General features: G+C 67.1%; 40 protein-coding genes and 1 tRNA gene (1 of these 41 running past the window's edge). 29 read left to right on the top strand and 12 right to left on the bottom strand.

Going from position 1 to position 41854, the window contains the following annotated elements; translation table 11 throughout:
- Window positions 1-127: 127 nt before the first annotated feature.
- The 8 genes from EYW47_RS09985 (at window position 128) to EYW47_RS09950 (ending at window position 4919) form a co-directional block, all read left to right on the top strand.
- Window positions 128-203 (top strand) — tRNA-Asn (locus tag EYW47_RS09985).
- Window positions 204-341: 138 nt separating this feature from the next.
- On the top strand, window positions 342-644 hold the full coding sequence (locus EYW47_RS09980; RefSeq protein WP_133194680.1) for a type II toxin-antitoxin system ParD family antitoxin: 303 nt from the start codon (window positions 342-344) through the stop codon (window positions 642-644).
- Complete coding sequence (locus EYW47_RS09975; protein WP_133194679.1) at window positions 641-982, top strand: type II toxin-antitoxin system RelE/ParE family toxin; 342 nt, start codon at window positions 641-643, stop codon at window positions 980-982. Before EYW47_RS09980 ends, EYW47_RS09975 begins: the two co-directional genes overlap by 4 nt.
- Window positions 983-1070: 88 nt before the next feature.
- Window positions 1071-1562: a CreA family protein gene (locus tag EYW47_RS09970; RefSeq protein WP_133194678.1), complete on the top strand. Its 492-nt coding sequence runs from the start codon at window positions 1071-1073 to the stop codon at window positions 1560-1562.
- Window positions 1563-1589: 27 nt separating this feature from the next.
- Entirely contained in the window at window positions 1590-2459 is an 870-nt protein-coding gene (locus EYW47_RS09965; protein WP_133194677.1) for a helix-turn-helix transcriptional regulator, read from the top strand.
- Window positions 2460-2777: 318 nt separating this feature from the next.
- The gene (locus EYW47_RS09960; protein ID WP_240763632.1) at window positions 2778-3587 is read left to right on the top strand and encodes an AzlC family ABC transporter permease; all 810 of its coding nucleotides are present in this window, start codon (window positions 2778-2780) and stop codon (window positions 3585-3587) included.
- Window positions 3584-3907, top strand: coding sequence for an AzlD domain-containing protein (locus EYW47_RS09955; RefSeq protein ID WP_133194676.1), 324 nt, complete (start codon window positions 3584-3586; stop codon window positions 3905-3907). Before EYW47_RS09960 ends, EYW47_RS09955 begins: the two co-directional genes overlap by 4 nt.
- 259 nt (window positions 3908-4166) lie before the next feature.
- The gene (locus EYW47_RS09950; protein WP_133194675.1) at window positions 4167-4919 is read left to right on the top strand and encodes a DUF4088 family protein; all 753 of its coding nucleotides are present in this window, start codon (window positions 4167-4169) and stop codon (window positions 4917-4919) included.
- Window positions 4920-5033: 114 nt separating this feature from the next.
- Here the strand turns inward: EYW47_RS09950 and EYW47_RS09945 are convergent, their stop codons facing one another.
- Both EYW47_RS09945 and EYW47_RS09940 read right to left on the bottom strand, forming a co-directional pair.
- Window positions 5034-7289 carry an ATP-dependent helicase gene (locus tag EYW47_RS09945; RefSeq protein ID WP_133194674.1) on the bottom strand — a complete coding sequence of 752 codons (2256 nt, stop codon included), beginning with the start codon at window positions 7287-7289 and terminating at the stop codon, window positions 5034-5036.
- 236 nt (window positions 7290-7525) lie between these two features.
- Complete coding sequence (locus EYW47_RS09940; RefSeq protein WP_133194673.1) at window positions 7526-8002, bottom strand: hypothetical protein; 477 nt, start codon at window positions 8000-8002, stop codon at window positions 7526-7528.
- A gap of 311 nt (window positions 8003-8313) precedes the next feature.
- Between EYW47_RS09940 and EYW47_RS09935 the strand changes: the two genes are divergently transcribed.
- The 5 genes from EYW47_RS09935 to fumC all read left to right on the top strand — a co-directional run bounded on the left by EYW47_RS09935 (window position 8314) and on the right by fumC (window position 15034).
- Window positions 8314-8535: an RNA-binding S4 domain-containing protein gene (locus tag EYW47_RS09935; RefSeq protein ID WP_133194672.1), complete on the top strand. Its 222-nt coding sequence runs from the start codon at window positions 8314-8316 to the stop codon at window positions 8533-8535.
- Window positions 8536-8756: 221 nt separating this feature from the next.
- Window positions 8757-10175 (top strand): MATE family efflux transporter, encoded by a 1419-nt coding sequence (locus EYW47_RS09930; RefSeq protein ID WP_133194671.1) that lies wholly within the window; start codon window positions 8757-8759, stop codon window positions 10173-10175.
- A 187-nt stretch (window positions 10176-10362) separates the two neighbouring features.
- A complete protein-coding gene (panS, locus tag EYW47_RS09925) occupies window positions 10363-11316 on the top strand; it encodes a ketopantoate/pantoate/pantothenate transporter PanS (protein ID WP_133194670.1) in 954 nt (317 codons plus the stop codon).
- A 447-nt stretch (window positions 11317-11763) separates the two neighbouring features.
- On the top strand, window positions 11764-13452 hold the full coding sequence (locus EYW47_RS09920) for a phospholipase D family protein (protein ID WP_377784928.1): 1689 nt from the start codon (window positions 11764-11766) through the stop codon (window positions 13450-13452).
- A gap of 172 nt (window positions 13453-13624) precedes the next feature.
- Entirely contained in the window at window positions 13625-15034 is a 1410-nt protein-coding gene (gene fumC / locus EYW47_RS09915) for a class II fumarate hydratase (RefSeq protein ID WP_133194668.1), read from the top strand.
- A 123-nt stretch (window positions 15035-15157) separates the two neighbouring features.
- On the opposite strand, the gene EYW47_RS09910 is transcribed toward fumC, so the two are convergent.
- From EYW47_RS09910 to EYW47_RS40815, 3 genes are all read right to left on the bottom strand, one after another.
- Window positions 15158-15661, bottom strand: a complete 504-nt coding sequence (locus EYW47_RS09910) for an acyl-CoA thioesterase (protein ID WP_133194667.1) — start codon at window positions 15659-15661, stop codon at window positions 15158-15160.
- A 133-nt stretch (window positions 15662-15794) separates the two neighbouring features.
- Window positions 15795-16817: a GlxA family transcriptional regulator gene (locus tag EYW47_RS09905; protein ID WP_133194666.1), complete on the bottom strand. Its 1023-nt coding sequence runs from the start codon at window positions 16815-16817 to the stop codon at window positions 15795-15797.
- Between the two features lie 149 nt (window positions 16818-16966).
- A complete protein-coding gene (locus tag EYW47_RS40815; RefSeq protein ID WP_165976519.1) occupies window positions 16967-17104 on the bottom strand; it encodes a hypothetical protein in 138 nt (45 codons plus the stop codon).
- 227 nt (window positions 17105-17331) lie between these two features.
- Here EYW47_RS40815 and EYW47_RS09900 point away from each other — a divergent pair, with 227 nt between their 5' ends.
- Together EYW47_RS09900 and EYW47_RS09895 are read left to right on the top strand one after the other, a co-directional pair.
- A complete protein-coding gene (locus EYW47_RS09900) occupies window positions 17332-18045 on the top strand; it encodes an ArsR/SmtB family transcription factor (protein WP_133194665.1) in 714 nt (237 codons plus the stop codon).
- Between the two features lie 255 nt (window positions 18046-18300).
- Window positions 18301-20970: a DUF6600 domain-containing protein gene (locus tag EYW47_RS09895; protein ID WP_377784926.1), complete on the top strand. Its 2670-nt coding sequence runs from the start codon at window positions 18301-18303 to the stop codon at window positions 20968-20970.
- Window positions 20971-21081: 111 nt separating this feature from the next.
- On the opposite strand, the gene EYW47_RS09890 is transcribed toward EYW47_RS09895, so the two are convergent.
- The 3 genes from EYW47_RS09890 to EYW47_RS09880 all read right to left on the bottom strand — a co-directional run bounded on the left by EYW47_RS09890 (window position 21082) and on the right by EYW47_RS09880 (window position 24079).
- Complete coding sequence (locus EYW47_RS09890; RefSeq protein WP_133194663.1) at window positions 21082-22053, bottom strand: thymidylate synthase; 972 nt, start codon at window positions 22051-22053, stop codon at window positions 21082-21084.
- A gap of 184 nt (window positions 22054-22237) precedes the next feature.
- Window positions 22238-22528 carry a hypothetical protein gene (locus tag EYW47_RS09885; RefSeq protein ID WP_133194662.1) on the bottom strand — a complete coding sequence of 97 codons (291 nt, stop codon included), beginning with the start codon at window positions 22526-22528 and terminating at the stop codon, window positions 22238-22240.
- 159 nt (window positions 22529-22687) lie between these two features.
- Complete coding sequence (locus EYW47_RS09880) at window positions 22688-24079, bottom strand: sigma-54 dependent transcriptional regulator (protein ID WP_133194661.1); 1392 nt, start codon at window positions 24077-24079, stop codon at window positions 22688-22690.
- A 578-nt stretch (window positions 24080-24657) separates the two neighbouring features.
- Here EYW47_RS09880 and EYW47_RS41770 point away from each other — a divergent pair.
- From EYW47_RS41770 to EYW47_RS09835, 9 genes are all read left to right on the top strand, one after another.
- A complete protein-coding gene (locus EYW47_RS41770) occupies window positions 24658-25176 on the top strand; it encodes a hypothetical protein (RefSeq protein WP_240763621.1) in 519 nt (172 codons plus the stop codon).
- A 105-nt stretch (window positions 25177-25281) separates the two neighbouring features.
- Complete coding sequence (locus EYW47_RS09870; RefSeq protein WP_240763620.1) at window positions 25282-25791, top strand: hypothetical protein; 510 nt, start codon at window positions 25282-25284, stop codon at window positions 25789-25791.
- Window positions 25792-25859: 68 nt separating this feature from the next.
- Window positions 25860-26420: a hypothetical protein gene (locus EYW47_RS09865; RefSeq protein WP_240763619.1), complete on the top strand. Its 561-nt coding sequence runs from the start codon at window positions 25860-25862 to the stop codon at window positions 26418-26420.
- Between the two features lie 27 nt (window positions 26421-26447).
- Window positions 26448-28031, top strand: a complete 1584-nt coding sequence (locus EYW47_RS09860; protein ID WP_133194659.1) for a serine-rich family protein — start codon at window positions 26448-26450, stop codon at window positions 28029-28031.
- A gap of 148 nt (window positions 28032-28179) precedes the next feature.
- Window positions 28180-28866, top strand: coding sequence for a C39 family peptidase (locus tag EYW47_RS09855; protein WP_133194773.1), 687 nt, complete (start codon window positions 28180-28182; stop codon window positions 28864-28866).
- 14 nt (window positions 28867-28880) lie between these two features.
- Window positions 28881-29906, top strand: coding sequence for a peptidase C39 (locus tag EYW47_RS09850; RefSeq protein WP_133194658.1), 1026 nt, complete (start codon window positions 28881-28883; stop codon window positions 29904-29906).
- A 199-nt stretch (window positions 29907-30105) separates the two neighbouring features.
- Window positions 30106-31584, top strand: coding sequence for a hypothetical protein (locus tag EYW47_RS09845; protein ID WP_133194772.1), 1479 nt, complete (start codon window positions 30106-30108; stop codon window positions 31582-31584).
- Between the two features lie 203 nt (window positions 31585-31787).
- The gene (locus EYW47_RS09840; protein ID WP_133194771.1) at window positions 31788-33173 is read left to right on the top strand and encodes a sigma-54 dependent transcriptional regulator; all 1386 of its coding nucleotides are present in this window, start codon (window positions 31788-31790) and stop codon (window positions 33171-33173) included.
- 133 nt (window positions 33174-33306) lie between these two features.
- Window positions 33307-33804 (top strand): dihydrofolate reductase, encoded by a 498-nt coding sequence (locus EYW47_RS09835; RefSeq protein ID WP_133194657.1) that lies wholly within the window; start codon window positions 33307-33309, stop codon window positions 33802-33804.
- Window positions 33805-33916: 112 nt separating this feature from the next.
- On the opposite strand, the gene pmbA is transcribed toward EYW47_RS09835, so the two are convergent.
- A complete protein-coding gene (pmbA, locus tag EYW47_RS09830) occupies window positions 33917-35287 on the bottom strand; it encodes a metalloprotease PmbA (RefSeq protein WP_133194656.1) in 1371 nt (456 codons plus the stop codon).
- Between the two features lie 303 nt (window positions 35288-35590).
- Between pmbA and yjgA the strand changes: the two genes are divergently transcribed.
- Window positions 35591-36217: a ribosome biogenesis factor YjgA gene (yjgA, locus tag EYW47_RS09825; protein ID WP_133194655.1), complete on the top strand. Its 627-nt coding sequence runs from the start codon at window positions 35591-35593 to the stop codon at window positions 36215-36217.
- Window positions 36204-36827 carry a molybdopterin adenylyltransferase gene (gene mog / locus EYW47_RS09820; RefSeq protein WP_133194654.1) on the top strand — a complete coding sequence of 208 codons (624 nt, stop codon included), beginning with the start codon at window positions 36204-36206 and terminating at the stop codon, window positions 36825-36827. The genes yjgA and mog overlap by 14 nt, the downstream gene beginning before the upstream one ends.
- 131 nt (window positions 36828-36958) lie before the next feature.
- Here the strand turns inward: mog and orn are convergent, their stop codons facing one another.
- Window positions 36959-37600 carry an oligoribonuclease gene (gene orn, locus EYW47_RS09815; protein WP_133194653.1) on the bottom strand — a complete coding sequence of 214 codons (642 nt, stop codon included), beginning with the start codon at window positions 37598-37600 and terminating at the stop codon, window positions 36959-36961.
- Window positions 37601-37781: 181 nt separating this feature from the next.
- Between orn and EYW47_RS09810 the strand changes: the two genes are divergently transcribed.
- Genes EYW47_RS09810 through EYW47_RS09800 form a run of 3 tightly spaced genes read left to right on the top strand, consistent with a single transcriptional unit; the run spans window position 37782 to window position 40364 of the window.
- Window positions 37782-39065, top strand: coding sequence for a M48 family metallopeptidase (locus tag EYW47_RS09810; protein WP_133194652.1), 1284 nt, complete (start codon window positions 37782-37784; stop codon window positions 39063-39065).
- Complete coding sequence (gene rsgA, locus EYW47_RS09805; protein ID WP_133194651.1) at window positions 39062-40024, top strand: ribosome small subunit-dependent GTPase A; 963 nt, start codon at window positions 39062-39064, stop codon at window positions 40022-40024. The genes EYW47_RS09810 and rsgA overlap by 4 nt, the downstream gene beginning before the upstream one ends.
- A 16-nt stretch (window positions 40025-40040) precedes the next feature.
- Window positions 40041-40364 (top strand): putative signal transducing protein, encoded by a 324-nt coding sequence (locus EYW47_RS09800; RefSeq protein ID WP_133194650.1) that lies wholly within the window; start codon window positions 40041-40043, stop codon window positions 40362-40364.
- Between the two features lie 91 nt (window positions 40365-40455).
- Here EYW47_RS09800 and EYW47_RS09795 read toward each other — a convergent pair whose 3' ends face one another.
- Window positions 40456-41394: a CobD/CbiB family protein gene (locus tag EYW47_RS09795; protein WP_133194649.1), complete on the bottom strand. Its 939-nt coding sequence runs from the start codon at window positions 41392-41394 to the stop codon at window positions 40456-40458.
- A 227-nt stretch (window positions 41395-41621) separates the two neighbouring features.
- Window positions 41622-41854 carry the 3' portion of a CoA pyrophosphatase gene (locus EYW47_RS09790; protein ID WP_133194648.1) on the bottom strand. 454 nt of this gene lie beyond the right edge of the window, so the window shows 233 of its 687 coding nt (coding positions 455-687); its start codon lies beyond the right edge, outside the window; it ends in the stop codon at window positions 41622-41624.

Here is a 41854-nt window from a genome sequence, read left to right as displayed (position 1 = left end):
GGTAGAGCGCCGGACTGTTAATCCGTAGGTCCCTGGTTCGAGCCCAGGTCGGGGAGCCAAGATTCGCAAAAGCCCGTTAATCAAAACGGGCTTTTTCATGAAGTTAAAGTTGTAGCTGTACTGCTGTTCCCCGATAGCTCAGTCGGTAGAGCGCCGGACTGTTAATCCGTAGGTCCCTGGTTCGAGCCCAGGTCGGGGAGCCAAAATATCGAAGGCGTTGCGCAAATCGCGCAACGCCTTTTTTCTTTTGTGCCTTGCGCAAGACATCCCCTCCTTTCCATCCTCGCCCTCGAGAGCATGGCATAATCTGCCAATCAACGCTCTTTGATGGAGTCAGCTCCATGCCTACCCGCAACGTCGTACTCACGGACCATCAGGCTCATTTGATCGACTCGCTCGTCAGCTCGGGCCGTTTTCAGAATGCGAGCGAGGTCCTGCGCGCCGGTCTACGTCTCGTCGAGCGCGAAGAAGCCGAAACGCAAGCGAGACTCGAAGCGCTGCGCGATGCCGCGCGCGCCGGTATCTCCGATGCAGACGCAGGACGCTTGCGCAGTTTCACTTCCGCACAGGCACTGGGCGACTATCTCGAAAGCCTCGCCGAGAATGCCCTCATGACAGCAGGCGCAACGAAGCGCGCGCGGTGACACCGCATACGACGGCCTGGACCGTCCGCCTCACCGACCTGGCCAAGGACGACTTCAGCAATATCGTGGGCTGGACCATTGAGCAATTCGGTCCCGCTCAGGGGCGCGCGTATGCAACCACGCTTTCGCTTGCGCTGCAGGATCTGACGAACGGTCCTTCGTTGCCGGGCGTGCGTGCACGTGACGAGATCGTTTCCGGCATCATGACGCTCCACGTCGCACGCAATCGACGCAAAGGCCGTCACTTCGTCATGTTTCGCGTCAACGCAAAGGATGCGCGAACCATCGATGTCTTGCGCATTCTTCACGATGCGATGGACTTACCCCAGCATCTGTAGCCGCTGCTTCTGGGCGCTGCCAACAATCGTCATCCGCCCCCACCCCGCCCTGCCCGATAATGTCGCTTCGTCATCTTCGGGAATCCGCATGAAATCGACTCGCTTCGCCGCCCGACTGCGTCTGGCCCTCGCCTTTTGCGCCGGCGCGCTCGCGCTTGGCGCCGCCCACGCCGAGCAGATCGGCAGCGTGAACACCAACTTCCGCGTAACCGGCTCCGACAAGGTGGTCGTCGAGGCTTACGACGATCCCGCCGTCACCGGCGTCACGTGCTATGTCTCCCGTGCGCGCACCGGCGGCGTGAAGGGCACACTCGGCATCGCCGAAGACCCGACCGAAGCATCGATCGCCTGCCGCCAGGTCGGTCCGATCAGCTTCGCCGCCCCGCTCAAGCAGCAGGCGGATGTGTTCAGCGAGCGCATGTCGTTTCTCTTCAAGACGCTGCACGTGGTCCGCGTGGTCGACACGAAGCGCAACGCGCTCGTCTACCTGACGTACAGCGACCGCGTCGTGAGCGGCAGCGCGAAGAACAGCGTCACCGCCGTGCCGATGCCCGCGGGCACGACCATTCCGGTGCGCTAAACTGGGAGTCCAGGCCGGACCCTTGCCATGACGCTCTCCCGTTTTCGCGATTTCGCCCGTTATTGGCGCACGCCGCTTTTGCCCGGCGCGGATCTGCTCACGGCCGAATATCACGATCACGAATTCACGCCGCACTGGCACGAGGCCTACACGATCCCCGTGATCGAAGACGGCGCCGAGTGCTACCGCTATCGCGGCGCGCAGCACGTCGCGGAAGCGGGCAGCGTGCCGGTCATCAATCCGGGCGAGCTCCACACGGGCTCGCGCGCCGTGGACGAAGGCTGGCGCTATCGCGTCATGTACGTGCCGGTCGACTATCTCCACACGCTCGCGGGTGAAATTGCGGGCCGCGCCGAGCCACTACCGTGGTTCGACGCCGAAGTGATCCGCGACCCCGATCTTGCACGCCGCCTCTCGCGGACGCACCGGCTGCTGGAGGCCGACGCCGACCGCCGGCCCGCTGCGCTCGCGCCGGGCGCGCCGCAGCCCGATCTCCTCGCCGTGGAGGGTGCGCTGCTCGACGCGCTCTCGGCGCTCCTCACCCGCCACGCGCGCACGCGCGAGGCGCCGATGGGGTCTGCCGCGAACGAGCCGCGCGTCGAAATCATGAAGGCGCTGCTGGCCGCCGATCTCACCGCGCCACTGCGCGTGGCCGATCTCGCGCAGGCGGTCGGCCTCTCGCCGTTTCACGCGACGCGCCTGTTCACCCAGGCCACGGGGCTGCCGCCGCACGCCTGGCGCACCCAGTTGCGGCTGCAGCGCGCGCTCGGGCCGCTGCGCGCGGGCGCCTCAGTCGCCGAGGTCGCCGCCGCGACTGGCTTCACGGACCAGAGCCACTTCACGCGGCACTTCCGCCGCATGTTCGGCGTGCCGCCGGGCCGCTGGCAGGCGAACTAGGCGACAGCTCCGCCACGCCCGAGGCGCGAAGCGCGTCCCCGACTCAAGCGCGCGCCCGATCACGCACGAGCGCCAAATTGGCGCCGAATTGGCGACCAATCGGCGACCGATCCGCCGAATCGAGCGCCGATGTGAGCGCACGCCGAGCGCGCCGCAAGAACGTACAAGCCACGCGCGTTGCGCCCCGCTATGCTCGCCTCCATGGCACCTTGCATGGAATCGGAGGAAGTGCCGAAGCCCCAACTCCGATCGACACAGGAGACTCGCTTGACCCGCCATCCCCATCGCTTCAAGGAATTCGTCGCCGGCGCGCGCGACATGATCCCCATGATGATCGGCGCGGCGCCGTTCGGCGTCATTTTCGGCACGCTCGTCACCTCGGGCCCGCTCTCGCTCTGGCATGGCCAGTTGATGTCGCTCGCCGTGTTCGCCGGCTCGGCACAGTTCATCGCGCTCGGGTTGATCGCCTCGCACGCGAGCTTCGCCGTGATCTGGGCCACCACGCTCATCGTGAACCTGCGCCACGTGCTCTATAGCGCGACACTCGCGCCCTACGTCTCGCATCTGCCGATGCGCTGGCGTCTCGTGCTCGGCGGCCTGCTCACCGACGAGGTGTTCGCCGTCGCCTGGGCGTATTTCCGCCGCCACCCGCCCGGAGACGTCTCGCCGTGGCATTTCCTCGGCTCCGGAGTCTCGATGTATGTGAACTGGCAGATCTGGACCGCCGCCGGCCTGCTGTTCGGCGCGGCGTTCCCGGGCCTGCAGTCGCTCGGGCTCGACTTCGCGATGGTCGCCACGTTCATCGCCATCGTCGTGCCGCAGCTGGTCGCCGTGCGCTATCTGGCCGCCGCCGTTACGGCCGGCGCGCTCGCCTTCTTCTGGCAGGGCTGGCCGTACAAGCTCGGGCTGCTCGGCGCCGTGCTCGCGGGCGTGGCCGTGGGCGTCGCGCTCTCGCTGCCGCGCAAGCCGCGCACGGCAAGCGCCGCTAGCGGGCACCATGACGCGCGCGCCGCCGCCGGCCCGGCCGGCAAGAGCACGAACACGAGCACGAGCACGAGCACAAGCGAAGCAAACGCCACACGCATGCCCTGTCATGACACCCACGCCGCCGCAGGGGGCCGCCCATGAACTACGTTGTCCTGATCCTCGGCATGGCCTTCATTACTGTGACGATACGCACGGCTGTCTTCGTGCTGGGCGAGCGGCTCGTGTTCCCGCCGATCGTGCGCACCGCGCTCGGCTTCGTGCCCGTCACGGTGCTCACCGCGATCATAGTGCCGATGGCCGTCTCGCCCCACGGCCAGCACGCCGAACTCACGTGGCGCAACCCGCAGCTCGTCGGCGCGCTCGCGGCGATCGCCGTGAGCGCGCTCACGAAGCGGCCGCTCCTCACCATCGCCGTGGGGCTCGCCGTGTTTTTCCTCTGGCAGGGCGTGGTGCTGCGCTGAATTTGCCCGGGCTACTCGGGGTTGCCCGGAGTTACCTGGAGTTGCCCGTTGGCGCCCGCCGGCTCCCTGCGCCCTCTCCGCCCGCCCGACTCGCCCCCGCCCGACTCGCCCCCGCTGCCGCCAGGCGCCGCTCTCGCGGCACGCCTGAGCGGTCCCGGCTCAAGTTTTGCCCCCATGCGCCGATAAACCGTCGAGGCCTGCATTGGCGCACGCGCAAGAGACCGCCAGGCACCGCCAGGAATACACCGGGGCAACCACAATGGGGCACATCACCCTCAATCTCAAGGACGAGACGCTTGCGTCGCTGCGCAAAGACTTCGACGCGTTCCTGCGCGTCTCGCTGAAGCTCGACCCGCAGTTCCTCACGCCATCGTTCGAGGACTTCCTGCGCGCGAAGCTGCTCGACAACATGACGCCGCTCACCGAGCAGGCCGTGCAGCGGCTTTTGCAGGGCGGGCAGTACGCATGGGCCAAGCGCACGCTCGACAAGGAGTTTCCCGAGGTCGTGTCGATCCTGCTGCGTCAGGCGGGCGAGTTCGGCTTTGGCTTCGCGTCGCGGCCCGAGTGGACGCCCGACGAGCTTGCGAAGCAGTGCCGCGAGTGGGCAGCGGCAATCGTGCACGAGGCGCAGGCGGCCGAATCCCTGATCGAGCCGCTCGCCGCGCAGATCAAGTCCGGCGTGCAGGACATCCAGGCGCTGGAGGAGTCGATGCAGACGCCCGCGTGGCGACTCGCGGAATCGGTGCGGCAGCGCGTCTATGAAGCGAAGATCGGTTGCGAGCAGGCAAGCGGCAGCCTCGCGCGCGAGCGTCTGGGCGAGCTGCGCGGGCTCTTGCGTCTGGGCATCGCGCACGGCACGTTCCAGAAGCAGGAAGCGCAGCAGATCATGGAATATCTGCGTCTCTTGAAGCCGGAGATTTTCGTCGAGGAACCCGACGACGTGTTCACGCGCCTTGCCGCCTGGCTGCGCAACTTCTTCGTGCCGCCGCCGAAGAATCAGGTACGCGGCTGAACGCGCGCTGGCTTCGCCCGTCGGGGGGCAAACGCGGCCCGCGCGAGGCCTTTTGTGCCGCCATGTGCAACGGTTGCAGCACGTGCACGATGGGCGCCGCGAGCAAGCGCGCCCCTACTCCCACATCTTGCGCAGCTTCGCGCCGATCTCGACCTTCGCACGCGCCGCGGCCGCCAGCCCCGCCGCACTCGGCGGGCCCGCCACCGGCGCGCTCGGCCACGCGCACGGCTCGAAGAGCGGCAGCATCGGCGCCGCAATGAAGCGCGTGCGCGACGCCCAGACGTGACGGTCGCCGCTCGCGGCCTGGTTGTGCACATAGAAGCGCTGCGGCACGACGATGTGCAGATCCTCCTTGGCGCGCGTCATCGCCACATAGAGCAGACGCCGCTCCTCTTCGAGCTCCTCGTCGCTGCCCGCGCCGAGATCGGACGGAATGCAGCCGTCCACGCCGTTGAGCACGAACACATTGCGCCATTCCTGGCCTTTGGCCGAATGGATCGTCGAGAGAATCAGATAGTCCTCGTCGAGCAGCGGATCGGCCGACTCTGCGCTCGTGGCATCGGGCGGGTCGAGTGTCAGCTCGGTCAGGAAGCGCTCGCGCGACGCGTAGGTGCTGGCGATGCTCTCCATCTGCAGCAGGTCGGCAAGCCGCACCTGGGCATCTTCGTGATTGCGTTCGAGGTGCGGCTCGTACCAGCGCCGCACACGCTCGAACTCGGCGGGCCACGGCGTCGCGCGCGCGCCGAGCTGCTCCACGAGCGCGGCGAACGCCGGCCAGTCCTCGGCCGCACGCGGCGGCGGCGCGAACGCGGCGAGCGCCTGCGCGGCGCGGTATGCGCCCGTGCAAGCCGCAACCTGATCGAGCAGGCGCGCGGCCGTCGCGGGCCCGACACCGGGCAGCAGTTGCGTCACGCGAAAGCCCGCCACGCGGTCGAGCGGATTCTCGGCCCAGCGCAGCACCGCGAGCACGTCCTTCACGTGCGCGGCGTCGAGAAAGCGCAGGCCGCCGAACTTCACGAATGGGATATTGCGCCGCGCCAGCTCGATCTCGAGCGTCGCGCTGTGATGCGCCGCGCGAAACAGGACCGCCTGCTGCTTGAGCTTCATGCCGCCCTCGCGCGCCTCCAGGATCTGCTCGACCACGTAACGCGCCTGGGTGGCCTCGTCGGCGACCGTGACGAGGCGCGGCCGCTGCTGCGACGCGCGGTCGGTCCACAGATTCTTCGTGAAGCGCTCGGCGGCGGCGTCCATCACCGCGTTCGAGGCGGCGAGGATCGGCTCGGTCGAGCGGTAGTTGCGCTCGAGCGTGACCTGGCGCGCGGGCGGATCGAACTGCGCGGGGAAATCGAGGATGTTGCGCACCGTCGCGCCGCGAAACGAATAGATGGCCTGGGCGTCGTCGCCGACCACGGTGAGGCCGCGCCCGTCGGGCTTCAGTGCGAGCAGGATCGACGCCTGCAGGCGGTTGGTGTCCTGATATTCGTCGACGAGGATATGGTCGAAGCGCCCCGCCAGATCGGCCGCGATGGCCGGCTCCGCCGCCATGTGCGCCCAGTAGAGCAGCAAGTCGTCGTAGTCGAGCACGTTCTGCTTCTGCTTGGCGTCCACGTAGGCCGCGAACAGCGCGCGCAGCTGCGGCTCCCATTCGAGGCACCACGAGAACGAGCGCGCGAGCACGTTCGCAAGCGAGTCGCCCGTGTTGACGACGCGCGAGTAGATCGCGAGGCACGTCGACTTCGCGGGAAAGCGCTTTTCCTTCGCCGAGAACCCCAGTTCGTGGCGCACGAGATTCATGAGATCGGCGGAATCTTCGCGGTCGTTGATCGTGAACGCGGGCGAGAGGCCGATCTGCTCGGCGTATTCGCGCAACAGGCGCGCGCCGATGCCGTGAAACGTGCCCGCCCAGGTGAGTCCCTGGGCCAGCGCCGCAGCCGCGCCCGACACGCCTGCCGCAATGCGCGAGACGCGCCGTGTCATCTCCTGCGCCGCGCGGCGCGAGAAGGTCAGCAGCAGGATGCGGTGCGGATCGGCGCCGTTCGCCACCAGGTGCGCCACGCGGTGCGCGAGCGTGTTGGTCTTGCCCGAGCCCGCGCCGGCGATCACGAGCAGCGGCGCAGGCAACGCCGCGCCTGGCGCGAACGCCCGCGGCCCGCCGTGCTCGACGGCGGCGCGCTGGGCGTCGTTGAGCTTCGCGAGGTACGGCGCCGCCTCGAGCGCAGCATTGCTCGTAAGGGGGGAATCGGCGAGGGAGACAGTGGACACGGCGGGCGCGGTGGGTATCCGGTGAGCGATGAAAGGATCGAGCCGCAGCGTCCATCGGCATGCGTCGGCATGTATCGGCGGGCGCGGCGACGCATACTGTATATCCATACACCTCATGCCGGCAAGCGTCTATCTTGCCGCGATCTGGCGCTATTCAGACCCGAACGCTCGATTCGGAAACGCGGCGGACCTGGCCTGACGGCCCAAAAGCCAAGCGGCGACACCCGCTTCCGGGTGCCGCCGCTTCACGTCCTGCACAGGCCGGCGCCGGGGCGGGCGCCGAATGGAAAAGCTTCACCCAGCCCGAATGCGCGCACCGCGCGCCGCCGGGCTATCGAAGCCCCTTATTGCTGAGCCTCGCCGCCCGGCGGCTGAGCCGACTGCCCGCTCATCTGGTCCATCATTTCCGAATTGTTGGCCTGGTGGTCGGCCTTCTGGTTGATCTTCGCGTCCTTCACGTGGGACTTGTACTGCGACTTGGCCTGCTTCTTCGTCGAGTTGTACTCCGCTTTCGCCGACTTCTTCGCGCCGCGGTATTCGGCGTTCGCGGCCGCGTCGGCGGTGCGCTTTTGCACCAGCGGATCGGTCGATTGCGCGGCGCTCAAATCCTGCGGCGCGGGCTGCGACATGCCCGCGGCCGCCGGCGCCTGGCTCGGCGCCACAACTGGCGGGGTCGCGGGCGCCATGGCCGGTGCGGCAGAAGGCATGGCCGTGGGCGCCTCGGCGCCGGGCTGCGCCGCGCCCTGGGCAAAGGCGCCTTGCGCGAAGATGGCAGCAGTGGCGAGAGCGGTTCCGGTGAGCAGCTTGCGAATATGAGTCATGGCGTATCCTCTTTGTAGTCGTTTCGGGATCCGCGCCGCTGCGCTCAGGTCCGCTTGCGGCGCGATTCCGCCCGATCGGGCCGCGGTGCACTACTTCGATGCGGCGTTGTCGTTTCGGGGTGAGAGCATTTTCATCTGAAGATCGACGCAAGGTCTCCCGACGTTACCCAACGTTGCATCTTCTTACGAAATCATGACATCTGGCCCTGAGATGTAACAGCCGCTCGCCGGACGCCCGGATGCCCGGGATCGCTTATGATGCTCACGCTTCGCGTGCCCTGCCCGGCGCGCACCTGATTCCCGTTTGCCCCATGCCCAATCTCGATTTCATGCTCACCGGCGAATACGTCGAACTCCACAACCTCCTGAAGATCACCGGTCTCGCCGACAGCGGCGGCTCGGCCAAGCAGATCGTCGCCTCCGGCGCCGTGAAAGTCGACGGCGAGGTCGAACTGCGCAAGACGTGCAAGATCCGCGCGGGCCAGTCGGTGCTGCTCGGCGACACGCGCATTGCCGTGCGCGAAGCCGGGTGAGGCGAGCGGCGCAACGCGCCGCCAAACGCGTACCGTGCGCATACCATGCGCGCACCACACGCACCACACGTGTCGAAGTGAAATACGTTCGAAAGCGGATGCACCATCCAGGTGCTTTTTATCCGAAAGAAGGGTAATCTCGCATTGAGCTTTCAACCTCGACACAAACGCACTTTCTGAACGCGCGGCGCGATTCATCATCGCGCCGCGCGTCTGTTTTCATGACCCGACCCACTGCCCCCGCGCGCGCCGACCAGGCGAAACGCGCCATCGCCCCGCCCTCGCTCAAGCGCCACGCCGCCGACACCGCGCGCCTCGCCGCGCCGCTCGCCATCGCCCAGCTTTCGCAGATGGCCATGAGCGTCACAGACACCGTGCTGCTCGGGTCGCTGGGCGCGGGCGCGCTCGCCGCGGGCGGCCTCGGCGCGAACCTGTTCTTCGTGGTGGTGACGGTGCTGCAGGGCGTGCTGACCTCGGTGAGCGTGAGCGTCGCGCAGGCGCGCGGCGCCGACGATCCGCACCGCGTGCCGCACATCTACTGGACCGGCTTCGCGCTCTCGCTGCTGCTGGCCGTGCCCGCTTTCGCGCTGCTCTCGTTCGCGGGGCCGGTCTTGCTCGCGCTCGGCGAGCCGGCCGTGCTCGCGCACCAGGTGGGCGAGTACGCGGCCGTGCTGCGCTGGGGCGCGCCCGCCAGCCTGATCGGCGTGGGCCTGATGCGCTCGTTCCTGCCCGCCATCGGCGCCGCGAAGCGCCTGCTGTGGGTGTCGATCATCAGCGTGTTCTCCAACGGCTTCCTGAACTACGGGCTGATTCATGGCGTGTGGGGCCTGCCGCGCCTGGGCTTTCTCGGCTCGGCGGTGGCCACCACCATCACCATCTGGGTCACCACGCTCGTGCTGATGGCGCTCCTGCATTTCCGGCCCTCGCATCAGCACTTCGTGGTCGCGCGGCGGCCCACCGCGCCGCTGATGGGCGAGCTCTTCGCTATCGGCTGGCCCGTGGCGATCACCTACGCCGTGGAGGCGACGCTGTTTCTCGCCACGGGCCTGCTCATGGGCCTGCTCGGCGCGACGCCGCTCGCCGCGCACCAGATCGCGCTGAACGTCGCTTCGGTGATGTTCATGGTCCCGCTCTCAATCGGCCAGGCGGCCAACGTGCGCGTGGGCTACTGGATCGGCGCGGGCGTGCCGCGCGCGGCGCGCCACGCGGGCTTCGTCGCGCTCGCGCTGGGCGTGGGCTTCATGTCGATGTCGGCGCTCGTGATGGTGCTCGCGCCGCACTGGATCGTCGGGCTCTACCTGCACCTCGACGACCCAGCCAACGCGCAGACCGTCGCGCTCGCGACGTCGCTGCTCGGCGTGGCGGCCATCTTCCAGATCGTTGACGGCATGCAGACCGTGGGCTCCGGCTGCCTGCGCGGCCTGAAGGACACGCGCATTCCCATGCTGGCCGCGACGCTCGGCTACTGGGGCATCGGCTTTCCGATCGGCTATGCGCTCGCGTTCCATTTCGGGCTTGGCGCGCTCGGGCTCTGGTGGGGGCTCGCAGCGGGCCTCGCGAGCGTGGCCGCGCTCATGACGTGGCGTTTTCACCGCAAGAGCCGGCGCGTGCAAGTCGAGGCGGCGGCGCGCGCGGGTTGAGGTTTGGCGCGGGCGGACACGCGGGTCCTGAGTGCGCCCTGTAGCCCTGTGTGAGTCCTGTGTGAGTCCCAAGCGAGTCCCAAGCGCGCCCTCGGTGGCGCACAAGGAACCCAAAAAGCCGGCTGCCGCGCCCACTGCTCGATCGACATCAACCCGCGACCCCAACCCGCCCACGGACCACCCACTCATGCTTGCCCCGATTACCCGACTGTTCCCGCTCTGGGCCGTCCTCGTCTCGCTTCTCGCCTACTTCAACCCGGGCCTGGTCGCCCCCGTCGCACCGCACGTCACGACGCTGCTGATGGTCATCATGCTCGCCATGGGCGTGACGCTCTCGTTCGCCGACTTCCAGCGCGTCTTCACGCGGCCCGCGCCGGTGCTCGCCGGCATCGTCCTGCACTATCTGGTGATGCCGCTGGCCGCCTGGGTCATCGCCCACGCGCTCCATATGCCGCCCGAGCTCACCGCGGGCATGGTGCTGGTGGGCAGCGTGGCGAGCGGCACGGCCTCGAACGTGATGATCTATCTCGCGCGCGGCGATGTCGCGCTTTCCGTGACGATCAGCGCGCTCTCGACGCTCGTGGGCGTGTTCGCGACGCCGCTGCTCACGCGCCTCTACGTCGACGCCTCGATTGTCGTCGACGTGCACGGCATGCTCATGAGCATCCTGCAGATCGTCGCGCTGCCGATTGCCGTCGGCCTCGTCGTGAACCGTCTGGCGGGTAGCCTCGTGCGGCGCGTGGAGCCGGTCCTGCCGCTCGTCTCGATGGTGTCGATCCTCGCGATCATCGCGGCCGTGGTGGGCGGCACACACGCGAGCATCGCCACGGTGGGCCCGATCGTGGCGCTCGGCGTGGTGCTCCACAACGGCATCGGGCTGCTGGGCGGCTACTGGGGTGGCCGTCTGCTCGGCTTCGACGAGTCCGTGTGCCGTACGCTCGCGATCGAGGTGGGCATGCAGAACTCGGGCCTCGCCGCGACGCTCGGCAAGCTCTACTTCTCGCCGCTCGCCGCGCTTCCCGGTGCGCTGTTCTCGGTGTGGCACAACCTTTCGGGGTCGCTGCTCGCGGGCTACTGGGCCGGCAAGCCGGCGCGAGGCAGCGCGCGCGATGCGCACGAGGCACGCGCCGAGAAGGTCTGAACCTCGGCTCCCGGGCGCGGATGAACCCGGTTGCGCGCGCCTGAGCCGCGTCCGGCTCGCGCCTGCCGCCCGGCCGCTTCCGGGCGCGGCCTGACCCACGCAGTGCGTGCATGCGTGCGGGCCGCCTTGCGATGCGCGCTGCCAGCGCCGCGAACCCCTTGAATGAAACGCGGCTTGCGGCGAGCGTCGCCGGCGCGCCAGGTTTCGTGACGATCGTGGCCAGCGCCGCACGAGCATTACCCGCAAGAAATGAGTCACGGCACGCGCCTTGCATGCGGTGCCTTGCCGCTTCCCGATAGAATCGGCGGCAAAAGGCGCGCCACGTCAGCGAACCATCGGGGACGCCCCAGCGCCGAAAGCCTGGCATGCGACCGCAGGGGTGCGATTCAAGCGCGAACGCTGGTCAACCGCGAAGCATGGAACCTGGAAAGGAGAATCCGCTTGTCCGTGCATACCGTTCAGCGCTTCGCCCCTGGCGCCGCGCTTGTCGCCGCGCTTGCTGCAAAAGCCGCGCCGCCGCGCCGCGCCGCGCTCGCCCGGGCGCTGCTTGCGCTCCTGAGCGTCACGCTCGTTGCGGCCTGCGCGACGCGTCCGCCCGCTACGGTCTTCCAGCGCGTGAGCTCGGCGGCCCTGCCCGCCTCCGAGGCAAGCGCCACGCCGCTCGGCGCCGCGCTCGCCGGACCCGAGGCTGCGCATCCGGACGAAGCGGGCTTTCGCCTGCTCGCCACCGGCACCGACTCGCTGCAGATGCGCATCGCGCTCGCACGCGCGGCGACCAAAACCCTCGACATGCAGTACTACATCGCCAACGAGGACACTACCGGCAAGCTGCTGCTCGGCTCGGCGCTCTACGCGGCCGACCGCGGCGTGCACGTGCGCATGCTCGTCGACGACCTGAACTTCCACGACATCGACCGCCTGATGGCCGCGCTCAACAGCCATCCGAACATCCAGATCCGCGTGTTCAATCCGTACGGCAGCCCGAGCGAGGGCATGTTCACGCGCACGCGCAACTTCTTCACGAACGTCGACCAGTTCACGCGCCGCATGCACAACAAGGCGACGATCGTCGACAACGAGCTCGCGATCGTGGGCGGGCGCAATCTCGGCGACGAATACTTCAGCGCGAGCCCGACGCTGCAGTTCCGCGACCTCGACGTGCTCACGGCCGGGCCGGTCGCGGCGAGCGTCTCGGCGAGCTTCGACGAGTACTGGAACAGCAGCGTGGCCTACCCCTTGAGCGTGCTCAATCATCAGAAGTTCGATCCGCACGATCTCGATCTCGCGCGCGACGACTTGCGCGCGCACTGGCGCGAGAACGCCGACCCGTACAATGCAAAGCCGCTCAACGCCACGCCTCTCGCCCAGCAGATCACGCGCGACGAGCTTGGCCTCATCTGGGCGAAGTGGCAATTCGTGGCCGACTCGCCGGACAAGATCGCGGACCCCGAGCATGGCCAGATGGGCGACGCCATGCGCTCCCTGCTCGATCGCCTCAATCACGCGCACAGCAGCGTGCTGATCGTCTCACCATATTTCGTGCCGCACGAGGCGGGCGTGCAGGCCATTCGCGCGCTCACGGCGCGCGGCGTGCGCGTGGCGATCCTCACCAATTCGCTCGCGGCCACCGACGCGGTCGCCGTGCAGGCCGGCTACAGCCCTTACCGCGTGCCGATGCTCGAGGCCGGCGCGGAACTCTACGAATTCAAGCCCACGCAGCCCGAGAGCAAAAACTCGCGGCGTGTGCACGTGATGGGCTCGCGCTCGCGCGCGAGCCTGCACGCGAAGGTCTACGTAATCGACGAGAGCACGCTCGTGATCGGCTCGCTCAATCTCGACCCGCGTTCGGCCAGCCTCAACACGGAGCTCGCGCTCGCGATAGAAAGCCCGCCGATCGCGCACGAAGCGGCCGAGCTGTTCAAGCTCGCGACCTCGCCACAGGCGAGCTATCGCGTCTCGCTTGCGACGCCCGCCCAGCTCGCGTCGCTGCGCGGCAGCACGATTTCCTCGCCGCTCGTATGGACCGACGAGGAAGACGGCATGATCCGCACCTACAACCTCGATCCTGGCGCGGGTTTCTACAGGAATCTCCTAACCGGACTATTCTTGCTGTTGCCGGTCGACAACCAGTTGTGACATCAGTTGTGAAATCAGGCGCGCGCACGGATGGCGCGCCGCGAGAGCGCTGTCGCGCAGCCCGCCGCTTCGCCACCGCAGAGCTGAGCCACCCGTCGGCCCCGAACCCACCACGTATGCATGAGGCGCGGCGTCTCATCGCGCTCGCCTCATCCACCATCGGAGTCTCACCATGACCGCCAGCAATGAGAACGTCAGAATGGAACGCGACACGTTCGGCGAGATCGCTGTGCCCGCCGCCCAGCTCTGGGGCGCGCAGACGCAGCGATCCCTGCAGAACTTTCGCATCTCGAGCGAGAAGCAGTCGCCCGAGCTCATTACCGCGCTCGCCACGATCAAGCGCGCCGCCGCCGAAGTGAACCACTCGCTCGGCGTGCTCGACGAGACCAAGGCGCGCGCGATCATGGCGGCCGCCGACGAGATCATCGAAGGCAAGCACCCCGGCGAATTCCCGCTCGCGGTCTGGCAAACGGGCTCCGGCACGCAGAGCAACATGAACCTGAACGAGGTGATTGCGAACCGCGCGAGCGAGATTCTCGGCGGCGAGCGCGGCGAGGCGCGCAAGGTGCATCCCAACGACGACGTCAATCGCGGCCAGTCGTCGAACGACGTGTTCCCCACGGCAATGCATGTGGCCGCTGCGTACGGCATCGTCAAGCATTTGCTGCCCGCGCTGAAGACGCTGCGCGACACGCTCGAGGCCAAGTCCAGGCAGTTCGCCGACATCGTCAAGATCGGCCGCACGCACCTGCAGGACGCCACGCCGCTCACGCTCGGCCAGGAGTTCTCGGGTTACGTCGCGCAGCTCGATCAAGGCATCAAGCATGTGGAGTCGGCGCTGCCCCATCTCTACGAGCTCGCGCAAGGCGGCACCGCCGTCGGCACCGGCCTGAACGCGCACCCGCAGTTCGCGCAGAAGGTGGCCGAGACCATCGCGAAGCTCACGGGCGTGCCCTTCGTCACCGCGCCCAACAAGTTCGAGGTGATGGCCGCCGCCGACGCGCTCGTGTTCGCGCACGGCGCGCTCAAGACCGTCGCGGCAAGCCTCATGAAGATCGCCAACGACATCCGCTGGCTCGCGAGCGGCCCGCGCTGCGGTCTGGGCGAGCTCTCGATCCCCGAGAACGAGCCGGGCAGCTCGATCATGCCGGGCAAGGTGAATCCTACGCAATCCGAAGCAGTGACGATGCTCTGCTGCCAGGTGTTCGGCAACGACGTGGCTGTGAACGTGGGCGGCGCGAGCGGCAACTTCGAGTTGAACGTGTTCCGCCCGATGATCGCGCACAACGTGCTGCAGTCGATCCGCCTGCTCGCGGACGGCGCATTGAGCTTCAACGATCACTGCGCCGTGGGCATCGAGCCCAACCGCGCGCGCATCGACACGCTGCTCAACGAGTCGCTCATGCTCGTGACGGCGCTCAATCCGCACATCGGCTACGACAAGGCCGCGCAGATCGCCAAGAAGGCGCACAAGGAAGGCACGACGCTCAAGGCCGCCGCGCTCGCGCTCGGCCATGTGACCGAGCAGCAGTTCGACGAATGGGTCAAGCCCGGCGACATGGTCGGCTCGCTGAAGAAATAAGCCCTGTTTCAAGGGCTAAAACGCAATGCGGGCGGCAAGGCTTGGGGCCTTGCCGCCCGCTTTTTTGCTGCACGCAGCCGATGCAGCGCATTCAGCCCCGCAGTTAGCCCCGCATTCGGCCGATCACACCTTGCCTTTCGCCACTTCCTCGGGCTTCAGCTCGACGATCGCATCGAGCGCTTCCTTCACGTCGAGCGCATATTTCGCGAGGCGCTTTTGCTCCTCCGTTTCCGGCACGAAGGTCGGCACGGGAATCGGGTTGCCGTTTTCGTCGACGGCCACGAACACGATCAGGCAATCGGTCGTAAGCCGCAGCTGGCCGCTCTTCGGGTCGCCCGCGTGCACGGTGATATGGATATGCATCGAGGTGCGGCCCGTGGCCACCACGCGCGCGCGCAGCTCGACCATGTTGCCGACGAGGATCGGCCGCCGGAAGCGGATATTGCCCACGCTCACCGTCACGCAGTAGCGGCCCGACCAGACGGCGGCGCACGCATAGGCGGTTTCGTCGATCCATTTCATCAGGGCGCCGCCGTGGACTTTGCCGCCGAAGTTCACCGAGGTCGGCTCGGCGAGAAAGCGGAATGTCGTTTCCGAACGGTCCAGCGGCTGGGAAGGCGTACTCATAGGGGCTCCGCTCGTGGGGTGTGCGCCTTGCCGGCAAGGCGTCGTTATAGGGTGCCATCGATTATACGAGCGCAGTATGTCATCCGCTGGCAGCCATGCAGACGGGGGGCGTGGTCAGCTTCCCGCGCCGCGCTCAGGCCGCCGAAAAGCGCGCCCGGTAGTCGAGCGGCCGCACGCCATAGCGCCGCTCGAACGCGCGCCGCAGATTTTGCTCGGTGCCGAAGCCGCAGTCCGCGGCAATGCGCTTCACGCTCTGCCGCGACTGCGCGAGGGCATGCGCCGCCGCTTCCACGCGCATGGCCGCGACGGTGCGCGCGGGCGTGCGCCCCACCGCCTCGACATAGCGCCGTGCGAAGGTGCGCGGACTCATGCGCGCCTCTTCGGCGAGCCGCTCGACGCTCAGCTCGGTGTGCAGGTTCGCGGCCATCCAGCCGTGCAGCGTGTCGAAGGCGCCGCCCGCCGCGCTTTGCGCCTCCAGCGCCTCGCTGAACTGGGCCTGGCCGCCCGGGCGCTTCATGAACACCACGAGCCGGCGCGCGGCATGCATGGCGGCGGCGTGGCCACAGTCCTCCTCGATCAGCGCCAGCGCGAGATCGATGCCGGCCGTCACGCCCGCCGAGGTCCAGACCACGCGGCCATCGCGCTCGTCGCGCACGAAGATCGGCTCGGGATCGACGTTCACGCGCGGAAAACGGCGCGCAAGCTGCGCCGCGTTGCGCCAGTGCGTGGTGGCGCGGCGGCCGTCGAGCAGGCCCGCTGCGGCCAGGTAGAACGCGCCGGTGCAGACCGAGGCGACGCGCCGCGCGCGTGGCGCGGCGGCGGCGATCCATGCGACCAGCTCGGGCTGCAGCGGCGTCGATTCGTCGATGGGGACGCCTGGGACGATCAGCGTGTCGATCGTGGCGGTGTCGAGCGCGTCGAGCCGCTCCGTGACGACCGGCATCCCCGCGAACGTGGGCAGCACGCCGCCCGCCACCGAGGCGAGCGTGACGCGATACGCGCAGGGGTCGGCTGAGATGGGCGTCGCTTGGGCGCGCCTCGCGCGCATGGCCAGTTCGGCCCGCCAGAAAGCCTCGACGGGCCCGCAGGCGTCAAGCAGCACGAGATCGGGCGCGACCGCAAACACCACGTGGCGCGCGCAAGAAGAGGCAGGCATAGGGGGCAAGGGGCGACGATAGCTCGATCCAGTCATCATCGCATGCGCGCCGTTGGCAGGCGCGTCGATCTTGCGTCAATTTCTGCCATGCCGCGATACGCCAAGCCGCGGGGCGGCGCAGCGTCATGCAGCTCGCCTGGCGCGCCCGGTTACTTGTGAAATGTGATGCCCTCGTCGATCGTGCCGTACATCGTGATGCCACTCGAACCGCTCGACGGCACGCTGCCGCCCTGGGCGCAGGCCGTGCAGAGCAGCACAAGCGCTGCAAGGGCCAGAATCCGTTTCATGACTGCCTGTTTGCTTCCAGAAAGGAATTCATTCTAGCGCGGTGCCGCTGGGCACCACCGATTGGCCGGCACCACCGCACCATCCACTCCGTGCACGCCATATTTCACGGCAACCTGAAACGTCGAATGCCGGATTTCGCTAAAGTAAGTGCAAGGGCCATCGCGCCAGGCTCAGGCAGGCAACGCACGCAGGCCATTGAAACCGCCCGTTTCGCATGGGAGCCATCATGCCTCTTCCCGCCACCGATGAAACCACCCACTTTCCCGGTCTCGCGCGCGTCGCGGCGCTGCTCGCCGATCCCGGGCGCGCCGCCATGCTGTGGGCGCTCATGGACGGCAGCGCGCGCCCGGCAGGCGAGCTCACGATGATCGCGGGCCTCTCGCCGTCCGCCGCGAGCGCGCACCTCGCCCGGCTCGCCGATGGGGGCCTGCTCGCGCCCGAAGTGCGCGGGCGGCATCGCTATTACCGCATCGCCACGCCCGACATCGCCGCGGCCATCGAAGCGCTGATGAACGTCGCGCACGCCGCCGCGCCGGCACAGCCCGTGACGCGCCCCGCGCGCACCGTCCCCGTCGAGATGCGCCATGCGCGCACCTGCTACGACCATATGGCGGGCGAGGTTGCGGTGCGTGTGTTCGACCGGCTCGTCGAAGGCGGCTGGCTCGTGCGCAACGACGATGATCTCGACGTGACGGAGCAAGGCGTCGCGCGGCTCACCCATTGGGGCGTCGATCTCGGGGCGTTGCGCGCGCGCCGGCGGCGCTTCGCCTGCACCTGCCTCGACTGGAGCGAACGGCGAGCGCATCTGGGCGGCGCGCTCGGCGCGGCGCTGCTCGAGCGCTTTACCGCGAACGGCTGGGTCGAGCACGCCAGCCGCCCGCGCGTGCTGCGCATCACGCCGCTCGGGCAGCGCGAATTCGACGCGTTCGTGGCCGCATAGAGGGTCCAGAAAGCGGCCCGGAAAGCTGACAAATACCCAACAACATCTCTTAACAGGCACCGAAAAGCGGGCTTTCGGGCGCCTGTCACACGTTCTGTTACATCTGGTGCATAAGCCCTAACAATTGAGCGCGCATGGAAACAGGCGCGGCGGATAGAGTTCCCCACATAGCACCCCGAAATTGATGCGGGAAGCTGGAGAACCACCATGACAACGCGCACCTCATCGCCTATCACGTTCCGCCGCCACGACAACATGCAAGACACGTACCGGCACCCGCACGTCGCCGTGCGCCGCCCGCGCGGCCGCACGCTCATCGCCGGCGCCGTGCTCGCCGCTTTCGCGCTCAGCCTCGCCGGCGCCAACGCCTGGGCGCAGGCCGCCCCGCAAGGCGCACCGGTCGCCAGCGCAGCCGGCGACCCGCCCGGACGCGTCGCGCGTCTCGACTATATGGCAGGCGACGTCACGACCGAGCCGGCCGGCGCCACCGACTGGTCCTACGCCCAGCTAAACCGCCCGCTCACGACCGGCGACCAGCTCTGGAACGACGCCAACGCGCGCTCGGAGCTGCACATCGGCTCGACGGCGGTGCGCATGGGTCCGCAAACGAGCGTCGACGTCCTCAACCTCGACGACTCGACCGCCCAGCTGAAAGTCGCGCAAGGCACTTTCGCGGCGCGCGTGCGCGAGTTGCCCCCCGGCAGCTCATATGAAATCGACACGCCCAACCTCGCGCTCGGCGTGACCAGCCCTGGCGACTATCGCGTGGACGTCGCGCCCGACGGCAGCAGCACGACCGTGACGGTGCGCAGCGGCAACGTGACGGTGTACGGCGAGAACGGCCAGACGCCGATGTCGGCGGGCCAGCAAATCCGTTTTGCCGGCACCAACCTGCAGCAGGTGGCGAGCGAGGCCGCGCCGCCGCCCGATGCCTTCGACCAGTGGGCGCTCGCGCGCGACGCCAGCGAGGACCGCTCGGTCTCGGCGCGCTACGTCTCGCGCGACGTTCCCGGCTATCAGGATCTGGACGCCAACGGCACGTGGCGCGAAAGCCCGCAGTACGGCGAGGTCTGGACGCCCAACGACGTGCCCTCGGGCTGGGCCCCCTATCACGACGGCCACTGGGTCTGGCAGGCGCCGTGGGGCTGGACGTGGGTGGACGATGCGCCGTGGGGCTTCGCGCCCTACCACTACGGCCGCTGGGCCCACGTCGACGATTCGTGGGCCTGGGTGCCGGGTCCGATCGTCGAGACCGCGCCGCCCGTCTACGCGCCGGCGCTCGTCGCCTTCGTGGGCGGCGGCGACGGCGGCCCCGATTGGGGTGTGAATCTCGCCATCGGCGGCGCAGCGGCAGCGGGCGTCGCGTGGTTCGCACTCGGGCCGGGCGAGCCGTGGCACCCGCACGGGGGCGACTGGAGCCCGCACTACTACGACCGCGTGAATCAGACCGTGATCGTCAACAACTACCGCCACGACGTGAACATCACGAACATCAACGTGCACAACACGTTCGTGAACTACCGCGTGCCGGGCGCCGTGACCGCCGTGCCCGCCACGGCCTTCGTGCACGGCCAGCCGACCTCGCGCTTCGCGCAGCGCGTCGACCCGCGCCAATGGCAAAACGCGCACATCCAGTCGGGCACGCCGGGCATCGCGCCGGTCAAGGGCAGCTTCGGTCCGAATCTGCGCCGCGCCGACTATCGGCCGCCCGCCTCGCTCAATCAGCGTCAGGTCGTGGCAACGCGCGCGCCGGTCGCGCCGCCTGCCTTCCGCGACAACCTCGCGCAGCGCTTCGCCCACAGCGGTGGTGCCGTGCCGGGCGCAGGCGCGCCTGTCGTGCACGTCTCCGCGCCGGCGCACGCTTCGTTCTCGCCTTTCTCGCCCGCCTCGCACGGGGGATGGCCTCAGCAGAACGTGCGTGTCGTGCCGCCCCACTCGCCGGTGATCGGCGCGCAGGGCCGGCCGAACGGCGCGCCGGGCCAGGGGCCGGGTCAGGAGCCGCGTCCAAGCGCTTTCGCCCAGGGCGGCCCGCATGGTCCAAACGAAGCCATGGCCCCGCATGGACAACAACCTGGACAGCCCGGCATGCCGCCCGCGATGGCGAACGGCCACGACCCGGTCGCCCCGCAGGCCAACGAAGCGCATGGCGTGCCGCATCCGCCGCAGTTCGCGGGCCGACCGGAGGGCGGACAGCCGCAAGGCGCCATGCCCGGCGGCGGGCCGCGCACACCGGGCGCCGCCGGCACCATGAATGGCCGCGCGCTGGCCGGCACGCCGGGCGAGGCGCATCAGCCCTCCTGGATGCAACCGCATGCGCCGATGGCGCAACATGGACAGCCGGGCGGCGCGGCGCCGGGTCAGGAAAGCCGGCAGCAAGCGTTCGCGATGCAGCAGCCGCATGAAGGCGCACCTGCGCGCGCGCCGCAGCCCGCCGCGGGCGAAGCACCGCACGGGCAGCAGCCGGTGCAAACGCAACCACGTGCGGATGCCCATCCGCAACCGGAGCAGCAGCAGCGCGCCGAGTTTCATCCGCAGCCTCAGCCGCAGCCGCGTGCGGAGGTCCGCTCGCAACCGCAGCCTCAGCCGCGTGCGGAAGTTCGCCCGCAACCACAGCCGCAGCCTCAGCCGCGTGCGGAAGTCCGTCCGCAACCACAACCGCAGCCTCAGCCGCGCGCGGAGTTCCACCCGCAGCCCCAGCCGCGTGCGGAGGTCCGTCCGCAACCGCAGCCGCAGCCGCGGCCGGAGTTCCATCCGCAACCGCAGCCCCAACCGCGAGCCGAATTCCACCCGCAACCGCAGCCCCAGCCGCGAGCCGAATTCCACCCGCAACCGCAGCCCCAGCCGCGTCCGGAGCCCCATCCGCAGCCGCAGCCGCAACCCCATCCGCAAGCGAGCGGCGGCCACGACGAGCATCATCACGGCTGAGCCCACCACCCCGGCGCGCACCGCAAGGCGCGCGCCGCCAACGAAAAAGCCCGCGAACATCGCTGTTCGCGGGCTTTGCTTTTCGCGCGTCGATCTCGGCGCTACGGCACGCTAGACCGCCATCGGCGCCGTGAGCGGATCGTGGTGCCGATAGCCGGCCAGCGAGAAGTCGGCGGGCTCGACCTTCTCGAGCCACTCGGGCTCGTAGACGCCAGTCTTCGCGTACTCGGGCACGCGCGACGCGATCTCGAGACGCGGGCTCTCATAAGGCTCGCGGCTCAACTGCTCGTTGAGCATGCCGAGCTGGTTCTCGTAAATATGCGCGTCGCCGATGAAGTACGTGAACCAGCGCGGCGTGTAGCCCGTCAGGCGGCCGACGAGATGCAGCAGGACCGCGCCTTCGGTCAGGTTGAACGGCGTGCCGAGGCCCACGTCATTGCTGCGGATATACAGGCACAGCGAGATCTCGCGCTTCGCCACGTTCGGCAAGAACTGATAAAGCAGGTGGCATGCGGGCAGCGCGATCTCGTCGAGCACCGCCGGGTTCCAGCCATGAAACAGAATCCGGCGGTCGGCGGGGTTGTTCATGATCGTGTCGAGGCACTGGCGCAGCTGGTCGACCGCCTTGTAGAGCAGCACCTTCGGGCGGCCGTCCTCGCTGAATTCGCTCACGCGCGCATAGCCGCGCGACTGCGCGTCGGCCAACTGCGCGCTCGCGTCGGCGTCCAGCACCTTGTAGGCGGGCCACTGGCGCCACTGCACGCCATAGACGTCGCCGAGGTCGTCGGTGCCGCGGCGGTATGGATTGGCGAGCCACTGCGCGTTCTCGTTCGCATTGGCGTCCCAGACCTTGCAGCCGAGCGCACGGAAATCCGCCGCGCTGCGCGAGGCGCGCAGGAAGCCGATCAGCTCCCCCACCGCCGACTTGAACGCAAGCTTTTTCGTCGTGACGGCCGGGAAGCCTTGTTGCAGGTCGAAGCGCAACATGGCGCCCGGCATGCTGATCGTGCGGATGCCGGTGCGGTTTTCCTGCCAGCTGCCGGTGTCGAGAATCGAGCGGACGAGCTCGAGGTACTGTTTCATGCGCGGTCCCTGAGCGGGCGCGCGAGCGCACCCGGTGCGGATTCAAAAGAGGAGATTCTATAGCAAGCCGGCAAACGGCAGCTCGGGCCCAATGGAGAGCATGCGGAGAACAAGCAGAGAACAAGCGGAGGGCAATCGGGGGACAGGTACGACAACACCGCACAGCGCCATTCGGAATGACTGGCTACAACGCGATACGCGCGACGACACAATTCGCTGCATCGGCATAACATGCCCAGAAAATACGCATTATGTCGAAGCCGTGAAAAATCGAATAATGCCGCAGATAATGCGCCGCATGGCGACGCCCGGCAAAAACAAACGGCGTAAAAATCAATGCGTTGATTAGCGCGACGAGCCAACGTGACAAGCCCGTGGCAAATCGTTCGCAAATAACCCGCAATATCGCCAACTGCACGCCCAGGCCACAACGCGCCCACCACGCGCAAACGCAGACAGGGCGGCCCGCACTCACGGGCCGCCCGCCGCACGAACCTGCGCCCCCGCGCAAGCCCGCTCGCACCCCTGCTACCTCGTACCCTCACGACCGTTCCGGCTCTTCGTCAGCCTGCTTCGTCGTGCTTGTGCGGCCACATCGCGCGGCCGTTATATGGTCCCCTCGGCGAGGCCGCCTTCAGGCCCCGCCCCCCGAAACCAGTCCGCCGGGATGCGGCGCGAGCGGATCGCTTTCCATATGCCGCATGCCATGCGCACACAACAGCCGGTATAGGGTCACGCGCGAGATGCCCAGTTCCTGCGCGGCATCGCCAAGACGCCCGCGATGGCGCAGCAAGGCGAGCTCGATGGCCTGGCGCTCGGCGGCCTCGCGCGCCTGCGCGAGCGAGACCGGCACCACCTCGACGTAATCGCCCAGCTCCAGATCGCGCGCCGTGATCGCGCGCCCTTCGGTCATGACGATCGCACGGCGCACGCGGTTGATGAGCTCGCGCACGTTGCCGGGCCAGCTGTAGTTATGCAGCGCGGCAATGGCGTCGGGAGAAAAGCCGCGCAGACGCCGCCCACCGTCTTTCTTGAAGCGCTCGAGCATGTGCCGCGCGAGCAATTCGATGTCCTTGCCGCGCGCACGCAGCGGCGGCTCGTCGATCTGCAGGACGCACAGGCGGTGATACAAATCCTGGCGGAAGCGCCCCTCGACCATGGCCGCGCGCATGTCCACGTGCGTGGCCGAGATGATGCGCACATCCACGGGAATCGACTGGTGGCCGCCAAGGCGCTCGATCCGGCCTTCCTGGAGAAAGCGCAACAGGCTCGCCTGGCTTTCCATCGGCAGGTCGCCGATTTCGTCGAGAAAGAGCGTGCCTCCATTGGCCGCTTCCACGCGGCCGATCTTGCGCTGGTTCGCGCCCGTGAACGCGCCGCGCTCATAGCCGAATAGTTCCGACTGCAGCAGATGCGGCGGGATCGCCCCGCAATTGATGGGCACGAACATCGCATTGCGCCGCGCCGAGCGCTCGTGAATGGCGACCGCGGTGAGTTCCTTGCCAGTGCCCGACTCGCCCGAAATGAACACCGGCGCGTCGGTCATCGCGACCTTGCGGATCGAGCGGAACAGCGCCAGCATCGCCTCGCACGAGCCCACCATTTCGCCTTCCGCACCGCCCGTGGTGTCGTTCGAAGCGCCCTCGCCGAGCGCGACCATGCCGAATGCATGGCCCACGGAATCGACAATGCGCTCGCCGCTCCAGGGCACCGTTACGTAATCGAAACAGTAATCGCGCACGAGGCGGCGCAAATTGGCATCCTGCAACTGGCCCGTGGTGGTGGCTGCGACCCAGCCAACGTTAGGCAACGTGAGGCACGGCTCGAACGCGCCGATCTCATGCACATGGAATTCGCTGGTCAAATCGAGCAGTCCGCCTGCGGGCAGACCCGCGCGCAGCGCACGTCGCGTATCCCGCGCGTTGCCGACGATCTCCACCTGCCAGCCCCGCTCGTGGAACCGCTCGTTCAGCGCTTCATTCGGATTGCGCGTCACGTAAACCAATTGCCGCGTTGCGGATTCCATTATTCAGATCCTCTTGCCAACACATCGTTGCGAAATGACGGCACGCACCTGATGTACAGACACGCAGCAAAAGACGACATCCACCAGGCGCAAAAGGACGTGGCGAGCATGGGGCTTTTGCTGACTGTGAGTCCCCGAGTTGCGGCGTGTGTGTCAACTTGCCCATGGCAGGGCTTTTCTTATGGCTATTACGCGTTTCTCTGAAGCTTACTATATGGATCGGGGTGTTGGATAGAAAATATGCGACGCGAATAGCTTAGGGTCCGATGGAAAGGTTTCCATTACGTAAGTGCTGAATTGCAAGAAGAAAATCCATTGCAGATGTTTTCATTCTGTTGCTCCAGTACCTTCTTCCCAAGACATCGCGATTACGTAACACAAAAATCGCGCAAACGTTCTCCATTGATACTTTCCAACGAATTCCCGGTGTTTAAAACCGGTCGACGTTTCAGCACTGAAACGTTTTTGCGAAAATCCACTATTCAAAATCCGTAGAAAATATCCGGACCCGCGACGTATCAATGGATTGCGTGGCATGGCACACGTTTCGCTAAATGTCTCGCACCAGGAGATACGCCATGCGACTCATTCCCTCGAACGTCAGGCGCAGTCTTACCGGCACATGCGGCATGCTCGCCGCCGTGCTGATTCCCGCCGCGCTCCTCGCTCTCGCGCCGTCGGTGCGCGCACAGACCGCAACGGATGCGGCGAGTGCGGGTTTCGTCGCGACGAACACCGGTGTCGTTCCAGCAACAGGCGCGGCCATGGTGCCCGCCACGTTCAACGTGCGCGCAGCACCTCCTGGTTCTGATAACGGCACGGGCGGCGAAAACTTGAGCACCGGCACGCTCGCCGCCGACCCGGGTCCCGCTGGGGACGATCAGGTGCTCGCGGGCGCCGGCGCACTCGATGACCAGACGCTTGCGCGCCAGCGCGGAGGCGCCGTGGGCATGGTGATGGTCGCCGCCATGCCGCAGCTCATGCGCGGCAGCAGCGTGACGCTGTGGGACGAAATCGCCCCGCCCGCTCCGCTGCCGATCCCGGTGGACACCGGCCAGGCCGCTCAAGGCAACATCGCCAGCTACACCCGGAAGTAACCCGAACAAACGCGGTTATCGCCCAACAGGATCCACGCCCCTCGTGGCGTGGATCGCAGGCGGCACTCGGCTCACGCCGGTTGTGCAATGCAGACGGAGACAAACATGATCGTTCGCTTTAAGACGCCCGCTGGGCGCCGGCACTCAGCCCGGCTCGCAGCCGTCCTGAGCGCTGCGTTCGCGGCGGCGCTGACAGCAGGCGTCAGCGCGCAGCAGGTGGCCAATCCCGGCGACATCATCGTCGAACGCGACATCACCCCGCGCAGCGCTTTCGCCAGCGTGCCGAAGAGCCAGGACCCCGTGATCGTGCGGGCCACGACGTTCCCGAAGAACTCGTACGACCCCGCCATGGCGACGCTCGTCTCCGACACGGACCTCACCAACGCGCACGGCAACTCCGGCGTGAACGCGAGCGGCGCGCTCGCGGGCGAGGCGGCGGGCGTGCAAGCGATTAACCGCATTCTCGTGGGCAACCCGTCGGGCTCGAACGGGGCGCTCGGCGCGGGCGGCAGCGCCCAGGCCCTCGGCGGCATCGGCGGCACGATCTCCTCGACCATCAACGGCGCGCTCGCGCCGCTCACGAGCGCGCTGGGCACGATGGGAGGCATGAAATGAGCCGCCACCCGCACGCCACTCGAGTTCTGGCAGCACCCGCCCTCGCCGCCTCGTGGGTGGCACTTGGAATGGCCCTCGCCACACCCGTGCACGCCCAGGTCACGGTAGGCGCGACCGCCGTGATCGCACCGAACGCCGCCACCTCGGTAACCGGCGCGCTCGCCGTGAACGAAGCGGCCGGGCTCGACAACGTCCAGGGCAACCAGCTGACGATCACCAACGGCGGCTCGGTGGGCAATGTGAATCTCGACGAGCAAGGCGCCTCGGTGCGCGCCCGGCTTGGCAACGCCAGCGCGCTCATCGGTTCGGGCGCGTTCGCGAATACGTCCGGCGCCATGATGGTGAATCAGGCGGCAGGCGTGGGCAACATCCAGCGCAACAGTGCGCAGATCGGCACTGGGGTGCTCGGAGTTGCGTTGCTCTCGGACGGGGAAATGTCCGCGGTCACCGCAACGAACGGCGGTACGGGTAACCAGGCAGGCCAGGCAGGCGGCATTCGTGAGGTACGCATCGACGGTGTGGCCTTCAGGAATGCAACGGGCCTCATGCAGGTGAACCAGACAGCCGGTGCCGGTAACGCTACGGCAAACAGTTTTGTGCTCCGTCCCCCGGCGGGCACTCTTTTTTAACTGACCACTCAAGTATCGGAGCGAAAAATGAAGCGCACCCTCATCGCAGCAGCCGTCCTCGCGACCGTGGCAAGTTCCGCTTTCGCAGGCCCGAAGACCGCTTACCTCTTCAACGCCACGGGCGTGGTCGACGTCGTGGGCATCGAAGGGTTTGTCGGCCTGTTCGGCTGCGTCAGCGTCAGCAGCACGGCAGGCGCGGTCATCAACAACACCCAGAGCACGTCCGGCGGCACGCTGATTCCGCAGGCGCAGAGCTACCAGTTCGGCAATGTGACGACGAACTACGACGACAACGTGTACAGCCAGGTCGGCACGGGCACGAACTCCGACTACAACACCCACTCGTTCTCCACGAAGTCGAAGTCGTCGTCGTCGAGTTCGTCGATGAAGACGCATGATGTCAATGCCTCGACCTCCGAGAGCTCGTCGAGCAAATACAGCTTCGACAAGTCGCGCAACGCGAGCATCAGTGCAGACGTCCACGTCAAGGCCGACGACGGCACCTCGAAGAATACGACGATCTCCAACAACTTCAGCGACAACGGCGGCAACAGCTTCACCAATACGTACAGCAACGTTGGCAAGAACACGTCGACGCATTCGCAAAGCGGCAACGGCAAGCTGACGCTGGGCGCCAAGTGGTCGAGCAGTGGCAACTCGCAGAACGGCTCGGCTGGCCTTACGCTGACCGGTTCGGAAAGCACGTCGCACACGAAGACCAACTCGCATAACGACGGCAACACGCTGAAGGTCGGCAACACATGGTCCGCGAACAATACCCTCAACGTCGACAACACCAAGACCACGACGAATTCGGCCTACGCCGACGCCACGTTGAACGCATCCGTCAAGACCCAGGAAGGCGGCTCGGGCGACAGAATGAGCCAGTCGAAAGAAACGTACTCGCATAAGTTCAGCGAAGCGAGCACGAGCAAGGAATCGCACTCGCATTCGTATTCGACGTCCTCGAGCGAAAAGAATACGTGGGGCTATAGCACGAACGACACGATGACCACGGTCAACAATACGACGACGGGCTACCTCACGACGCATACCGACACGCAACAGGCCGGCACGCTCACCGCCACCACGGGTAAGAGCGCGGCAACCGGCGTGCAGGGCAACCTGGGCGTGAACATCGCGGAAGGCATCAACAATGCGCAAAGCAACGACGTCGCGCTCGCTTCCGTCGACATGGGCAATGTGTTCGGTAACGCTCAGATCTTCAACAATCAGACGTCCGCCGGCACTGCGAATGTGAAAAACTTCAATCTGAACGCATCTGTGGGTGACGGCTCGCTTGCCGGCGTCTCGGGCAACGTCGGTGTGAACGTCGCATCGGGTATCGGCAACGCGCAGAACAACAGCCTTGCCGGCTCCGTGACGACGGCCACCAACGCAGGCAGCGCCCAGACGACGGCGATGGTCGCGACCGACAACAACGTGCAAGACTCCGACATGCGCGCCAAGGGCCAGTTCCAGGGCACAGCTAGCCTCGGCGCCAACACGCTCACCGGCGCGAGCGGCAATATCGGCGTGAACATTGCCGGCGGCATCGGCAATCTGCAGCACAACGGCATGGCCATCGCTGCAATGAGCAACGGCCACTAAGCATCACCAGGCATCACTTAGCCGTCCTGACGTAATTGCAACCGAAAGCTGTACCCCGACGCGCCGGCCGCTGACACACAGCAGCCGGCGCGCAAACCACAAGCAGGAGACCACCATGCCCGGGTCCGCATCGTCCCCGGCGTCAAGGATGTGTGCTGTCGCGCTGGCGCTCGCCGCCGCCGCGGCGTGGGTGCCTTGCCGTGCGCAGTCGAGCATCGATGCGACCCACCTGGTCGGCGTGCCGATCAAGTTGCCGCTCCACTCGATGCGCGACATTCGCTACAACAGCGTCGTCACCCAGCAATACGACTATAGCTGCGGCGCTGCGGCGCTCGCGACGCTGCTGAAGTACGGCTATGGCATCGACATCCCGGAACCGGAGCTGATCCGCCGCATGATGGTGTTCTCCACGCCCGAAGTGGTCGTGAAAAACGGCTTCTCCATGCTCGACATGAAGAAGTTCGTCGAAACGATCGGCCTGCGCGGCCGGGGCTTTCGCGTCAACACCGACGCGCTTTATCACCTGCAAATTCCCGTGCTCGTGCTCATGAACATCGATGGGTACGAGCACTTCGTGATCGTCAAGCATGCCGAGAACGGCCGCGTCTTCATCGCGGACCCCGCGCTCGGCAACCGTATCGTCGCCGAGGACGACTTCGCGAAGACATGGAACGGACTCGTCTTCGCTGTGCTCGGCAAACCGTTTCTGGAGGACTCTCCGCTGTTGCAGAACAACGAGTCGCTCGCTCTGAAGCTGCGCGAGAACGCCCTGCTCAACGGCTCGGCCCCGACTCCCTTCTTCGAATACGGCCTCGATAAGGCCGTGATGTTCTGAAGTCCTGACGAGTCATGAACCGCAACCTCTCACAGTGTGGCATTGCGGCAGCGCTCTACGCGCTCGCCTGCGCTTGCTCAAGCAGTGCGTGCGCCGCCGAGAGCCTTGCCGATACCCAGGCTGCCGTGCCCGCGTTCCTCTCGGTGGGCGGCCCCGAAGCGCAGCCCGTGCGCTGCGAGCCCGTGGGCGACGACGTGCTCGCGCATCAGACCGGCAAGTATGCCGGCAGCGACATGATCTCCGGCTTCGTGCTCAACGTGCTGTCGCAATGGCAGTTGCCCAACGGCGCGAGCGCCATAGCGCAAGGCGCGCTCACGGTCGCGCAGAACGCGGTCAACCAGTTGAGCGCCAGTGTGCAAACCACCGCCCACGTCACCGACCCGGTACCGGGCGGCACGAACGCGGCCAATAGCGGCGCCACCCCGAAGACGTCGGCTTCTGGCGGCCAGAACGTGTTGGTCAACGGCGTATCGCAGATCACGCAGGTCGCCGGCAACAACAATGTCGGCTCCAACGCCGCGACCATCGACTACAGCAATTCGGCCAGTACCGGCACCAATAACAGCGCCGCGCAGCTCGCCAGCATGGCGGGCGCCAATCAGCCAAGCGCATCGGCATCGACCGCGGCGGGCGCCAATCAGCCGAGCGCATCGGCATCGAATGCGGCGGGCGCCAATCAGCCGAGCGCATCAGCATCGACCGCGGCGGGCGCCAATCAGCCGAGCGCATCGGCATCGAACGCGGCGGGCACCAATCAGCCGAGCGCATCGGCATCGAACGCGGCGGGCACCATCAAGGCCGGCATCGCGTTCGGCAACAACGGCGTCAACGTCACGCTGCAGACGCCCGCCGGAATGGCGACACAGAACATCTTGCCGAGCAGCACGCAGCAGGCGGGCGCCATCGCCCAGTTGCTCCAGATCGCTGGCAACAACCAGCACGTCGCCAATCAGCTACAGCTCAGTCTGCAGACGCAGCAACTAAGCGCACAAATGATTCGTCAGGCCGGCGTATTACAGGCTCTACGCAACACCCGCTAACAAAAAGCGCCGCCCATTTCATCAACTATCTGCCGCCCACCGCCAACGACGGCCAAAACGAGGAGAGATCACAGAAAGCACTACACGCGGGCTAGCAGATCGCGTGAAGCATCAAACAAGCGTATCGACGGTGCGGGGCGCGGAACCAGAAGGTTCTGTCGTATGCCCGTGTTCGATCCGGGGGAAAAGAATGACCACAATGTACAAAACGGCGGTGCCGCGCTTGACGCTGGCCGCCATTCCAGCAGCAGTCCTGCTCTTCACGCTCGCGCAAACCGCCAATGCGCAGGCGCTGCAAAGCCAGTCTGTCGAAGACCGGCTCAACACGCTCATGCGTGTGGTCGATGAGCAGCAACGGCAGATCCAGTCTCTCGAGCGCCAGGTCACGAATCTCGAAATGGCGCAACGCGGGCGCGGCATGCCGGGCGCCGCTACGCCGGACGCCGCCTCCGCCACGAGCGTCGCCGAGCAACCCGGCGCGGACGGCCTGCCCGTGCCGCTGCCGCCGCTCGCGCAGGCGCTGCCTGGCGCCACCGCGCCAGGCTCGCTCACCGGCACCGCCACGGGCGTGCCGGTGAACCCGCCGTCGCCCGACAGTGGCACAACCAATGGCGCCACCGGCTCCTCGGCCGCAAGCGGGCCGCAGCAAGGCGCGCCCGTCGGCGTCAACCCGAACGGCAGCCCGACCGTGGGCGAGACGCAAAAGAACGCCGAGCCCACCCGCACCCAGGCGGAGGAAGCGGTCGTGCAGCGCGAGCATGCGCCGCTCTTCGACCACAAGCTCACGCTGGACTGGGGCATCAGCGACACCTACTACGACCGCCGTCAGCTACAGCTCTCGGGCTTCCTCGCGCTGGACGCGATCTTCCTCGGCAACATCAATCTGGGCGAGACGAAGTCTCACCAGATCATGGCCGACCTCGACACGCGGTACGGCCTCACCGACCGCATGAGCATCGACGTCGACGTGCCCTACATCTACCGCCACAGCAGCTTCATCGTGGGCGGCGCGGGCGGCTCGGCGAACTCGCTCTCCGATGCGTCCGTCAACTCCAACGCGATCGGCGACGTGAACTTCGGGATCTACTATCAGTTCCTGAAGGAGACCAACAACCTGCCCGACGTGGTCGGCAGCTTGCGCGTGAAGACGCCCACCGGCACCTCGCCGTTCGGCATCAAGTTGCAACAGCTCACGCCCGACAACACCAACCTCGTCGCGCCGAGCAAGCTGCCCACCGGCACGGGCTTCTGGAACGTCACGGCGGGCCTGTCGGTGCTGAAGACCTACGACCCGGTCGTGCTGTTCGGCAGCCTCTCGTACACCTACAACATCTCGCGCTCGTTCGCCGACATCTCGTCGGTCGTCGGGCAGACCGAGCCCGCCGACGTCAAGCTCGGCGACATCGTGCAGTTCGGCGGCGGCGTCGCGCTCGCCTTCTCCGACAAGGACTCGGCCAGCATCTCCTATACGATGGCGATCGAGCCGCAGTCGAAAACCAAGGTGCCCGGCGGCAGCTGGACTGGCGTGCCGGGCAGCGAGACCACGGCCTCGGTGCTCAACTTCGGCCTGAATCACGTGGTCAACAAGCACCTGACGATCAACGGTGCGGTGTCGGTGGGCCTCACGCCCGACGCGCCGAACTTCGTCGTCGGCGTGCGGTTCCCCTACACCTTCTGATGAAAACGAGGTCGATCGTGCGCGATTCCTCACATCTGGGCGCCACCGTGACACCTTTGGCCGGGGCGGGCCAGCGGCTCGCCCCGGCAGGAGCGCCGCCCCGCCACGCCACAGCGGCGGACGAAGCGGCAAGCACCGGGCCGCTCGGGTTCGACGCCGCGGCCCGCGAGCCCGATGGCAGACCGATTGCCGATATCGACCGCATGCTGCTGTACGTCGCGCGCGTGCCGGACACTCAGCTCGGCGCGTATCTGCGCAGCCGCGGCTGGGAAGTCGCGACGGCCAAGAGCGCGCACGAAGCGACGCGCCTCGCCAAAGCCGAGCCGACGTGCGCGGGCATCGTCGACCTGACCGGGTTCGCGGCGCGCGACCTGGCCGGCCTCGAGGCGGTGCTGCGGCTGCAGCAGGTGGGCTGGATCGCACTCACCGACGCCAAGCGTCTCACCGACCCCGAAGTGCGGCGCCTGATCCGCCAATACTGCTTCGACTATGTGCATCTGCCGGTCGCGCATGCAACGCTCGACTACCTCGTGGGCCACGCGTTCGGCATGGTCACGCTGTGCGACCTCGACGATGCGCCAGCAGCAGCCGCCGCGAGTCAGGACGAAGACGAAATGGTGGGCACCTGCGAGGCGATGCAGCAGCTCTTTCGCACCATCCGCAAGGTGGCGAACACGGACGCGAGCGTGTTCATCTCGGGTGAGTCGGGCACCGGCAAGGAGCTTACCGCGCTCGCGATCCACGAGCGCTCGCCGCGCCGCAAGGCGCCGTTCGTGCCGATCAACTGCGGCGCGATCCCGCATCATCTTCTGCAATCCGAATTGTTCGGCTACGAGCGCGGCGCGTTCACGGGCGCGAACCAGCGCAAGATCGGACGCGTGGAAGCGGCCAACGGCGGCACGCTCTTTCTCGATGAAATCGGCGACCTGCCGATGGAAAGCCAGGCGAGCCTGTTGCGCTTTCTTCAGGAGGGCAAGATCGAGCGCCTCGGTGGCCACGAGCAGATTCCCGTGGACGTGCGCATCATTGCGGCCACCCACGTCGACCTCGAAGCCGCCATGCGCGACGGACGCTTCAGGGCGGACCTGTTTCACCGCCTGTGCGTGCTGCGCGTGGACGAGCCGCCGCTGCGCGCGCGTGGCAAGGACATCGAAATTCTCGCGCACCATGTGCTGCGCAAGTTCAAGCAGGACAGCGCGCGCAGGATCCGCGGCTTCACGCCCGATGCGATCGAGGCCATGTACAACTACAACTGGCCCGGCAACGTGCGCGAGCTCATCAACCGTGTGCGGCGCGCGATCGTGATGGCCGAAAGCAAGCTGATCTCGGCCGAGGATCTCGATCTCGATCAGTTCACCGAGCAGCAGACCGTGACGCTCGCCCAGGCGCGCGAGGCCGCGGAAAAACGCGCGATCGAGGCCGCGCTGCTGCGCCATCGCCATCGCCTGACCGAAGCGGCCACCGACCTCGGCATCTCGCGCGTGACGCTGTACCGGCTCATGGGCACGCACGGGCTGCGCGACGAGAAGACGATCTTCGGCGGCGAAGCGGAGAATCAACCGGACCTGCCGCCCGAGCCACAAGCTTGACGCTGCGGGGCCGGGGCGCTGCCGCGCGCTCGCGCAGCAGCGCTGCCGTCGGCGGCAAGGGGGTGGCAGCGAGAGCGTCGGGTAGAATCGGTGCGACGGGCTTTTTCCATTCCAACGCACTTCCCATTTCTCGATGACGACGCTCACCCTGATCGTCGCTCGCGCCCGCAACGGCGTGATCGGCCGCGACAACGAGCTGCCCTGGCGGCTGCCCGAGGACCTTGCCTTCTTCAAGCGCACCACCATGGGCGCGCCCATCGTGATGGGCCGCAAGACGCATGAATCGATCGGCCGCGCGCTGCCCGGCCGCCGCAACATCGTCGTCACGCGCGACGCCACGAAGCGCTTTCCCGGCTGCGACACGGTCACGAGCCTCGAAGCCGCGCTCGCGCTCGCGGCACAGGATCAGGCGCCCGAGGCGTTCCTGATCGGCGGCGCGCAGCTCTACGCGCAAGGCATCGCGCTCGCGCACAAGCTGATCGTCACGGAGATCGCCACGGATTTCGAGGGCGATGCCACCTTCCCCGCGCCCGATCCAGCGCACTGGCGCGAGACGGCGCGCGAAACGCTGCACGCGAATGCGCCCAACAACTTCGACTTCGCGTTCGTGACGTACGAGCGGCGCGATTGAGCGCCGAAAAACGCGCGCGCATCGGTACGTGAAAACAGAAACGGCACGCCTTGGCGTGCCGTTTGTGCGTTGATGGGTGAGAACGCGGGCGCGCAAAACGCGCCGCGGGCGCTTACTGCCCCGCCACCGTCATGCGCTCGACCAGCACCGAGCCGGTCTGGCGCGTACCGCGCGCGAGCGTATCCGCGCCCACCGCGACGATGTGGCGGAACATCTCCTGCAGCGTGGACGCCACCGTGATCTCCTCGACCGGATACTGAATCTTGCCGTTCTCGACCCAGAAGCCCGAGGCGCCGCGCGAATAGTCGCCCGTCACCATGTTCACGCCCTGCCCCATCAGCTCCGTGAGCAAGAGGCCCGTGCCGAGCTTCCTGAGCATGGCCTCGAAGTCGTCTTCGGGGTTCGTGAGCGAGCTTTGCAGCCGCAGGTTATGCGAGCCGCCCGCGTTGCCGGTCGTCTGCATGCCGAGCTTGCGCGCCGAATACGACGACAGGAAATAGCCCTGCACCACACCGTCCTTCACGACTTCGCGCCGTTGCGTGCGCACGCCTTCCTCGTCGAAGGGCGCGCTGCCCGCGGCGCGCGCCACGTGCGGGTCCTCGACGACCTGGATATGCGGCGCGAACACCGGCTTGCCGAGACTGTCGACGAGAAACGAGGTCTTGCGATAGAGCGCGCCGCCGCTCGTGGCCTGCACGAACGCGCCGAGCAGGCCCGCCGCGACCGGCGCCTCGAACAGCACCGGCACCTTGCGCGTGTCGAGCCCGCGCGCATTCAGGCGAGAGAGAGCACGCTCGGCGGCATAGCGGCCGACCGACTCAGGCGTTGCGAGCTCGCTCGCGCTGCGCCGCGAGGTGTACCAGTCATCGCGCTGCATGCTGCGGCCCGTGCCTGCAATGGGTGCGCACGCGATGTAGTGGCGCGAATAGGGGTAGCCGTGCATGAAGCCGCCCGAGGTGGCGAGCACGAACTGCGAATGCTGCGCCGAGACGCTCGCGCCTTCCGAGTTGGTCACGCGGCGGTCGGTCGCGAATGCGGCGTCCTCGGCGCGGCGCGCGATCTCGACGGCCTCGTCGGCCGTAAGGCTCCACGGGTGATAGAGGTCGAGGTCGCGCGGCGCGGTTTCCAGCAATTCGGGGTCGGCGAGACCGGCGCAGTCGTCGTCCGCGGTGAAGCGCGCGATGTTGTAGGCAGCCGCCACGGTGTCCTTGAGCGCCTGCGCGGAAAAATCCGAGGTGCTCGCATTGCCGCGCTTGTTGCCGAGGTAGACGGTCACGCCGACCGACTTGTCGCGGTTGTGCTCGATCGTCTCGACTTCGCCGCGCCGCACGGAAACCGACAGGCCATCGCCTTCGGAGATTTCCGTCGCGGCGTCGCTCGCGCCGAGCGCCTTCGCGTGACGGAGAATGTCCGACGCGATCTCCTTCAGCTCGTCCTGGGTGTGCGGGAAAAAACGTTGCCGGGCTTCGATGTCTGCAGCCATTGTCGTTACGGTCCGGTTTCGGGCCGGTGCGGCCCGCTTGTCGTGTATCGGGTGTATCGGATCATGCGCCTCGCTAAAAGGCGCGTTCCGCGATCATAGCAAGGTATGCGAACGCGCACCGCAGGCGCATTGACGTCGCTGGGCAGGCGCCTCCCGCCTGCGCCCGCCAGCCGCTCGCAATCACGCCATCGCACCTGCCACCCCGCGCGCGGGCCGCGCAAGCCCGGAACTCACGCGCAGCGGCCCTGCACGGCGAGCCCGCACAGCCCGAACGGAGCGCGCGCGCACGCTACAATACGCGTCATGAAACGCAAAACCCGCATTCAACCCATGAACGACGTTGCCGCCGACCAGGACGACAACGGTTACGATCGCCCGAGCAAATCGCAGCTCAAGCGCGAAATGACCGCGCTCCAGGAGCTGGGCATTGCGCTCGTCGAGCTGCCCAAAGACGCGCTCAAGCGCATGCCCATGACGGAAGACCTCGCCGACGCCGTCCACGAGGCACGCCGCATCACCGACCACGAAGGCAAGCGCCGCCAGCTCCAGTACGTCGGCCGCATGATGCGCGGCCTGCGCGAGGACGAGGTCGCCGCGCTGCGCACCGCCCTCGACGAGCACCGCGGCGTGAACAAGGCCGCCACGGCGCGCCTGCACTGGATCGAGCGCACGCGCGAAAAGCTGCTCGCCGACGACGCCGCGCTCACCGCCTTCATCCACGCGCATCCGGCGGCCGATCCGCAGGAAGGCCGCACGCTGATCCGCAACGCGCGCCGCGAGCAGCAGCAAGGCCGCCCGCCGAAGTACTTCCGCGAGCTGTTCCAGTGGATCAAGGACATGAGCCGCCAGGGCGCCGACGATCCGCTGGAGGCGGCGAACCAGCGCCCGCACGCAGATACCGACGAGGACGGCGAAGATGACGAAGCCTGAGCGTAGCCATCCTGACGAACTGGTGATCGGCCTCGTCTCGGTCAGCGACCGGGCCACGAGCGGCGTCTACGAGGACAAGGGCATTCCCTCGCTGATGGAATGGCTCGGCAACGCGCTCAAGTCGCCATGGCGGGCCGAAACGCGCCTGATCCACGACGACGCGGCCACTATTTCGGCCACGCTCACGGCGCTGGTGGACGGGCTCGGCTGCGACCTCGTGCTGACGACGGGCGGCACCGGCCCCGCGCGCCGCGACGTGACGCCCGAGGCGACGCTCGCGGTCGCCACGAAGGAAATGCCGGGCTTTGGCGAGCAAATGCGCCAGATCAGCCTGAATTTCGTGCCGACGGCGATTCTTTCGCGCCAGGTAGCCGTGATCCGCGAGACGGACGACCACGCGGCACTCATCATCAACCTGCCGGGTCAGCCGAAGTCGATCAAGGAAACGCTGGAAGGCTTGCGCGACGAGCACGGCACGGTGAAAGTGCCGGGCATCTTCGCGGCGGTGCCGTATTGCATCGACCTGATCGGCGGCCCGTATATCGAAACCGATCCGAACATCGTCGCGGCGTTCCGGCCCAAGAACGCGCAGCGAGCGCCGCGCGCGTAACAGCTGGCTCGCGACTTCGTCGCGGATCGGCCTGAATCGGCCTGAATCAGCCAACCCACGAGCTGCCGCGAATGGTGCGGCGCAAAAAGCCTCCGCGCCATTCGCCGAGCCCGATGGCGCTCTTGCCGTGCTTACTTCGCGGCGCCGCCCGCCTCGGCTGCGGCGTCCGCCGTGCCCGCCGCCGGAATCAGGAAATGCTCGCGGTAGTACTTGAGCTCGTCGATGGACTCGTGGATGTCGGCAAGCGCCGTATGCATCGCACGCTTCTGGAACCCCTTGTAGATGGCAGGCTGCCAGCGGCGGCACAGCTCCTTGAGCGTGCTCACGTCCAGATTGCGGTAGTGGAAGAAGCGCTCGAGCGTGGGCATCCAGCGCGCCATGAAGCGGCGGTCCTGGCAGATCGAGTTGCCGCACATCGGCGACTTGCCCGGCGGCACGTACTGCGAGAGGAACGCGAGAATCTGCTCGGTCGCGCTTTCCTCGGTCACGGTGGAGGCGCGCACGCGCTCGGTCAGGCCCGAGCGGCCGTGCGTGTTGCGGTTCCATTCGTCCATGCGGTCGAGCACGGCCTCCGGCTGATGGATCGCCAGCACGGGGCCCTCCACGATCTTCTCGAGCGTCGAGTTCGTCACCACCACGGCGATCTCGATGATCCGGTCGTTGTCGGGATCGAGCCCCGTCATCTCCATGTCGAGCCAGATCAGGTTCATGTCGGTGCGCTCCATCGCCGGAGTCGCCTGGCCCGCCGGGTCGGCAGAAGTGATATCAGTCATGTGGGGCAGCCTGAAACGGTTGAAGTGCGGCGTCCGGACACCGCCTGAATGCACCATCAGCGCACCCGCGCATGCGGCGCGCACGCATGATGCTCGCGCGGCCCGCACGCCAAAAGCGGGGATGCCATGGCCGGGCCGCCGAGAACATATAATTGTCGCATAGATACCACGGACTCCCCGGATGCCGACCTCATCAACTGCGTTGTCCCCCGCGCTGGCTTTCAGCGTCATTTTCGTGATCGCCGTGCTGGCCATGGTCGCGACCAAGCTCTGGCTCGCCTCGCGCCAGGTCCGCTTCGTGGCTGCGCACCGCAGCGCGGTGCCGCCCCAGTTCGCGGCCACCATCCCGTTGACGGCGCACCAGCGCGCCGCCGACTACACCGTCGCGCGCACGCGTCTTGGCATGATCGAGATCGTGCTCTCCGCCGTCGTGCTGATCGCGCTCACGCTGCTCGGCGGCGTGCAGGCGCTCGACCTCGGCATTTCGGATCTGATCGGACGCGACTACGTCGGCCAGATCGCCCTGGTCGCGGCCGTGCTCGCGGTGAGCGGCATCGTCGAGTTGCCGCTCGACTACTATCGCCAGTTCGTGATCGAGGAGCGCTTCGGCTTTAACCGCATGTCGCGGCGCATCTTCTTCGCCGACCGCATCAAGGGGCTCCTGGTCGGCGCGCTGTTCGGCATTCCGCTGCTCTTCGTCGTGCTCTGGCTCATGAAGCAGGCGGGCAGCCTCTGGTGGCTCTGGACCTGGGTGGTCTGGGTCGCGTTCCAGATGCTGGTGCTGGTGCTCTACCCCACTTTCATCGCGCCGCTCTTCAACAAGTTCGAGCCGCTGCGGGACGAGGCGCTGCGCTCGCGCATCGAAGCGCTCATGCAGCGTTGCGGCTTCGCGGCCAAGGGCCTGTTCGTCATGGACGGCAGCCGCCGCTCCGCGCATGGCAACGCCTATTTCACGGGCTTCGGCGCGGCCAAGCGCATCGTCTTCTTCGACACCCTGCTCGCTCGCCTCTCGGGCAGCGAGATCGAGGCCGTGCTCGCGCACGAGCTCGGCCACTTCAAGCGCCGCCACGTGATCAAGCGCATGGTGGTCACGTTCGCGATCAGCCTCGTGCTGCTCGGCGTGCTCGGCTGGCTCACCCAGCGCGTCTGGTTCTACGAGGGACTCGGCGTGCGGCCGTCGCTGCTCGGCGGCAACGAAGGGCTCGCGCTCGTGCTGTTCTTCCTCGCCGTGCCGGTGTTCCTGTTTTTCGTCACGCCGCTGTCCAGCCTGAGCTCGCGCAAGCACGAGTTCGAAGCCGACGCCTTCGCCGCCACGCAGACCGACGCGCAAAACCTCGTGAACGCGCTCGTCAAGCTGTATGAGGACAACGCGTCGACGCTCACGCCCGACCCGCTCTACACCGCGTTTTACTACTCGCATCCGCCGGCTTCGCAGCGGATCGACCGACTGCTCTCGCACGCATGAACCGGCGCGCAACGAAAGCCGCCGGCGGCGCAGCACAAGCGGGCACGGGGGCGGCGACGCTGCACGGCGTCGTGATCGCGGCGCACGGGCGCCACTATCTGGTCGCGCCGGACGCAGGCGGCGCGCCGCTGCAGTGCTTTCCGCGCGGCAAGAAGAGCGAAGTCGCGGTAGGCGACCGCGTCGAATATCAATCGACCTCGGCGGACCAGGGCGTGATCGTCGCGATCGGCGAGCGGCGCAACCTGCTCTATCGCTCGGATCAGTTCAAGTCCAAGCTCTTCGCGGCCAATCTCGACCAGCTCCTGATCGTGCTCGCCACCGAGCCGCACTTCAGCGAGGACCTGCTCGGGCGCGCGCTCGTGGCCGCCGAGGCCAACGATCTGAAGCCGATCATCCTGCTCAACAAGATCGACCTGGAAGCCGCGCTGCCGCTCGCGCGCGAGCGGCTCGAGCGCTATCGCGAGCTCGGCTATACGGTGCTGGAAGTGTCGGAGAAGAAGCACCCCGAGGAGGCGCGCGCGATTCTCACCGAACATCTGCGTGGCCACCAGACCATCCTGCTCGGGCAATCGGGCATGGGCAAGTCGACGCTCGTGAACCTGCTGATCCCCGACGCCGAAGCCGCCACGCGCGAGATCTCCACGGCGCTGAACAGCGGCCGCCACACGACGACGTTCACGCGCCTCTACAAACTCCCGGATGGGGATCACTCAGGCGGCGCGCTGATCGACTCTCCGGGCTTCCAGGAGTTCGGGCTCTATCACCTCACCGAAGGCACGCTCGAGCGCGCGTTCCCGGAGTTCCGGCCGCTGCTCGCGCATTGCCGCTTCTACAACTGCCATCATCTGCACGAGCCGGGCTGCGCGGTGCTCGAAGCCGTCGAGGACGGCCGCGTCGAGCCGGAACGCCATGCGCTCTATGCGCAGCTCGTGCACGAGATCAGCCAGGTCGTGCGCTGACGCGCCAGCCGTCGCCATGCTCAAGCTCGCACGCGCGCCCAATGTCGTCATCGCCCAGCACTGGATGAACATCCTCGCGGCGGCCGGCGTGCCGTGCGAGCTGCACAACCGCTACCTGAGCGGGGCGATGGGCGAGATTCCCGCCGATCAATGCGCGCCGGAGATCTGGCTCGTCGACGAGCGCGACGAGACGCTCGCGCGCAAGCTGATTGCCGACGCCACGAACGGGCCGCCGCCGGGCGCGCCGTCGTGGCGCTGCCCGCAGTGCGGCGAGACGCTGGAGGCGCAGTTCACGGTGTGCTGGCAGTGCGGCCGCGAGCGCGATCCGCGCGACGACTGAAAGCCTTCCGCCCGCCCTGCCGCATCTGGAAATGACAACGGCCCGCTCGTGAGAGGCGGGCCGTTGTCTTTTGCGCTAGACGCCGGGTCGCTCAGACCCAGAGGGCAATGGTCAACATGAGCAGCAGGATCATCCACAGGATCACCGCGCGCCAAACGAGGCCCACGGCCGATTGCAGCGTGCGCGGCGTGCAGTCGTCGCCGACCGTGTACGGATCGCCTTCGCCGGGCTGGGCGAGCACGTCGACGCTCGACTGCTCTGCGAGCGGCCCCGAGAGGCGCGCGCCGAGCGCGCCGCTGCCGGTCGCGAGCAGCACGCCTTCGTTGGTGTCGGGCCATTGGTTCGTGTGGTTGCGCCACGCGTAGATCGCGTCCTCGAAATTGCCGACGATCGCAAAGCCCAGCGACGTGAGCCGCGCCGGCACCCAGTCGAGCACGAAGAACACCTGCTGCGCGAAGTTCGAGAAGGCTTCGGTGCGGTCGTCGGCGGGACGCGACCATGCGCGCGCCAGATATTCGGCGATGCGGTACAGCACCGCGCCCGCCGGCCCGATCGGCACGAGAAACCAGAAGAACACGCCGAACACGTGCCGGTGCGAGGCCACCACGGCGTGGATGAGCGTATGGCGCACGATCTCGCTCACGGGCATGTCCACGGCGTCGATGCCGGTCCACTCGGTGAGGATCTCGCGCGCGCGCGGCACGTCGTCGTTGTTCAGCGCGAGGTGGATATCGGTGAAATAGTGGCTGAACTGCCGGAAGCCCAGCGTGAAGTACACCACCACCACGTTCCACAGGAACGCCAGCACGAAGCTGATGTGATAGAGCACGTAGTAGACGAGCGCGGTGGCCACCGTCCAGGGCACCACGACCACGAGCCAGGCGATGAGACCGTGCTTTTGCTTGCCCGCGTCGAAGCCATGCGCGGCCCAGTCCGCATTGAGGCGCAAGAGCGCCATCACCGGATTATTGGGCGAAAGCGCCCGCACCTGTTCGATGACGAGAGCCAGCAATACGGAGAAGAAAGTCATGCCACGCGCCGTGCAGTGAGTCGGGTTGCTAAAGGGATTTCGGGGGTTTTCAGAAATTGTTGCAACGATATCACAGGGCCAGATGTGCCTGAGCATGTGGCGGCAAAGACACAACAGCGAGACGACAGCGACCCAGCGGTAGCACGACATCGTGCAGGGATTTGCGCCGCAACATGGCAAGGCCCTTCACAGCGCGACGCTTGCCGCACTGCGAAAACCCCATTGCATCAGGCGAGCAGGAAACGATAAAAATTGCGCAGCATGCCCGCGGTCGCGCCCCAGATGAAGTGCGTGCCGGCCACGCCCGCGCCCTCCTGCGGATAAGGCATGGCGAAGAAGCGGCGCTCGCCGCCCTCCCAGCGCAGCACGCGCACCTGGTGATGCGCCGGGTTCATCAGGAAGCTGAGCGGCACTTCGAAGATGCTCGCCACTTCGAGCGTATCGGCGGCCACCGTGAACG

The organism is Paraburkholderia silviterrae, from assembly GCF_004353915.1.
GTDB lineage: Bacteria > Pseudomonadota > Gammaproteobacteria > Burkholderiales > Burkholderiaceae > Paraburkholderia > Paraburkholderia silviterrae.
The sequence above is the reverse complement of the archived record's forward strand: the minus strand, read 5'-3'. Positions and strand labels throughout refer to the sequence as shown.

What these genes read in the sequence shown, in the direction of transcription:
- EYW47_RS09900 (WP_133194665.1), top strand. Translation starts at nt 17,332, where the DNA reads ATGCCTCTTCCCGCCACCGATGAAACCACCCACTTTCCCGGTCTCGCG.
- EYW47_RS09905 (WP_133194666.1), bottom strand. Translation starts at nt 16,817, where the DNA reads ATGCCTGCCTCTTCTTGCGCGCGCCACGTGGTGTTTGCGGTCGCGCCC.
- pmbA (WP_133194656.1), bottom strand. Translation starts at nt 35,287, where the DNA reads ATGGCTGCAGACATCGAAGCCCGGCAACGTTTTTTCCCGCACACCCAG.
- EYW47_RS09865 (WP_240763619.1), top strand. Translation starts at nt 25,860, where the DNA reads ATGGCCCTCGCCACACCCGTGCACGCCCAGGTCACGGTAGGCGCGACC.
- EYW47_RS09950 (WP_133194675.1), top strand. Translation starts at nt 4,167, where the DNA reads ATGGGGCACATCACCCTCAATCTCAAGGACGAGACGCTTGCGTCGCTG.
- EYW47_RS09890 (WP_133194663.1), bottom strand. Translation starts at nt 22,053, where the DNA reads ATGAAACAGTACCTCGAGCTCGTCCGCTCGATTCTCGACACCGGCAGC.
- EYW47_RS09960 (WP_240763632.1), top strand. Translation starts at nt 2,778, where the DNA reads ATGATCCCCATGATGATCGGCGCGGCGCCGTTCGGCGTCATTTTCGGC.
- EYW47_RS40815 (WP_165976519.1), bottom strand. Translation starts at nt 17,104, where the DNA reads ATGAAACGGATTCTGGCCCTTGCAGCGCTTGTGCTGCTCTGCACGGCC.
- EYW47_RS09935 (WP_133194672.1), top strand. Translation starts at nt 8,314, where the DNA reads ATGCCCAATCTCGATTTCATGCTCACCGGCGAATACGTCGAACTCCAC.
- EYW47_RS09855 (WP_133194773.1), top strand. Translation starts at nt 28,180, where the DNA reads ATGTGTGCTGTCGCGCTGGCGCTCGCCGCCGCCGCGGCGTGGGTGCCT.
- EYW47_RS09840 (WP_133194771.1), top strand. Translation starts at nt 31,788, where the DNA reads ATGCTGCTGTACGTCGCGCGCGTGCCGGACACTCAGCTCGGCGCGTAT.
- yjgA (WP_133194655.1), top strand. Translation starts at nt 35,591, where the DNA reads ATGAAACGCAAAACCCGCATTCAACCCATGAACGACGTTGCCGCCGAC.
- EYW47_RS09980 (WP_133194680.1), top strand. Translation starts at nt 342, where the DNA reads ATGCCTACCCGCAACGTCGTACTCACGGACCATCAGGCTCATTTGATC.
- EYW47_RS09795 (WP_133194649.1), bottom strand. Translation starts at nt 41,394, where the DNA reads ATGACTTTCTTCTCCGTATTGCTGGCTCTCGTCATCGAACAGGTGCGG.
- mog (WP_133194654.1), top strand. Translation starts at nt 36,204, where the DNA reads ATGACGAAGCCTGAGCGTAGCCATCCTGACGAACTGGTGATCGGCCTC.
- EYW47_RS09850 (WP_133194658.1), top strand. Translation starts at nt 28,881, where the DNA reads ATGAACCGCAACCTCTCACAGTGTGGCATTGCGGCAGCGCTCTACGCG.
- orn (WP_133194653.1), bottom strand. Translation starts at nt 37,600, where the DNA reads ATGACTGATATCACTTCTGCCGACCCGGCGGGCCAGGCGACTCCGGCG.
- EYW47_RS09945 (WP_133194674.1), bottom strand. Translation starts at nt 7,289, where the DNA reads ATGGATATACAGTATGCGTCGCCGCGCCCGCCGATACATGCCGACGCA.
- EYW47_RS09910 (WP_133194667.1), bottom strand. Translation starts at nt 15,661, where the DNA reads ATGAGTACGCCTTCCCAGCCGCTGGACCGTTCGGAAACGACATTCCGC.
- EYW47_RS09895 (WP_377784926.1), top strand. Translation starts at nt 18,301, where the DNA reads ATGCAAGACACGTACCGGCACCCGCACGTCGCCGTGCGCCGCCCGCGC.
- EYW47_RS09870 (WP_240763620.1), top strand. Translation starts at nt 25,282, where the DNA reads ATGATCGTTCGCTTTAAGACGCCCGCTGGGCGCCGGCACTCAGCCCGG.
- EYW47_RS09970 (WP_133194678.1), top strand. Translation starts at nt 1,071, where the DNA reads ATGAAATCGACTCGCTTCGCCGCCCGACTGCGTCTGGCCCTCGCCTTT.
- EYW47_RS09965 (WP_133194677.1), top strand. Translation starts at nt 1,590, where the DNA reads ATGACGCTCTCCCGTTTTCGCGATTTCGCCCGTTATTGGCGCACGCCG.
- EYW47_RS41770 (WP_240763621.1), top strand. Translation starts at nt 24,658, where the DNA reads ATGCGACTCATTCCCTCGAACGTCAGGCGCAGTCTTACCGGCACATGC.
- EYW47_RS09930 (WP_133194671.1), top strand. Translation starts at nt 8,757, where the DNA reads ATGACCCGACCCACTGCCCCCGCGCGCGCCGACCAGGCGAAACGCGCC.
- EYW47_RS09810 (WP_133194652.1), top strand. Translation starts at nt 37,782, where the DNA reads ATGCCGACCTCATCAACTGCGTTGTCCCCCGCGCTGGCTTTCAGCGTC.
- EYW47_RS09955 (WP_133194676.1), top strand. Translation starts at nt 3,584, where the DNA reads ATGAACTACGTTGTCCTGATCCTCGGCATGGCCTTCATTACTGTGACG.
- EYW47_RS09940 (WP_133194673.1), bottom strand. Translation starts at nt 8,002, where the DNA reads ATGACTCATATTCGCAAGCTGCTCACCGGAACCGCTCTCGCCACTGCT.
- EYW47_RS09860 (WP_133194659.1), top strand. Translation starts at nt 26,448, where the DNA reads ATGAAGCGCACCCTCATCGCAGCAGCCGTCCTCGCGACCGTGGCAAGT.
- panS (WP_133194670.1), top strand. Translation starts at nt 10,363, where the DNA reads ATGCTTGCCCCGATTACCCGACTGTTCCCGCTCTGGGCCGTCCTCGTC.
- EYW47_RS09880 (WP_133194661.1), bottom strand. Translation starts at nt 24,079, where the DNA reads ATGGAATCCGCAACGCGGCAATTGGTTTACGTGACGCGCAATCCGAAT.
- fumC (WP_133194668.1), top strand. Translation starts at nt 13,625, where the DNA reads ATGACCGCCAGCAATGAGAACGTCAGAATGGAACGCGACACGTTCGGC.
- EYW47_RS09835 (WP_133194657.1), top strand. Translation starts at nt 33,307, where the DNA reads ATGACGACGCTCACCCTGATCGTCGCTCGCGCCCGCAACGGCGTGATC.
- EYW47_RS09845 (WP_133194772.1), top strand. Translation starts at nt 30,106, where the DNA reads ATGTACAAAACGGCGGTGCCGCGCTTGACGCTGGCCGCCATTCCAGCA.
- rsgA (WP_133194651.1), top strand. Translation starts at nt 39,062, where the DNA reads ATGAACCGGCGCGCAACGAAAGCCGCCGGCGGCGCAGCACAAGCGGGC.
- EYW47_RS09800 (WP_133194650.1), top strand. Translation starts at nt 40,041, where the DNA reads ATGCTCAAGCTCGCACGCGCGCCCAATGTCGTCATCGCCCAGCACTGG.